The following is a 55,945-nucleotide window of genomic DNA, read 5'->3' on the forward strand; positions in this document are numbered from 1 at the left end:
TTGTTCCGTCGCAAGAACAATCATCCCAAGCCAGAGGGCATTTGCGTACCCAGACACACCCCCACCCCCACACCACACCGGTGAATCCAGGTTCATCGTCTCAAAGGTGCCCTTCACGACATCCCCACGACCGCGAAACTCACGCGAGCGCCTGGCTGTACCTACGACCCTTCAGCCGTGCCTGCCCGTGTGCCAGGCATGCCACGCGTAGGCCTGGGCGTCCGTGAGCGACGCCACCTGGTCTACGACCACGCGCAGGCGTGCCGCGTCGTCCGGGGCGGCCTCCCAGGCGGGAAGGAACAGCCCGTCGAGCGCGTCGGGCGCGCGGCGGCACAGCGCTTCGACCAGTTCGGCGAGCGTCTGACGCTGGCCGTCCTGCATCGCGAGGCGCCGCCTGTCGCTCATCACGTACCGCAGCGCGAGCGCCTTGAACAACGCGACCTCGGCCGCGACCTGCTCCGGGATGACGAGCCGCGCGGCGTAGCGGCTCAGCGGTCCTTCGCCGTGCACCTCCCGCGTCGCGCCGACCACCGCCGTCGCGAACCTGCCGACCAGCTCACTCGTCAGCCGCTTCAGCGCGACCTGCGCCTTGAGCGATCCGTCGAGCCCCGGTTCGATGAGTTCGGCGACCACGGGCAGGTCGAGCAGTTCCTTCGCCGCACCCTCCAAAGTGGACTGAGATTGCCGTGAGAACCGGCGCGCCGCCTCGGCGACCGCCGCGCGTTCCTCCGCGTCGGCCAGTACCCGCAACGAGATCCGGCCGGCCAGCACCCCGTCCTCGACGTCGTGCACCGAGTACGCGACATCGTCGGACCAGTCCATGATCTGCGCTTCCAGACAGGTGCGGCGATCCGGCGCCCCCTCCCGGACCCACGCGAACACCTCGGCGTCGTCGGCGTAGACGCCGTACTTCAGATTGCCCTCTTCACGCTGCCACGGGTACTTCGTCGAGGCGTCGAGGCAGGCGCGAGTGAGATTCAGCCCGCCGACGACCCCGCCTTCGAGCAGGACCTTGGGTTCCAGCCTGGTCAGGATCCGCAACGTCTGCGCGTTGCCCTCGAAACCACCGCACGGCTGCGCGACCTCGTTCAGCGCGCGCTCGCCGTTGTGCCCGAACGGCGGATGCCCGATGTCGTGCGCGAGGCCCGCGGTGTCCACCAGATCCGGGTCCGCGCCCAGTTCGTCCGCGATCCCCCTGCCGATCTGCGCGACCTCCAGCGAATGCGTCAGCCGGGTGCGCGGCACGCCGCTGACCTCGGCGCCTTCACCCGGCCCGACCACCTGCGTCTTGCCTGCCAGCCGCCGCAGGGCCGCCGAGTGCAGAACCCGCGCGCGATCACGGGCGAAGGCGCTTCGCCCGTCACTGGCGCCCTCCAGCGCCGCGCCCTTGGGCCGCTCGGGCAGCAGACGCTCCCTGTCGGCCTGGGTGTAGGTGTCACTCACCCGACCAGCTTAAGCGTGGTCACCGACACTCAGCGGGTTCAGACGACCGCCGGGGACTTCGTGAGCCGGTAGTACAGCAGCGCGCCGGTCTCGCGGACGATGTAGCGCGCCTGCGTCTCGCGGGCCTGCACGACCGGACCGCGGTGGGTCGGCGAGGTCCAGGTCTCCAGCCCGAGGTCGTCGGCCATCACCCGCGCGCGAAACGAATGCCACGGGTCGCTGACCAGTACCGCGGTCTTCCATCCCCGCTTCTGGACCTGCTCGGCGACCGCGCGCAGGCTGCGCAGCGTGTCGCTGCCCTCGCCGACGGGCAGCGTCGCCGACTGGGGCACGCCGCGTTTGCGCAGCCACTGCACACCCGCCTGTGCCTCGGTGTAGTTGTCGTCGGCCTTCTTGCCGCCCGCGGTGACGATCACCTTCGCGACGCCCTGGTCGTACAGCGTCTTCGCCTTCGCCAGCCGGGCCTGGAAGATCTCCGACGGCCTGCCGTTGTACTGGGCGGCGCCGAGCACCACGATGACGTCGGCCTGATCGCGCACGTCCTCCCGCGCGACCTGCCAGACCCGGAACGCCGTTCCGCCGATCACCGCGACGACGATCAGCAGGAAACCCGCCAGGATCCGGCGCACCCAGTTCGCGCGGGTGGGTTTCGTCCGTTCGGCGGTACTCACGCGGGTGATTCTCGCAGAGCGGCGAGATGGTCTCAGAGCCAGCCGTGCTCCTCCGCGAGCCGCACCGCCTCGGCCCGCGTCCTCGCCCCGGTCTTGCCTATCGCGGCCGAGAGATGGTTGCGCACGGTGCCTTCGGAAAGGTGCAGGGCACCGGCGATGCCGGCCACCGTGCTGCCGTCCTTCGCGGCCCGGAGGACGTCGTGCTCGCGCCCGGTGAGCGGGCTCGCGCCGGTGGCGAGCGATTCGGCGGCGAGCGCGGGATCGACCACCCGGAGCCCGCCGTGGACCCGGCGGACGGCGTCGACGAGCTGCTCCGGCGGCGCGTCCTTGACCACGAATCCGGCGGCGCCCGCCGCCATCGCCCGCGAGAGATAACCGGGTCTGCCGAAGGTGGTGCAGATGATGATCCGGCACAGCGGAAGCGCTCCGTGCAGTTCCGCGGCGGCTTCGAGACCGTCCTTGCCCGGCATCTGGACGTCGAGCAGCGCGACGTCCGGAGCGGTCTCCTTCGCCCGTTGGAGCACTTCGTCGCCCGAGCCGACCTGGGCGACCACCTCGATGTCGGTTTCGAGGCCGAGCACGGTGGCCAACGCCCCGCGCACCATCGCCTGGTCGTCGGCGAGCAGGACCCGGATCACGCGCAGCCTCCAGCGGGTTCGGAGAGCGGCGCAGGCGCGACGCTCCGCAGAGCGGACTCGGGTACCTCCGCCCGGACGAGCCATCCTCCCCCAAGCGGCGTGGTGGCGGTCAAGGTCCCACCGACCGCGGCCAAGCGTTCGGTGAGCCCTCGAAGGCCGTTGCCCGGCTTCTCCTCGCTGCCCTCGCCGTCGTCCTCGACCTCCAGCCACGTCCTGCCGAAGCGAACTTTGACCCGCTTCGCCCCGGAATGCCGGAGCACGTTGGTCACCGCCTCCCGCAGCACGTAGCCGAAGGTCCGTTGCAGGGCGGGATCGACGTTGTCCACCGCGTGCGGCAGCTCCGCGTCGATCTCGGCCGCCCGCAGCGCCGCCCTCGCCCCGGCGACCTCCGCCGACAGCGACACCTCGCGGTACTCGGAGACCGTGGCGCGGATGTCCGTGAGCGCGCTGCGGGTCAGGCTCTCGACCTCGCTGATCTCCTGCAGCGCGCGGCTGTCGTCCTTGCCGCTCTCCAGGATCCGGCGCGCGAGCCCGGCCTTGACCGTGATGGTGGTGAGACTGTGGCCGAGGATGTCGTGCAGATCCCGCGCCAGGCGCTCGCGTTCACCCGCGACCGCGAGCGTCGCGATCTCCTGGTTGGCCGCCTCCAGTTTCCGCACCGCGCGGACCAGGTTCGCCATGAAGAACATCGCCGCCGTGATCGAGGCGACCGCGATGAGATCACCGAAGTCGTCCTTTCCGACGACCAGGTGGACACCGGCGACCAGCAGCAGGGCGCCGCCGTCCAGGATCACCGCCCACGCCGGCGGCAGCGTGAAGGCCAGCACCGCCGTCGCGTAGATCAGGATGTACGGGTTGTTGTCGTGCAGGAAGACCAGGACGAGGCCGAGGAGCAGCATCACCACCGAGAAGAGGTAGGTCCTCTTCCGCCGGGAAGGCCGCAGAACGAGCGGGAACAGCAGATAACAGGCCCCGTAGGCGACGAGGAAACCGGCGATCACCACCTCTTCCGCGGTGACCCCGCCGGTGGTCAACTCGACCACCGTGGGAATGAAGCTCGGCAGGACGAAGGCGGTGCCGAGCACGGCCCACTTCGCCGGCCGGGGCCCGCGGCCGGTCCGCGGCGGCATGTCCGACCACCAGTTCTCCCGGCTGTCCAAGCCCGTCCTGACCCTGCCCGGGTAGTCGTTCACCGGTTCACCCTCTTCTCAGACCCGCGCACTGTCCTTACGGTAACGCCTGATCACCAGCGTCCCGAGGACCGCGGTCCACGCCGCCAGCACGCCGAGCGCGGCCGTGACGCTCACCGTCAGATGGTCGGTGACCACCGGGCGGACCAGCTGGATCAGCCAGTACGTCGGCGTCACCTGAGCGAGATCGGCCATCCACGACGGCATCCCGTCGATGGGGATCCACAGGCCGCCCAGGAAGCCCATGCCCATCATGACGATCATGTTCACCGGTTGCATCGACTCCGGCGTGCCGAACTGGCCGAGCAGCAGGCCGAGCAGCACCAGCGGGATCGCGCCGAGCCAGACGCCGGCCACCAGCCGCAGCCAGCCGGCGGCGTCGAGGTGGACGCCCTGGAAGAGGACGCCGGCCAGCGGGACGACGAGCAGCGCGGGGAGGGCGACGAGCATCGACGAGAGCGCCTTGCCGCCGAGGTAACCCGCGCCGGTCAGCGGGGTGAGCCGCAGCTGGCGCTGCCATCCGGTGGACCGTTCGATGGCCAGTTTCGTGCCGCTCGTCATCGCGGCGGAGAACGTGCCGAAGGCCATCATGTTGACCATGATCACTCCGGCGATGTTCGCGTTGGAGCCGCCGAAAACGTTGGCCTGCAACAGGAACATCAGCACCGGGAAGGCGACGGCGAAGAGCACGAACCGCGTCGAACGGAAGGTGCGGACGATCTCGGTCTTGAGATAGGTCGGGTTCATCGGACGGCTTCCTCGGTGCTGCCGGTGGTCAGGGAAAGGAACGCGCCTTCGAGGCCGACGGCGCTGATCTCGATGTCGTGCGCCTCCGGCACGTGGGTCAGCAGCGCCCGCAGCGTGACGTCGGAATCGGAACTGGAGATCGCGGCACGGCCGCCGCGGAGTTCGAACCCGGTGATCGCGGGCAGCCCCGCGATCACCTGCTCCGCCGCCGCGGGCACCACCGCGCGGATCGTGCGTCCCCCCGCCAGCGCACGGACCTGCGCGACCGAACCGTCCGCGACGATCCGCCCCGACCGCATCAGCACGACACGGTCGGCGAACTCCTCGGCCTCTTCCAGATAGTGAGTGGCGAACAAGACCGTGCGGCCGGAGTTCGTGTACTCGTACATGGACTTCCAGAACTCGCGGCGCGTGCCGACGTCCATCGCGGCGGTCGGCTCGTCGAGGATCAGCAGATCGGGGTCGCTCACCAGCGCCACGGCGAACCGCACACGCTGCTTCTGCCCGCCGGAAAGCTTGGTGGAGCGCCGGTTCGCGAGATCTTCGATCCCCGCGCGGCGCAACGCCTCCCGCACGGGCATCGGCTCGCGGTGCAGCGCGGCGACCATGCCGACGGTCTCGCCGACCGTGAGATCCTCGACGAGCGCGCCGCCCTGCAGCATCGCGCCGATCATCCCGTCGCCGACCGCGTCGCCCGGCTCGCGCCCGAACACGGTCACGGTGCCGCTGTCGGGTGCCGTGAGGCCCAGGATCATGTCGACCGTGGTGGATTTGCCCGCGCCGTTGGGGCCGAGGAGGGCGACCACCTCGCCCGGCGCGATCGTCAGTTCCACGCCGTCGACGGCGTGGACGTCGCCATAGTGCTTACGCAGCCCGGAAAGCCGTACCGCCGCGCCCGCGGTGATGTCTTGTTCTCGCATGCTTAGAGCTTGTCGCGGCGGGGCGCCGTGGACGTGGGCCGCGCGTCATGACCTGAGGGTGACAGTTGTCAGGGGTATGCCTCCGGCGAACGCTCCCCCCCCGTGCAATGAAAGGCCCCTTCATTGCAAATTTTGCAATGAAGGGGCCTTTCATGTCATTGGGCCGAGGGCGTCAGGCGCCGATCAGGCGACCCGCCAGGTACGACTCCAGCTTGTCGATCGCGACCCGCTCCTGCGCCATGGTGTCGCGCTCGCGCACGGTCACCGCGTGGTCGTTGAGCGAATCGAAGTCGACGGTGACGCAGTACGGCGTCCCGATCTCGTCCTGGCGCCGGTAGCGGCGGCCGATCGCGCCGGCGTCGTCGAAGTCGGCGTTCCAGTGCTTGCGCAGCGCCGCCGCGACGTCGCGCGCCTTCGGCGTGAGATCGGCGTTGCGGGACAACGGGAGGACGGCGACCTTGAACGGCGCGAGCCGGTAGTCCAGCTTGAGCACCGCGCGGGTGTCGGTGCTGCCCTTGGCGTTCGGCACCTCTTCCTCGTGGTACGCGTCGACGAGGAACGCCATCATCGACCGGCCGACACCGGCCGCGGGCTCGATGACGAACGGGCGGAACCGCTGCTTCGTGGCCTGGTCGAAGAACGACAGGTCCACGCCGGAGTGATTCGAGTGCGTCGTGAGGTCGAAGTCGGTGCGGTTCGCGATGCCCTCGAGCTCGCCCCACTCCTGGCCCGCGTTGAACGCGAAGCGGTACTCGATGTCGACGGTGCGCTTCGAGTAGTGGGAGAGCTTTTCCTTCGGGTGCTCGTAAAGGCGGAGGTTGTCCGCCTTGATGCCGAGGTCCTTGTACCACTCGGTGCGCGCGTCGATCCAGTACTGGTGCCAGGTCTCGTCCTCGCCCGGCTCGACGAAGAACTCCATCTCCATCTGCTCGAACTCGCGCGTGCGGAAGATGAAGTTACCCGGCGTGATCTCGTTCCGGAACGACTTGCCGATCTGGCCGATGCCGAACGGCGGCTTCTTGCGCGCCGCGGTCTGCACGTTGAGGAAGTTGATGAAGATGCCCTGCGCGGTCTCCGGGCGGAGGTAGTGCACGCCTTCCTCGGACTCGACCGGGCCGAGGTAGGTCTTGAGCATCATGTTGAAGTCACGCGGCGCGGTGTACTGCCCGCGGGTGCCGCAGTTCGGGCACGGCACCTCGGACAGGTCGTCCTCGGACACCTCCTTGCCCGACCGGGCGGAGAAGTCCTCGGCCAGCTGGTCCGCGCGGAACCGCTTGTGGCAGGAGAGACATTCGATCAGCGGGTCGGTGAAGACGTCGAGGTGACCCGACGCGACCCACACCTGGCGCGGCAGGATCACCGAGGAGTCGAGGCCGACGACGTCGTCCCGGCTCTGCACCACGGTCTTCCACCACTGGCGCTTGATGTTGTCCTTGAGTTCGACACCGAGGGGCCCGTAGTCCCACGCCGACTTGGTACCGCCGTAGATCTCTCCACACGGGAAAACGAAGCCTCGACGCTTGCACAGGCTGACGACGGTCTCAATGGTGTTGGCGGGCACTCCACGCTCCGAAGCATGCGGGGACGGTTATCGGACTAGAACGACAAGACTAACCGGGAGGTCCCGCGCGACTTCCGGCGAGGTTGGAACGGGTCAGGGGCGGCTCACCAACGAGGCGGTGACGATGCGGTTGTCCTCGTAACCGTCGGTCCCGCCGACGTACTCGCCACCGCAGGTGACCAGCACCAGCCGATGCGGACCGTCCGGCCCGAACAGCTTCTCCGCCTGCTCGGCCAGCTTCGTCTTGTGCACGGTGACGACCTCGTCGATCTTGTAGCCCCACTTGCCGCCGTCGGTGTCGACGACGTCCACCCGCTGACCGGCCTTGAGGCGCCACAACTCGTCGAACGGGCCCTTCTTCCCCTTCCAGTTCACATGCCCGGAAAGGAGGGACGCGCCCTGGTCGGCACCCAGTTTCGCGCCCCACCAGGTGGCTTCGTCGAGACCCTCGGGGATGGGGAGGGTCCCGTCGGCGGTCAGTTCCTTGCGGATCAGTTTCGCCGTGCCACCGCCGGGAAGTTTGACCGTGCCGGGCGCCTGCCCGGCGGGGACTTCGGACGTTTGCACGGCCGACGTGTTCGCCTGGTCTTGGGCGGCCGCGACGACGGGATCACTCTTTCCGGTGAACACGAACACCGCGACCACGGCCGCCACCACGAAGATCGCGGCGCAGGCGAGGACCCAGCCCAGGACGGAGCGCTTCTTCGGCCGCTCCTCGCCCGCCGCGGCGGTGTCATCCACGTCAAACTGTCCCACCATCGGGTATTACTCCTTGCTCGCGTCAAGCCGCCGAAGCGGCCGGTGTCGCTAGACACGCGACGCGAGCCGAGAGAGGTTGCACCGACTTCCCGCATTCAGTCCTCTGAATGCGGGCGTCAGGCGGGCGGTCCGGAGACGGGAGTCGCGACGATGACCCGGTTGTCCCGGTAACCGTCCGTTCCGCCGAGGTAGTCGCCGCCGCAGGTCACCAGGACCAGCCGGTGCGGCCCGCTCTGCGCGAACAGCTTCGCCGCCTGCGCGGGCAGGTCGTTCTTGTGCACCGTGACGACCTCGCGCACGCGATAGACCCAGATGCCGCCCGCGGCGTCACTGACGGCCACTTCCTGACCTTCCCGCATCCGCCACAGCTCGTCGAACGGCCCTTTGGCGCCGCCCCAGTTGACGTGCCCGGAGATCAGCGACGTACCCGCTTCGGCGCCGAGCCGCGCACCCCACCAGGCCGCGTCGCCGAGCCCTCGCGGGATCGGGAGGACACCGTCGGAGTTGACCTCGGAGCGGACGAGCTTCGCCGATCCGCCTTCGGGCAGCCGGATGGTGCCGGGCCGCTGCCCGCGTGTCGAACTGTCGGCGGGCAGAGCCAACGGAGCGCCGTCTTCACCCGGCATGACCGCGGGTTCCGCGAACGAGACCGCCTGTTCGGGCGGGATCCAGGTCAGCACGATCACGCCCGCGGAGATGGCGAGCGCGGAGACGACGGCGGAAAGTCCCGCCAGCCAAGGCCGCACGGGGCTGCTACTTCTCCCGCACCGGAACGGGCTTACGACGGCGAAGGAACAGCATCGCCGCGGCACCGATCACGATGCCGCCGCCCAGCAGTCCCAGCCCGACCACGGTCCGCGTCGAGTCGGCGGTCTGCGGCGGGATACCGCCGGCGGGGACCGTCCCCGGCACCGCGGGCTGCTCGGGCGCCGCGCCCGGTCCCGTGCCGCCGGCGGGCTTCGCCACGAAGTTCCTCGGGATCGCGCAGCTCACGCCGCCGAGCACGATCGTCGTGCGAGCCTCGCGCAGATCCTTGCCCGCGTCGTCACGCACATGCGTGACGATGTCCAGCTTCCACCCCGCTGCCTTGGTCACGTCACCGCTGCGCCAGCCGTCCTGCCGGATGAGCTGGTCGAAAGCGGTCACCCGGGACACGGTCAGGTCGGAGGTGGTCTCGTCCTTGCCGATGTTCTCGTCCTTGACGAGCGACGGCGGGCCGAGCTTGAGCCCCTTGATATCCACGCCCGATGCACCGGACGGCTGAAGCTTGCCGGTGTCGTCACGCACCCAGATCTTGCTCACGCTCGTTGCCGACGTCGCCTTGCTCGGCGACGAGCAGTCCACCGAGCTCTTCGCGCCTTCGAGCACCAGCACGGTGTTTTCGGCGGGTGTCGCGCCGCCGCGGCCGTTGTCGATCAGGGCGTAGTTGCTCTCCGCGACCGCTGTCGGGACCGTGGTCTGCTGCAAGGCGGCGATCACGTTGTGGTCGCGGCTGGCGATGCCGGGCGGGTACGGGCTCTGCGCCCCGTAGCGGCCCAGGTTGATGTCCCACTTCTTGCCGAAGGTGGTCCGCTCGCCGTCGTCACGCGGGACGACGGTGCGATCCGGGGAGAGTTTCGACTGGCCAGGCGAAAGCGGAGAGCGCTGGGTCTCGGTGATCAGCGATCCCGGGTTACCGATGCGCACGGACGCCACGTTCGCGAACGACACGGGGCCGGACTTCTCGTCGACGGCCTGTGTCGTCTGCGCCGAGGCGAGCCCCGGAGCCGACGCCAAAACGAAGGCCGCCGTCGCGGCGGCCAGCTTCGTCACGAAACGAGTCATGTCTCCCCACTGCCTCTCCGGGCCCTCAGAGCGCGGTCGTCGGCGTACGAGAAGCGACGAAACGCTCCGCGACAACCTTGCACCGTTGGCGACCACATGCGAAGTGGAATGGTCATTTCTTCGCGAAGTCACCCGAATGGAGCAGTAACGACGCGGCCAAGTGGTCCCCCGCTCGGCGAACAGACCGCCGAGGGCGGGAAACACTAAGATGGCCTGGACTGTTACTGGCAATGACTTCGGAAATCATGATGGACATGGAGGCGGCGATGGCTACGGTGACCCCGGACTCGGCCGCCCCGGGCTTCACGGAAGACCCCGGACCGCATTCGACGGCCCGTCCCCCCGCCGAACCCGCCGCCTCGGCCTCGGCCGCCGCCCTCGCGGACGCCGGCGACCTGCTCAGAGCACTCGCCGCGCCCGTGCGCATCGCCATCGTCCTGCAACTGCGTAACGCGGACAGGTGCGTACACGAACTGGTGGACACGCTCGATGTCGCGCAGCCGCTGATCAGCCAGCACCTGCGGGTGCTGAAGACCGCGGGTGTCGTACAGGGTGAGCGACGCGGCCGTGAGGTGGTGTACCGGCTGGTCGACGATCACCTTGCGCATATCGTGGTGGACGCCGTAGCCCACGTTCAGGAGGGGAAGTGAGCATGAGTCCGACGACGGCCAACAGTTCCGCGCCGGTCCCGGGACGCCGGTCGACGAAACAGCGGGCCGCCGTGGTCGAGCTGCTCAAGGAGATCGACGACTTCCGTTCCGCCCAGGAACTGCACGACGAGCTGCGCAAACGCGGCGACGGCATCGGGCTCACGACGGTGTACCGGACGCTGCAGTCGCTCTCGGAGGCAGGCGAAATCGACGTCCTGCGCACCGACACCGGCGAGGCCATCTACCGGCGCTGCTCGTCGCACCACCACCATCACCTGGTGTGCCGGGTCTGCGGCAGCACCGTCGAGGTCGAGGGACCGGCCGTGGAGCGGTGGGCGGAGAAGATCGCCTCGGAGCACGGCTTCTCCGACATCAGTCACACCGTGGAGATCGTCGGGACCTGCTCGAACCACTGACGCCCAGTGCCATGAACGGTCCGTTACTTGCAAATTTTGCAAGTAACGGACCGTTCATAGCATCCGGCTCAGTACTCCGCGTGCCTCCCGCGAAGGGCCTTCACGCGGCCGCCGACCAGGCCAAAAAGCTGCAATGAAGGGGCCTTTCATAGCAAATTTTGCTATGAAAGGCCCCTTCATTGCACGCCGCAGGGGCTGCCGGGCTCAGTACTCGTAGGGGTCCTTCGGCGCCGGCACCTGCCGCACCGAAGTGAGCGTCAAGTCCGGCATGTAGCTGTTCTCCCGCACCGCGGTGCCCGGCACGACCGTCCCGGTCACCTCCAGCCAGGTGTCGTCGCGGAAGCCCGCCACGTCCTGGCCCACGAGCCGCACGGTGATCGGGAAGGCGTCGGCGGCGCAGCAGCCGATCACCATCCTGGCCAGCATCGTGTTGCCCTCGTTGTGCACGACGAACCCGGACAGCCGCACCGGCCGCCCGTTCAGGCTGCCGCTCTTGTCCCACCCCGCGCGGCTGACGAACTCGTTGACCTCCAACGGAACCACGTCACCGGCGGGCAGGGGCGGGAAGGCGGCCGCGTTGCTCGCCGAAGCGCTTTGCGGCGCCCTGGCTTCGGTGCGGGTCACCGAATCGGCGCCCAGCGCGGGCGGCGCGACCAGGAAGACGGCCAGCACCGGCACCATCAGCAGCCAGGCCGAGCGGGTGTTGTGGTCGTGGTCGTGCACATCGCCGGACACGACGGCGGCGGCCCGCGCGGCCAGCAGGTCGCGGACGATCGCGACCGCGCCCAGGGTGACCATCACCGCGCCGCCCGCGATGATCCACGGCTGCTGCGCGGGTTTGACGTAGCGCAGGTAGTCGCCGTTGATCGTGATCTTGAGCAGGGCCCCGCCGAGCAGGATCAGCAGGATGTTCTGGGTCTCGCGTTTCACACGCCACCTCCGAGGATCAGCGTGCCCGAGACGACCGCGCAGCTGAGCGCGACGACGAACGTCACCGGCGCGAACCGCAGCGCGAACGACTTGCCGAAAGTGCCGGTCTGCAGGGCGAACAGTTTCACGTCGATCGCGGGCCCGACCACCAGGAACACCAGTTTCGGCAGCAGCGGCATCGCGGTCAGCGACGCGGCGACGAAGGCGTCGGCCTCACTGCACAGGGCCAGCACGACGGCGAGCACGGCCATCACCAGCACGCCGAGCACGATCTGCTCGCCGAGCACGCCGAACCATTTGGCGGGCACCAGCACGTTCATCGCGGCGGCGATCATCGCGCCGAGCACGAGGAAACCGCCCGCCTCGACGAGATCCGCCCGCGCGGTCTCGGCGAAGGTCTTCCAGCGCGAACCGTGCTGGACGTCCGGCATGCGCCGCAGCGCGCGCTCCGCGATCCAGTCGAGCTTGCCCCACTTCGCCCACAGCCAGCCCATCACCATCGCCGTGGCGAGCGAACCGGCGAACCGGGCGAACACCATTTCGGGGTTTCCAGGGAACGCCACCGCCGTCGCGACCAGCACCACCGGGTTCACCGCGGGCGCGGCCAGCAGGAACGTCAGCGCGGCCGCGGGCGCGACACCCTGGCCGATCAGCCGCCGCGCGACGGGCACCGACGCACATTCACAACCTGGCAGGGCGACCCCGGCCAGCCCCGCGACACCGACCGCCGCACCGGGTCGGCGGGGAAGCACCTTCTCCAGCACCCGCGCGGGCACGAACGCCGCGATCGCGCCGCTGATCAGCACCCCGAGCACCAGGAACGGCAGTGCCTGCACGCAGACCGCGACGAACACCGTCGAGCCGGTCCGCAGCGCGGGCACGTCGAACACCTGCTGGAGCCAGCTCTGCCCGAGGATCGCGATCAGCAGGATCGCGCAGAGCACCTCGATCGAGGTGATCTTGAACCGCCGGACCGGCTTCTCCGGGGCGCTTCTGGAAATGGTTTCCATGCGCGAGATGATGCCAGGTGACCCTGTGTGGAGACGGTCAGTCCCCGGGGGCGGTGCCCAGGAGGTCGGAGCGCAGCTGCGACGCGGTGGAGACGACCAGCATGAGCAGGGTCCCGAGCGGCGAGGCGTCCATGCCCTCGGCCGGGAACGCGTACCTCAGCGTGATGTCGATGCCCTTCTCCGACCGCACGACGCCGAGCGTGCCGAACAGGCCCTGTCCGGCGCGTTCCGCCGCCGAGGCCGCGATCGCCGGGTCGTCCGGCAGGTCCCAGGCCACCACGCAGGTCAGGCTCAGCACGGTCAGCCCTTCGGCCAGCCGGGTCGCCTGGATCACACACGGGACGTCCGCGTGCGAAAAGGTCAGCGCGCCGTCGTCGTCGACGTGGACTTCGAGATAGCGCTCGAGGGCTTCCCGTGCCGACGTCAGCAACGCCGCCGTGTCCGCTGCTTCGGTGGTCATGAAGTCCCTTCGGAAGACTTGTCGATGGCCCCGCCGAAGCGACGGTCCCGTTTCGCGAACTCGAGGCACGCCCGCCACAGGTGGGTGCGGTCGAAGTCCGGGAAGAGCGTGTCCTGGTAGACCATTTCGGCGTAGGCCGACTGCCAGAGCAGGAAGTTCGACGTCCGCTGCTCCCCCGACGGCCGCAGGAACAGGTCCACGTCCGGCATGTCGGGCTGGTACAGGTACTTGCCGATGGTCTTCTCGGTGACCTTGTCCGGGTTCAGCTTCCCGTCGGCGACGTCCTGCGCGATCCGCCGCATGGCGTCGCCCAGTTCGGCACGGCCGCCGTAGTTGACGCACATGGTCATGTTCAGCGCCGTGTTGTTCTTGGTCTTCTCCTCGGCGACCTGCAGTTCCTTGATCACACTCGCCCACAGCTTGGGACGGCGGCCCGCCCAGCGGATGCGGACGCCGATCGAGCCGAGGTAGTCGACCTGACGACGGATGGTGTCGCGGTTGAAGCCCATCAGGAAACGGACCTCTTCCGGGCTCCGCTTCCAGTTCTCGGTGGAGAAGGCGTACACCGACAGCCATTTGACGCCGAGCTCCACGGCACCGCTGGCGACGTCGATCATCACCGCTTCGCCGCGTTTGTGGCCCTCGATGCGCGGCAGTCCCCGCTGGTTGGCCCAGCGGCCGTTGCCGTCCATGACCAGCGCGACATGCTTCGGGAGGAGTTCCCGGGGGATCTCCGGCGGCCGGGCACCGGACGGATGCGGCTCCGGCGCGCGAAGTTCGAATTGTGACGCCTTGTTCTCGCGTCCCCTGCGCAGCACCTTCGAGCCTCCTGATCGAGTGAACCTGTGCCTGCGACCCTACTGCGCTCCGGTGGTGCTCTCCCGAGCACGCCTCTCCACCAGCGGCAGCGAGCGCAACTGACGCTCCAGATGCCACTGCAGATGCGCCGCGACCAGGCCGGACGCGTCACGCCGCGGCACCGGCTGCGACGCTTCGGCCACCGGCCATTCGCCGTGCAGGAGCGCCGCGAGCAGGGTCAGCACCTCTTGGGAAGGGTGCACACAGCCAGGAACCCGGCAATCCGGGCACATCGAGCCGCCGGCGGACACACTGAACGCCTTGTGCGGGCCCGGCAGGCCGCATCGGGCGCATTCGGTGATCGCGGGCGCCCAGCCGGCATAGGCCATGGCCCGCAGGAAGAAGGCGTCGAGCACGAGGGAACTGTCACGTTCACCGCCCGCGAGCGCGCGAAGGGCGCCGACGACGAGCATGTAAAGCTTGAGTACCGGCTCGCCCTCTTCGGCGGACAGCCGGTCCGCCGTCTCGGCGATGGCGCTCGCGGCGGTGTAGCGCTGGTAATCGGCCACCAGCGGAAGGGCGAAGGCGTCGACCGTCTCGACCTGGGTGATCACATCCAGGGAGCGGCCGGTGTAGAACTGGACGTCGACGTGGCCGAACGGCTCCAGCCGCGCCCCGAAGCGCGACGACGTCCGACGCACGCCTTTCGCGACCGCACGGACCTTGCCGTGCCGCCGCGTGAGCAGGGTGACGATCCGGTCGGCCTCACCCAGCTTGTGCGTCCGCAACACCACCCCGGTGTCGCGATAGAGGTTCACCACCCCGACATCGTCCCACCCGGGACCGACATCGGGGTGGTGCGCCCCGGAATCAGCAGTAGCGGCCGTAGCAGCTGGGCACGGACGAGGCCGCGACGATCGAGATGATGATCATCACGATGGCGAAGACGCAGCCGAGGCCACCGATGATCGACGCGATCATGCACATGGTCCTCGTGGACCGCGACGCGTCCGCGGCGGCGGCGTAGTTGCCCTGCATCTTGTAGGTGTTGACCTCGTTGGACTTCATGATCGCGAAGATCGCGATGATCCAGCAGAGGAAGATGCAGCCGATCGCCCAGCCCTTGTAGTCCTTGATGGCGTTGATGTCGCCACCGCCGCCGGGCATGCCGCCCGGGGCACCGTAGGGAGAAGGCTGGCCGTACGGAGCCGGCTGACCGTAGGGGGCGGGCATGCCGCCGGACGGCGGCCCGTAGCCGGGCTGCTGTCCGTAGGGCTGCTGCTGCTGGCCGTAAGGGTTGGTCATGAAAGTGGTCCTCGTTGTTCTTTCGTTCTACGGTCGGGCTAGAACGCCGTCGCGACGGCCAGGATGATCCAGAGGATGGAGAACAGACAGCCGACACCGCCGATGATCGAGGCGATCATGCACATGGTCTTCGTCGACTTCGACGCGTCCATGGCGGCGGCGTAGTTGCCCTGCATCTTGTAGGTGTTGACCTCGTTGGACTTCATGATCGCGAAGATCGCGATGATCCAGCAGAGGAAGATGCAGCCGATCGCCCAGCCCTTGTAGTCCGGGATCGAGTTGATGTCGCCACCGCCACCGGGCATGCCACCCGGAGCGCCATACTGCGCGGGCTGACCGTACGGCGCGGGCTGGCCATAGGGCGCAGGCTGACCGTACGGCATCGGGTTCGCACCGGACGGCTGACCGTACGGCGCGGGCGTGGCGCCGGACGGGGGTCCGTATCCGGGCTGAGGCTGCTGGCCATAGGGCTGCTGCTGGCCGGGGCCGGGCTGCTGGCCGTACGGGTTCGTCATCGGGTTCCCCACTTGTGTCGTGCTTCCCGGCGGGTGGATCCCGCCGGTCGTTTCTTACTGCTGCGGTGTGCCGGGCCCGTTCGACCCGTCCGCTCCTGGCAACTGCTGCCTCAGCTGCTCCGGCGTGATCTTCTGCGTCGGCTCGGCTTCGTCGAACCCGGACGGCGCCTGCTGAGGCGGCTGGCCGGGGCGAAGGACCTGAGTCGGCTCGGCCTCGCCCAAGGCCGGTCCCGGCTGGGACTCCGGGGACGGCGCCGCGGTTCCCTGCGGCTGCTGACCGAACGGCTGGGACGGCTGCTGCCCGAACGGCTGCGGCTGCGGGGCCTGCTGCCCGAACGGGGACGGCTGCTGCTGCGCGCCGAACGGCTGCTGCTGCGGCTGCTGCTGGCCGAACGGCGAGGGCTGCGCGGGGAACGACGGCGAAGAAGGCGGCGGCGCGGGGAATCCCGGGTTCTGGCCGAAAGGTGCCGCCGCGACCGCGGCGGCTTCGCCCGGGACGACGACGGTGCTGAGGATCTTGTCGGCGAACGTCTGCTTCTTCTCGTCCCACAACGGCCAGAGGTAACCGAGGCCGCAGATCCAGCCGTCGAGGTTGTGGCACAGGTCCCGGACGAACGCCATCAGCGGCCCGATCGGCTGCCCGTCGGCTTCACGGACGAGCTTGATCTTCAGGACCTTCTTGCCGAGGGACTGACCGGTGGTGCCCATCTTGATCCACCGGTTGTAGACGGTCCAGCCGAATCCGGCGAGATAACCGAGACCGGCGATGAACAGGCCGACCGTGCGAAGCCCTGTCGCCGAAATGATCATGCCGATGATCGGGAGCACGACGATCGGGCCGAAGTCGATGAGGGTCGCGCCCGCGCGAAGGCCCCAGTGGGCGTAGTCGGTCTGCGGGCCGAACTGGGCGGCCTGGCCGAACGGCGAAGGCCGGCCCTGCTGCCCGAAAGGCGAAGACTGCGGGGGCTGCTGCCCGAACGGCTGCTGCTGCGTGCCGAACGGCTGACCCGGTTGCTGCGGCGGCTGCCCGAACGGCGCCTGCGGCTGCTGCCCGAAGGGCGACGACTGCTCGCCCTGGGGAGCCTGCTGCGGCTGCTGCCCGAACGGCGAAGGCTGCTCGCCTGATGCCTGCTGCCCGAAGGGCGAAGACTGCTCACCCTGAGGGGCCTGCTGAGGTTGCTGGCCGAACGGCGACGGCTGCTCACCCTGCGGAGCGTGCTGCTGCCCGAACGGCGAAGGCTGCTCGCCTGATGCCTGCTGTCCAAAGGGCGACGACTGCTCACCTTGAGGAACCTGCTGCGGCTGCTGCTGCCCGAACGGCGAGGGCTGGTCTCCCGACGGCTGTCCGAACGGCTGCTGCGGCTGCGGTGACTGCTGCTGCCCGTCCCCTTGCGGGGGCCCGGACCCGGGCGGCGGCTGCTGTCCCGGCGGCTGCTGGCCGTAGGGAGTGGTCATCGAAATCCCCTCGCTGGTTCCTCGCCCCTGGCGCACGGGGCCTCGTGCGGCGACCCGGGCTGAATGTACGGCATGGGTATACGCCGAGCAGACCGGTGCGCGGGAGCGTACTCGGTACCACCGACGATCCGGGCCGCGGCCCGGCACTCAGACGTAGAGCGAGGTGAACGGGGCGAAGGGCAGGTTACGGATGATGAACCAGACGACGAACACGACGCCGAACGCGAGCGGCGTCCAGCGCCAGTGCAGCCAGCTGTTCACGGCCCGGCCGCGAAGTCTGCCCACCGCCCAGGCGGCGGTGCTCCAGACGAGCAGCAGAACGACCACAAAGGACACCGCGTTGTAGTGCAGCGCGGCGGGGATGTCCCCGTGCAGCGCGCTGTAGACCATGCGCATGCCACCGCAGCCAGGGCAGGCGATGCCCAGCATGGACTTGGTGGGACAGACCGGAAGCGGTCCGCCCGGAGTGGTGGGATCACCCAGCCAGAGGACGACGCAGCCGAGGCCGGCGCCTGCCGCGATGGCCAGGGGCGGCCCCAGCGCGCGGGCCCTTGCTTTGAACCCGCGCGCCGGGAATCCCGTGTAGACGGACGTCGTCACGGCGTGAAGCTTCCCGCCGACGCGCCGATGATGACCATCACCACGATGAAGATGATGTACAGCAGGAAGAGTCCACCGGTGGCGATCGCTCCCCACATGGACCACTTCTTCGCGTCGTCGGCGGCCTTCTGGGCTTCCGCGTGGAAACCCTGTGACCACAACGTCTGCACCTGGCTCGACTTCACGATCGCCACGATACCCAGCGGCAAGCAGCACAACACCGTGCAGAGAATCGCCCACACCAGGTTGTTGTCCGGCGGGGGACCGTAGTTCGGCATGCCGCCGTAATACGGCTGCTGCGGCGGAGGCCCGCCCGGGGGCGGGTAGTTCGGGTACTGGTCGGTCATGAGGTCTCCCCCTCGATCGCCTCGATCAGCGGTAGTTGTTCACGTCCACCGAGGCCGCGAAGACGCCAAGGAAGACGACGAGGACAACGTACAGAACGATGATGATGCCACCGACGATCGCCGCGATGATCGACCACTTCTTGGCGGCGTCGGCCGCTTCCTGCGCCGCGGCGGGCTGGCCCTGTGCCCAGAGGGTGTTCACCTGGTTCGCCTTGACGATGGCGACGATGCCGAAGGGCAGGCAGCACAGGATCGTGGTGAGGATGGCCCACACCAGGTTGTTGTTGGGCGGCGGGCCGGGGTTGTTGAAGCCGCCACCGCCCTGAGGGTCGCCGGAGTAGTTGGGCAGGCCCTGGTTGTCGGTCATTTACCGCTTTCCCTTCACGAATGAAATGCAGAACTACGACCCGGGCGCGCCGCCCGATCAGCGATCACCGGAGTCAAGGGTTGAGACTCTAAGGTCACCCGTCCGGTTCCACATCATCAACCGGTCTCCGCGACCGAATCGAGACATTCCGTTCAGTCAGAAGCCCAGCCGTCGCAACTGACGGGGGTCGCGCTGCCACTCTTTGGCGACTTTGATGTGCAGGTCGAGGTAGACCTTCGTGCCGAGAAGCCCCTCGATCTGCTGCCGCGCGCGGGCGCCGACGTCCTTGAGCCGTTCACCCTTGTGCCCGAGGATGATGCCCTTCTGGCTCGGTCGTTCCACATAGAGGAACGCGTGCACGTCGATCATGTCGTCTCTGCCCTCGTGCGGCAGCATTTCCTCGACGGTGACGGCGATCGAGTGCGGGAGCTCGTCCCGGACGCCCTCCAGCGCGGCCTCGCGGATCAGCTCGGCGACCAGCGTCTGCTCGGGCTCGTCGGTGAGTTCGCCGCCCGGATACAGCTGCGGGCCTTCGGGAAGGTGGCGTACCAGCAGATCCGAGAGCGCGCCGACCTGGAAACCGTCCACAGCGGACACCGGGATCAGCTCGGCGAACTCCATGACCTCCTGCAGGGCGAGCAACTGCTCGGCGACCTGCTCGGGTTTCACGAGATCCGTCTTGGTGACCACGCCGATCACCGGGGTCCGCTTGGCGATCTTCTTCAGTTCGGCGGCGATGAACCGGTCACCGGGACCGACTTTTTCGTTGGCGGGCACGCAAAGCCCGACAACGTCCACTTCGGACCATGTCGAGTGGACGATGTCGTTGAGCCGCTCGCCGAGCAGTGTCCTCGGCCGGTGCAGCCCAGGTGTGTCGATGATCACCAGCTGGGCGTCGTCGCGGTGGACGATGCCGCGGATGGCGTGCCGGGTGGTCTGCGGTTTGCTGGAGGTGATCGCCACCTTGCTGCCGACGAGCGCGTTGGTCAGCGTCGACTTGCCCGCGTTGGGCCGCCCGACGAAGCAGGCGAAACCGGAACGATGCGGCTCGGCCATCAGCTCAGCACCTTGCCACTGGGGTCCGCGAGATGAACAGGGGCGTCTTCGGCGATGTCCCGCACCGCCTGGAGCGAAGCACCGTTCAGGATGGCGTCACCGCTGACCACGACGGCGGCCTCGATTCCTTCGGCTCCGCTCGAAACGGCGGCGGCGACCGCGGCCTGCAGCGCGGTGAGTTTGAACGACGGCTGGTCGACCGTGCTCGCCGCGTAGGTGCGGCCGTCGGTGTCGCGCAGCGCGGCGCCTTCGGCGGCCTGGGTGCGGGCTCGCGCGGACCTGGCCAGGGTCACCAGCTTCTGGTCCTCGGCGTCCAGCTCAGGCATGTTCGACACTCCTGTCACTTTCATCGGGCTGCGGGACCCGGGTCCGGCGCCTGCCAGAGGCTGCGTCGGTCACCGCGTCCGCGTCGGCGGGGTGGACGACCACCGTGGTGATCCGCATCCGCCCGCGCCGGTCCTTACCGCCTTCGGCGAACAGCCGAAGTCCGGCGACCTCGGCTTCGGCCCCCGGCAGCGGGACCCTACCCAGTCGCTCGGCGAGCAGTCCGCCCACGGTCTCCACGTCATGGTCTTCGAGATCGATCCCGAACAGTTCGCCGAGGTCGTCGATCGAGAGCCGGGACGAGACGCGGACCGCGCCGTTTTCGAGCTCTTCGACCTCGGGACGCTCGTCGGTGTCGGATTCGTCGGTGATCTCGCCGACGATCTCCTCGAGGACGTCCTCGATGGTGAGCAGGCCGGCGGTGCCGCCGTACTCGTCGACGGCGATCGCCATGTGGTTGTGCGAGACCTGCATCTCCTTGAGCAGATCGTCGAGCCGCTTCGAGTCCGGCACGAAGCTCGCCGGGTTCATCAGCTCCTCGACCTGCCGCTGCGAACCACCCTCGGCCATGTACGCGGGCATGAGGTCCTTGATGTTGACCACGCCCACGACGTCGTCGACGGAGTCGCCGATCACCGGCAGCCGGGTGAACCCGGTGCGCAGGGCCAGCGCGAGCGCCTGGCGCACGGTCTTGTCATGCTCGATCCAGACGATCTCCGTCCGCGGCACCATGACTTCGCGCGCGACGGTGTCGCCGAGTTCGAACACCGAGTGGATCATCTCGCGTTCGGATTCCTCGACGACGCCGCGTTCCTGGGCGAGGTCGACCAGCTCACGCAGTTCGACTTCGGAGGTGAACGGGCCTTCGCGGAAGCCGCGGCCGGGGGTGATCGCGTTACCGAGGACGATCAGCAGTCTGCTGAGCGGGCCGAGGATCGAGCCGAGGACGCGGACGGGGCCCGCGACGACGAGGCCGATCCGGTACGGGTGCTGGCGGCCGAGGGTGCGCGGGCCGACCCCGATGAGCACGTAACTCACCACGACCATCACCCCCGCCGCGACGACGATGGCGAGCCACAGCGGCCGGATCCAGCGGAGGACGTCGACGGTGACCAGCACCGTGGCGGTCAGCTCGCAGGTCATCCGCAGCAGCAGGATCAGGTTGATGTGGCGGCGGCGTTCGGCGATGACCAGCGCGAGCTGACGCGCGCCGGGGCGGCCGAGCCGGACGAGGCCGTCGGCACGGGCCTTGGAGACCGTGCTGACCGCCGCGTCGGCGGCCGCGAACACCCCGGCGAGCAGGATCAGCGCGATGGCGATGACCAGCAGGGCCGTGGGACTACCCATTTCTAGGCGGGGGGTTCGTCGGCGGGCACGGTGTCGAGACCGGCGGTGCCGAGGAGCCTGTCGTCCGCGGTGCGCTGCGCGTCGCGCCTGTTCACCGCGGCCACGGCGGCCTGGAACTCGCCGAGGATCCGCTTCTGCAGACCGAACATCTCGCGTTCCTCGGCGGGCTCGGCGTGGTCGTACCCGAGCAGGTGCAGCACGCCGTGCGTGGTGAGCAGGTGCAGCTCGTCCATCAGCGAATGGCCCGCCGTCTTGGCCTGGTCCTTCGCGAACGCCGGGCACAGCACGATGTCACCGAGCAGCGCGGGCGAGGCGTCGGGCGCGTCGGGGCGGCGTGACGAGTCGAGTTCGTCCATCGGGAAGGCCATCACGTCGGTCGGACCGGGCAGGTCCATCCACCGTTCGTGCAGGTCCTCCATCACCTCGAGGGTGACGAGCAGGATGGACAGCTCGGCGAGCGGGCTGACCTCCATCTTGTCGAGCGCGAAACGGGCGGCCGACACGATCGACGTCTCGTCGACGTTCACGCCGGATTCATTGGCGATCTCGATGCTCATGACCGCCGCTGCCCCTTCCAGCCGTTGCCCTTGTCCTGGCTGTCCTGCAGGGCCTGCCACTTCTCGTACGCGTCGACGATGTCGCCGACGAGCCTGTGCCGGACCACGTCCTGGCTGGTGAGCTGAGCGAAGTGCAGGTCATCGACACCTTCGAGGATGTCGCGGACCACCCGCAGGCCGCTCTTCTGGCCGGTGGGGAGGTCGACCTGGGTGACGTCACCGGTGACGACGATCTTGGCGCCGAACCCGAGCCGGGTGAGGAACATCTTCATCTGTTCCGGCGTGGTGTTCTGCGCCTCGTCGAGGATGATGAAGGCGTCGTTGAGGGTGCGGCCGCGCATGTACGCGAGCGGCGCGATCTCGATGGTGCCCGCCTGCATCAGCCGCGGGATCGACTCGGGCTCGACCATGTCGTGCAGCGCGTCGTAGAGCGGGCGCAGGTACGGGTCGATCTTTTCGTTGAGCGTGCCCGGCAGGTAGCCGAGGCGCTCGCCCGCTTCGACCGCGGGACGCGTCAGCACGATGCGGGTGACCTGCTTGGCCTGCAGCGCTTGGACGGCCTTGGCCATGGCCAGGTACGTCTTGCCGGTACCGGCGGGGCCGATGCCGAACACGATGGTGTGCTTGTCGATGGCGTCGACGTAGCGCTTCTGGTTGAGCGTCTTGGGCCGGATCGTCTTGCCGCGCCGGGAGATGATGTTCATGCTCAGCACTTCGGCCGGTGACTCGTGGTCACCGGTGGAGAGCATGCCGACGGTGCGGCGGACGGTGGCCGGGTCGACCTGCTGGCCACGGCCGGCGAGCGTCACGAGTTCGGCGAAGACACGTTCGGCGAAGGCGACGTCGGCGGGGGCGCCGGTCAGGGTGACCTCGTTGCCCCGGACGTGGACGTCGGCGGCGAGGAGTTCTTCGGCGACGCGGAGGTTTTCGTCCCTCGAACCGAGCAGGCTGAGCGCGGCGGCGTCGGGGATGGGGAAACGGGACTGGGCCGCTTCGATGACAGCGGCCTCGTCGGCCTTCGTCGGGGTGACGTCCGTGGGAACGTCGGGTCGGGCGGCTTCACCCGGTACGGTTCCGGCCACGTGGCCTCTGGCCTTCTTCCTGCGCTTACGCTGCGATTTTCAACGACAGTGACAAGGTCGATGTTACTGGTTGCGGGTGGCGGCACGCAGTCCGGTTTCCGCAGGCCGCGCGCTTCAGCGCCCGAAATGCCCCAGCTGCTCGCCGCCGAGCACGTGCGCGTGCACGTGGAAGACGGTCTGCCCGGCGTCACGGTCGGTGTTGAAGACCACCCGGTACCCGGATTCGGCGATCCCCTCGAGCTCCGCGACCTTCTTGGCGGTGGCGGTCACGTCGGCGAGGAGCTGCGGGTCCGCCGCGGCCAGTTCGGCGACGTTCCGGTACCGCTTCTTCGGCACCACGAGCACGTGGACCCGCGCCTGCGGCGCTATGTCCCGGAACGCATAGGTCGTCTCGTCCTCGTACACCTTGTCGGACGGGATCTCGCCCGCGATGATCCGCTCGAACAACGTCTCCGCGTCACTCATTCCCCCACCCTAACGTCGCGGTTGGTCTCGCTGGTGATGTGCTCGAACAAACCGGCGTGGACGCGGGTGCGCACTCCCTCGGCCCACGGTTCGTCGAGCTCGGCGGCGTCGAGGGCGGCCATGTTGTTGAGAAGCATGCCGAAGGCGAGGAACGACTTCACTGTCACCGGGTCGAGCCGCGCGGCTCCGGCGACCGTGTCCCACATACGACCGAACCGCGTCCGCACGAAGTCGCGGACCTCGCTGTCCCCGCAGGCCGCGAAGCCCTGTAACTGCACCATGAGCGTGGTGCGATCGGCCAGCATCCCGTGATACTGCGCGCCCATCAACGAAAGCGCGCCAAGCCCCTCGGCCCCCTCGGCCGCCTCCGCCATCCCCTCACTGAACCGATCAAAGGCAGCCCCCACCACCTCCAGGAACAACGCCTTCTTGGTCCCGAACATTCGGAACACATACGCCTGAGTGATCCCAACCTCGCGCGCGATCGCCTCAACAGACGCCCCGTGCAGCCCGTTCTCCGCGAACTCGCGCGCCGCGATCCCCACCACCTGCGCCCGCCGCTCGGCCCCACCCATCCGCTTCGCCATCCCGCCAAGCTACTGCCCCCCAACCACAAACCCGCACCAGGCAAGGGCCGCCGGACGCACTGTGGGGGGCCGGAGGGGCTCGGCCCCCGAGGCAGACACGCGGAACCGCGACGCGGCGCGAAATTCGGGACGCGGCAAGGAGCGAATCGACTTGCGAAGCCCCCAAATGAAGACGCCGCGGCGCGGTGGACCCTGGGGGTCGGTCCACCGCCGCCGCGGCTCCGCCGGACCGAGGGGGGAGGTGCCCGGCGGGGATTCACGCGCGCGACTGGGCTTCATCCCCCAGTGGCGCGCCGAAACCGTGTGTTGCGCGTCAGTTAACGAGAGTAACGGCTGTTTGTGTGATCGCGCCATAACTCGCCGCAAATTAGTGGGGTGTTTTTTCACTTCCAGCGGTCGGTGAGTACGCCGAGTGCTCCCAGTGCGACGGCGGCCGCGGTGGAGGTGCGTAAAACGGTGGGGCCCAACCGGATGGCGGTGGCGCCGGCGTCGGTGAGGGTGGTGAGTTCTTCGTCGGTGATGCCGCCTTCGGGGCCGACGATGAGGAGGATGTCGCCTTGTGCGGGGAGTTCGATCTCGGTGAGGCGGGTGGTGATGCCGGATTCGAGGACGAGTGCGCGGGAAACGGTTTGGGTGAGTTCGGCGAGTTCGCGGGTGGTGGCGGGTTCGGCGACTTCGGGGACGTGGGCGCGCCGGGCTTGTTTGGCGGCGGCGCGGGCGGTGGTGCGCCAGCGGCCGAGGGCTTTGTCGCCGCGGGTTCCTTCTTCCCAGCGGGCGACGCTGCGGGCGGCGCGCCAGGGGACGATGGCGTCGGCGCCTGCTTCGGTGGCGAGTTCGACGGCGAGTTCTCCGCGGTCGCCTTTGGCGAGTGCTTGGGCGACGATGACGCGCAGTGCGGGTGGTTCCTCGGTCCAGTGTTCTTCGATGGCGAGGGTGAGTGCCGCGTCTCTGCCGGCTTGGACGGCTTCGACGACGCAGCGCGCCATGCCGCCTTCACCGTCGGAAAGCACGAGGCGTTCGCCGACTCGCAGTCGCCGGACGGTGGCGGCGTGCCGGGCTTCCTCACCGTCGAGGGTGGTGCGCCCGGAGCCGGGCAGCGCGGCGGTGAGGAAGACCGGCAGTGTCGTCTCTGGCACGGGTTACCGGTGGTTCTTGGTGCGCAGCTTGGAGAACAACCCTCCGGGCTTGGAGCCGTTCGAGGAGAGCGAAGGGACGTCTTCGCCGCGCTGCTGGGCGAGTTCGACGAGGAGGTCGCGCTGGGCGTCGTCGAGTTTGGTCGGCACGACGACGTCGATGTGGACGTGCAGGTCACCGCGGCCGTCGACGCGGCCGGAGGACCGCAGCCGCGGCATGCCCTTGCCGGTGAGCACGAGTTCGGTGGCGGGCTGGGTGCCCGGCTCGATGTCGAGTTCGTAGTCGCCGTCGATGAGGGTCTCGATGGGCACCGTGGCGCCGAGGGCGGCGGTGGTCATCGGGATGCGGAAGTTGCAGTGCAGGTCGTTGCCCTGCCGGACGAAGACCTCGTGCGGTGCCTCGTCGATCTCGACGTACAGGTCGCCGGCGGGGCCGCCGCCGGGGCCGACCTCGCCCTGTCCGGAGAGCCGGATGCGCATGCCGTCGCCGACGCCCGGCGGGATCTTCGCGGTGACGTTGCGGCGCGAGCGGACGCGGCCGTCGCCGCCGCACTGGCGGCAGGGGTCGGGGATGACCTCGCCGTAGCCGCGGCAGACCGGGCAGGGGCGGGCGGTGACGACCTGGCCGAGGAACGACCGCTGCACCGACTGGACCTCGCCCGCGCCGCCGCAGGTGTCGCAGGTCTTGGTGCCGGTGCCGTCGGCCGCGCCGGCGCCGCGGCACAGGTCGCAGAGGATGGCGGTGTCGACGGTGATCTCGCGGTCGACGCCGGTGGCGCAGTCCTCGAGGGTCAGGCCGAGGCGGATGAGCGCGTCGGAGCCGGGCTGCACGCGGCTGCGGGGGCCACGGCCGCGGCCGCCGCCACCTCCGGCGGCGCCGAAGAAGGCGTCCATGATGTCGCCGAGGCCACCGAAGCCCGAGAACGGGTCTCCACCGCCGCCACGGGCACCGCCGTCCATCGGGTCGCCGCCGAGGTCGACGACCTTGCGCTTCTGCGGGTCGGACAACACCTCGTACGCGGTGGTCACCTCGCCGAAGCGATGCTGGGCGTCCTCCGACGGGTTGACGTCGGGGTGCAGTTCACGGGCCAGTTTGCGGTACGCGCGCTTGATCTCCTGATCCGTCGCGTTCTTCGCAACCCCGAGAATGCCGTAATAGTCCCTCGCCACCGTCTCCGCCTTCTCCTTCTGCTTTGCCCTCACCGCCGCGTTCAGCGGCCGGCGAGGATCTGCCCCACGTAGTTCGCCACCGCGCGCACCGCGGCGATGGTGTTCGGGTAGTCCATCCTGGTGGGCCCGACGACGCCCATCCCGCCGAGCAGCAGGTCGTCCATGCCGTAGCCGATGGACACCACCGAGGTGCTGCGCATCTGCTCGTCCTCATTTTCCTCACCGATGCGCACGCTGATCGCACCGGGGTTGCGGGCGGCCGCGAGCAGCTTGAGCACGATGACCTGCTCCTCGAGCGCCTCCAGCACCTGCCGCAGCGATCCGGGGAAGTCCGAGACGTTGCGGGTGAGGTTCGCCGTGCCGCCGAGCACGAGCCGCTCTTCGGGGTGCTCGACCAGCGATTCCACCAGCACGGTGCAGACGCGGGTGAGGTTGTCGCGCAGTTCGCCCGGCGACTTCTCGGGCAGTTCGGCGACCGCCGCCGCGGCCTCGGAGAGACGGCGGCCCGCCAGCGCGCCGTTGAGCACCGTGCGCAGCCTGCCGACGTTCTCCTCGGTGATGACGTCCCCGAGGTCGACGGTGCGCTGGTCGACGCGGCCGGAATCGGTGATCAGCACCAGCATCAGCCGCGCGGGCGTGAGCGGCACCACTTCGAGGTGCCGGACGGCGGAATTGGTCATCATCGGGTACTGGATGACCGCGACCTGCCTGGTCAGCTGCGCGAGCAGCCGGACGGAGCGGCGCAGGACGTCGTCGACGTCGGTGCCGCTGTCGAGGAAGGCCGTGATGGCCCGGCGTTCGGCCGCGCTGAGTGGTTTGACCTCGGCGATCCGGTCGACGAAGAGCCGGTAGCCCTTGTCGGTGGGGATGCGGCCCGCGCTGGTGTGGGGCTGTGTGATGTAGCCCTCTTCTTCCAGCGCCGCCATGTCGTTGCGCACCGTGGCGCTGGACACGCCGAGGTTGTGCCGGTCGACGATCGCCTTGGATCCGACGGGCTCCTGGTTGGAAACGTAATCGGCGACGATCGCGCGAAGCACCTCGAAACGCCGCTCTTCCGCGTTGGCCACCTGCACCTCCCTCGGCTCGTCCTCACAACGAGTTTACGGAAGGCATAGTGCCCGAGGAGCCGCCGGACTTCTTTGGGACCGTCTAGCCGCGCCCGCGAAGGGTGCGCCGCCGGGGCTCCACGGGCCTTCGGATCACTTTCACCGACCCCCACCAGGCGAAACCTGTGACGCGCAGCACCGGCGCGCCCGTCGTCGGCCGCTGTCGCCTCGTCCTGCGGCCGGTGCCGAATCCGCCCATCAGGCCGATGCCCCGGACATCGAGGGCGAAGTCCTCGGGCACCACGATCTTGACACCGCCCATGACCGCCACCGCCCTGATCGTGCAAGATCCGGCGGCGATCCGGGCCTGCCGCAGATCGAGGCGCACGCTGCCCCAGAACGCGCGGCTGACATGGTTCGACGGCAGCGGTCCGGCGAACCGCCGCGTGGTGGCGGACATGACGGCGAACGAGCGCCGTCCGCCTTGCTCCTCGTCGCCGGTGTGGGACGAGGTGAGCGGGCCGCCGGGGGACAGATCCGCGACGACGGGTTCGAATTCCGCGAAAGTCCTGGCCGCGTAGACGGCGTCCAGCCTCGTTTCCAGTTCGGCGGCGGTGATCCGTCCCGCACCCATGGCTTCGCACAGCAGTCGTGCGACGTTTTCGCGATCGGAATCGGCCACTCGCATCGCCGACCGCTTCGATTCTGACATGACGGCGATGCTAACCGGAATCGGCGATCGCTCCGGCGGTCCCCGACGACCGAGCGAAAAGCCATGACCACCATGAGCGAATTCGGTTTCGCCGCACTGCCGGTAATGACAAAACCATTTCCGCCTGGCAATCGCGGACGCGGACAGTCGTCCCGCCGCGACAATTTGACGACCGACGATCGACTGCGTGAGCACGGAAGGGCTTCCGGCCAGGCATTTCTTCCACCGGCCGCACTGTCCGACTCAGCGTGGAGCGCCGTGCCCGTCGAGTCCGAAGAGCTGCGCCTCGACATGGGCGGCGTGACCAGTGGGGCGCCAGGGCGTGCAATGAAGGGGCCTTTCATCGCAAATTTTGCGATGAAAGGCCCCTTCATTGCGCACGTTCGCTAGTGGCGTCAGCGAACTGATCGCCTGCGCCGCACGACGCGAAGGGGACTTTCCGCGCGCACGATGCGGGGAAAGCTCCCTTCACACCGGCCCGTCCGTTACTCCAAGGCCCGAAGTCCGTGAAGGCCTCCTTGAGGGACTCTGGGTCCCTCAAGGAGGCCTTCACGGACTTCGGCAATCGCCACTTTCGCCCTTGAGCGTCAGCTGTTGCGCGGGAACCCGAGGTTCACCCCGCCCTGCGAGGGGTCCGGCCAACGTGAGGTGACGACCTTCGTCCGCGTGAAGAAGTGGAACCCTTCCGGCCCGTACGCGTGGCTGTCGCCGAACAGCGAGTCCTTCCAGCCGCCGAACGAGTAGTAGCCGACCGGCACCGGGATGGGCACGTTCACGCCGACCATCCCGACCTCGACCTCGTTCTGGAACCGCCGTGCGGCCCGCCCGTCGTTGGTGAAGATCGCGGTGCCGTTGCCGTAAGGATTGCCGTTGATCAGCTCCAGCGCCGCTTCGTACCCGTCGGCCCGCGCGACCGCCAGCACCGGTCCGAAGATCTCGTCGGTGTAGATCGACATGTCCGGGGTGACCTGGTCGAACAGGGTCGGGCCGAGCCAGAAGCCGCCGTCCTCGCCGTCGACCTCGATGCCGCGGCCGTCGACGACGAGCCGCGCTCCCGCTGCCACGCCGGCTTCCACATAGGACTCGACGCGTTCGTGGTGGGCGGCGGTGACGAGCGGTCCCATCTCCGAGGTGGGCCGCATGCCGTCGCCGACGCGGAGCCGCTGGATCCGCTCGGCGATCTTGGCGACCAGTTCGTCGCCGACCGGGTCGACCGCGACCACGACCGACACCGCCATGCACCGCTCCCCCGCCGAGCCGAAGCCCGCCGAGACGGCCGCGTCGGCGGCGAGGTCGAGGTCGGCGTCCGGGAGGACGACCATGTGGTTCTTCGCGCCGCCGAGCGCCTGGACGCGTTTCCCGTGCCTGGTCCCGGTTTCGTAGACGTACTTCGCGATCGGCGTCGAGCCGACGAACGAGATCGCCTTGACGTCGCGGTGTTCCAGCAGCCCGTCGACGGCCACCTTGTCGCCGTGCAGGACGTTGAGGACGCCGTCGGGCAGGCCGGCCTCGGCGAACAGTTCCGCGATGAACACGGCCGCGGACGGGTCCTTCTCGCTCGGCTTGAGCACGACGGTGTTGCCGCAGGCGAGCGCGTTCGGCACGAACCACAGCGGGACCATCGCCGGGAAGTTGAACGGCGAGATCACCCCGACCACGCCCAGCGGTTGCGAGATCGAGTAGACGTCGACACCGGTGGAGGCGTTCTCGCTGAACCCGCCCTTGAGCAGTTGCGCCGCGCCGCAAGCGAACTCGACGTTCTCGATGGCGCGCGCGACTTCGCCCGCCGCGTCGGATTCGACCTTGCCGTGCTCGCTGGTGACGATCTTCGCCAGCTCGTGACGCCGCGCCGAAAGCAGCTCACGGAAGGCGAACAGCACCCGCGTCCGCCCGGCCAGCGACGTCCCGCGCCAGCCCGGCAGTGCCCGGGAGGCGGCCGCGACGGCGGCGTCGACGTCGTCCTGCGCGGCGAAGGCGACCTTCGCGCGCACCTGTCCGGTGGCCGGATCGAAGACGTCACCGGATCGTTCGCTCACGCCTTCGCACGGTTTGCCGTCTATCCAGTGGGTGATGCGGTCGGTCACGGATTCCGCCTTCCTGTTCGCCGGATGCCTGCTCCCGGTCGAGTCTGGGTGCGCGCGCTACACCGACGCCATCGGCAACGTGTACGGACTCCCGGTCCCGGCCGTACAGTCTGTCTCTGTGCTGTCGGCGGAGCTGCAGACGTCGATCGCGGACGCGGGTTCACCGACGAATACTCTGCGTTCCGACCAGGTGGGAGGCCGATGTACCCGACCGTCGCCGAGGTGCTCGCGCTGCCGGTGCTGCGTCAGGGCAGGCCCCACGTGGTGGCGGGGGCGGCGGGGCTGGACGCGCCGGTCCGCTGGGCGCACGTCGCCGAGGTCGCGGACATCGCCCCGCTGCTGCGCGGCGGGGAGCTCGTGCTCACCACCGGGGTCGCGCTGCCCGACGACGGCGCCGCGCTCGCCAGGTACGTCGCCGATCTGGCCGGTGTCGGAGTGGCCGGGGTCATCGTCGAGCTGGTCCGGCACTGGAGCGAGAAGCTGCCGTCCGCGCTGGTCGACGCCGCCGACCGCCACGGTGTCCCGCTGATCACCCTTTCGCGCGAGACGCGCTTCGTGTCGGTCACCGAGGCGGTGAACGGGCTGATCGTCGATGCCCAGGTCGACGAACTCCGCGCGGCGGAACGGGTCCACGAGACGTTCACCGCGCTGACGGTCGCCGGCGCCGAACCGGGCGACATCCTGCGCGAGGTCGCGAGACTCACCGAACATCCCGTCGTGCTGGAGACGCTGTCGCACGAAGTCCTCGCCTACGACACGGCCGGGACGGATCCCGGCGAACTGCTGCCCGGCTGGCCGTCCCGGTCGCGGCCGGTGCAGGTCGGCGAGCGGACCGGCTACCACCCGGGCGCGGGCTGGCTGATCACCGTGGTCGGCGCGCGCGGGCACGACTGGGGACGGCTGGTCGTCGTCTGCGGGGATCCGCCGCCGCACCGGCACGTCGTGGTCGCCGAACGCGCCGCGTCCGCGCTCGCGGTCCACCGGCTGGTCGCCAAGGACACCGACAGCCTCGAACGCCAGGCGCACCGCGCGGTCCTGACCGAACTGCTGGCGAATCCGGTGCCGCCGTCCGAGCTGACCGCGCGGGCGTCCGCGCTGGGTGTCCCGCTGACCGGACGGCTGCTGGTCGGGGTCGCCGTGCGGCCGAGGATCACCGCGACCGCCAAGACCACGCAGTCGACCCCGGTGCTGCTGCGGGAACTCGCCGAGGCGACCGCGCTCGCCGCCCGGCGCGCCAAGGTGTCGGCGCTGGTGGCCACCGACGACACGCTGGTGCGCGCGCTGATCGCGCTCTCGCCGGAGGCGGGGGTGGACGCGGTCCTGCGGCGGCTGGCCACCGACGTCCACGAGGCCCGCGCCGGGGCGCCCGCCGTGGTCGCGGTCGGCACCACCGGCAGCGGGCCCGCCGAGGCACGCCGGACGCTCGTCGAAGCCGCGCAGGTCGCCGCCGCGGCGCTCACCGAGAACGTCGAACGGGTGGTCCACCGGCTCGACGACGTCCGGTTGCGCGGGCTGCTGCATCTCCTGGCCGGTGACGAACGGATCACCGCGTTCGCCGCGCGGGAGCTCGGCCCGCTGCTGAACCGGGACGCCGCACAGGGCAGCAGACTCGTTCAGGCGTTGAGACATTACTGCGAACACGGCGGCAACAAATCGGCCGCCGCGGCGGCCGCGCACACCTCCCGCACCGCCTACTACCAGCAGCTGGCCAGGATCGAGCAGGTACTCGGGGTGCGGCTCGAAGAACCGGAATCGATGCTCTCCCTTTATGTCGCCTTACTCGCCCACGACATCCGGGAAGCAGACGACCACACGTCCGAGTGAGTAAATCTCACCCAAGCGTGGAACACAGTCACCGGGTCACGTCAGCCGATAGGGTTGATATGGCTTTCTTCGAACCGATCGGCGCCTGCGTACTCGCGTTGGCCTGTCTGGCCCCGGCGCAACCCGCCGAATCCATGCTTCAGCTGACCAGCCACGACACCAGGGGCCGGGTCGGCACCGTCTCACTCACCTGCGAACCCACCGGGGGGTCCCACCCGGGACGGGGCGGCGCCTGCGCCACACTGTCCGAAGTGGACGGAGATTTCGACAGGCTACGCCCGGAACCGCGGGCCTGCACGTTGGAATACGCCCCGGTGGACGTCTCCGCCATCGGTAAGTGGCGCGGCAAACCGGTCACCTACCGCACCTCGTACGCCAACCGTTGCGTCGCCGACGCCGAATCGGCCGGCGTCTTCACCTTCTGACCGCTCCCGACTCCGGCGAGGTGATCGCCGGGCCTCCCCCTCGGTGGCCCGGCGGCGCCGTTCACCGCGGCCTTGATCGCCCTCACCCCCACGAGGGCGATCAAGGCCGTGGTGTCACGACTCAAGAACGGGGCAGGTACCGGCACCCGATCCCGTCCTTCGCGGCAACAGGGGTCTGACGCGCGAGGGACCGGCTCAGGTTCCATTCACGCCAATCATCTTCCGGGATTCCCGGCACGACCCTGCCGAGCACGCACGACCGCAGCGGCTCCGGGAGCCGGTCGGCCGACGGCACGACGTCGGCGGAAAACCGGGACAGATAACCGGTATCGAGTGTCTTTCCGTGCGCGAGCCGGTCGATGTTGCGGTCGGCGATGAACCGTTCCGGATCGAGGACGGCCAGCCCCAGCAACGCCGCGACAGCGGCTCCGATGGCCGCGCGCGGCAGCCAGGCCGACCGCAGCGGGATCAGGGAAACCAGCACCAGCAGGAAGATCAGGCCGATCCAGAGTTCGCAGACCTCGACCAGCAGCCGCAGCACGGTGAACCCGTAGGCCTGCTGATATGTCCACATGCGACTCAACGCCGACGCGACCAGCACCAGGCTGAGCACGCTCAGCGCGCCGAGCAGTCCCCGTTGCCAGGCGCGATCGGCCGCCGAGGACTTCGGCGCCCAGCGCAACGCGGCGGCGACCAGCACCAGGGTCAGCACGGTGATGGCGGACAGCTGCCAGAACCCGCTCCTGGCGTATTCGGCCGCCGTCAGGCCGCTCGTGGCCAGGAGGTATTCGGTGCCGCCGAACAACACGACCAGGCGGACCACGACGAAACTCGTGAACAGCAGCACCAGCACACCCAGCGGCAACGTCCATTCGAGCCGGTGCGCGAGCCGTTTGCGGGGCGCTTCGTCGTCGGCGGGCAGCGGTGGCGCCGCCAGCAGGTAGCACGCCCCGGTGACGGCGAACGCGGCCACGACGAAGAGGAAACCCCAGCGGACGAAGGTTCCCGGGCTCAGCTCGGGGATCACCGCGTCGACGACGCTCGCGAACGCGGCGTCCGCGCCGCGCAACAGCGGGACGAACACCAGCAGCAGTCCGGCGCTCGCCAGCACCGGCACCAGGAACCTCGGCCGTGCGCGGCCTTCCTGTTTCGTGCCGAGCTTCGAGAGCCCGCGCCCGATCCACGGGATCGAAAGCAGCGCTTCGATCGGAACCGCGAAGACGTCGTAGACGATCGTGTTCACCGTGCGTTTCCCGACCACCGCGAGGGATCCGGCCACGAACGCGGCCAGCACGCACAGCACGTTCAGCCACACCGACGCGCGGAACATGCCGACCGCGAGCAGTCCCAGCGCTGCCGCCGCCCACACCGCGTTGACCAGGCGGAAATGCGGTTCGGCGTCACCGCGGGCGCGTTTGTCGGCGAAGTAGACGGCCACCGCGAAGGCGAGCCCGGCCACGAACCAGCCGGCTCCGGGGTCGTCCGGCATGGCGACGGCGGTGACCAGTCCGGCCGCGACCGCAGCGGGCAGGACGGAGCCGGGCAACGGGACGATCGCCGACTTGGGCGGCACGCGGGGCCGCATCAGCACCGGGATCGGCGGTGCGGACGGCATGGGCTGGGGTGGCAAGGCTCCGTCGGGCACGGTCGGAGCCATCGTGCTCGTCGCCTTCGGGGGCGACGCGTGCGCCTGCCGCTCTTCTTGGTCTTCGCTCATCAAATCCTCCAGTTTGCGAAAGCACATCTCGCAGTGTGCGCGGAGCCGCCGAATACCTGCGGCGAGGAACTACGGAACGGGGATCACGACGCGGATGACGCAGCCCTGCCGCTGCTCGGGGGTGACGACGGCGATGCTGCCGTCATGGAGGTCGACCACCCATCGCGCGATCGCGAGACCGAGACCGGTGCCCCCGCCGCCGGCCCGCTCGCCGCGGGTGAACCGCTCGAACACGCTGTCCCGCTCCCCCGGCGGGATCCCGGGGCCTTCGTCTTCGACCTCGATGACGACATCGGCCTCACGGGCCTCCGCCCGCACCCGGACCTCTCCCCCGGCCGGGCCGTGCCGGACGGCGTTGTCGAGCAGGTTGACCACGACCTGGTAGAGCCTGCCGCGGTCGGCGACCGCCGTCGCTCCGGGCGGCTGGACGTCGACGGCGAACCGCACGCCACGCCCGGTCGCGGCGGCGGTCACGCCGGCTTCGGCGGCGACCTCCTCCAGCAGCAGTTCGAGGTCGAATTCCTCCAGCTGCAACGGGAAAGCGCCCGCGTCGATCCGTGAGAGGTCGAGCAGTTCCGAGACCAGCCTGCCGAGCCGTTCGGTCTGCTGCAGCGCGGTCTTGAGCGTCGCCGGATCGGGTTTGGCAACGCCGTCGACCAGGTTCTCCAGCACCCCGTTCAGCGCGGTGATCGGCGTGCGGAGTTCGTGGGAGACGTTCGCGATCAGCTCGCGCCGGCGCTGATCCGAGGCGTCGAGGTCTGCGGCCATCTGGTTGAAGGCGTGCGACAGCTCCCCGACCTCGTCGCGGGCGGTCGCCCGGACCCGCCGGGTGTAGTCGCCCTTGGCCATCGCGCGGGCGGCGGCGGTCATCTCGCGCAGCGGCCTGGTCATCCCGTGCGCCAGGATCTGCGAGGTGACCACGGCGAGCACCATCGCGGCGATCGTGGTCCGCGGCGGCAGCCAGCCGATCTGCCAGTTGAAGAAGGCGAACGCGATACCGCCCGAGGACACCAGCAGTATCGCGAGTTTGAGTTTGATGGAGCGGACCGGGTCGAGCGGTCTCGGGAGCGCGTCGACGATCCGGCCGAGCAGCGGGCGAAGCTTCACGATCCCACCTCCAGCGCGTAACCGACGCCGTGCACGGTGCGGATGAGGTCCGCGCCCAGTTTGCGGCGCAGTGCCTTGATGTGGCTGTCGACGGCGCGGGTGCCCGAACCCGTGCCCGCGACGTCCCAGTCCCAGACCTCGCTCAGCAGGCGTTCCCTCGGCTGCACGGCTCTCGGACGCTTCGCGAAGTGGACGAGGAGGTCGAACTCGATCGGCGTCAGCTGGGCCTGGTTGCCCGCCCGCGTGACCCGCCGCTGCTCGACGTCGATTTCGAGGTCGCCGAGCACGATCTTCGTACCGGCTTCGCTCACGTCGGTCCGGGCCGACCGTTCGACGCGGCGCAGCAGCGCGTGCACCCGCGCCGAGAGCACCCGCATGGAGAACGGCTTGGTGAGATAGTCGTCGGCGCCGACGCCGAGCCCGATCAGCATGTCCGTCTCATCCGAACGAGCGGTCAGCATCAGCACCGGGACCGGGCGGCGGGCCTGGATCCGGCGGCAGACCTCGAGTCCGTCGAACCCCGGCAGCATCACGTCGAGCACCACCAGATCCGGCTCCCGCTCTGCGTCGGTCTCGACGCCGGAAGGGCCGTCGTGCGCCAGATCCACGGTGAATCCCTCGGCCCGCAGCCGCGCGGCGATGCTCTCGGCGATCGTCACGTCGTCCTCGACGACCAGCACCCGGCGTCCTCCCAGTTCCATGGGGATGACTGTAAGCACCGGCCGTGGAGACCATCCGGGTGAGCTGTGGAGATCCTGTGGAGATGTTTCGGCCGGTTTGCCGGATTGCTACGACCGTGTGTGTGACGCAGGTCATGCACCAGGAGCCTTCGAACGCAATCGACAGTCTGCGCTCCGACGCCCTCAACAGTGAACAGTCTGCCAGTCCCACGCGCGCGGCGCGGGCGAGCACGATTCCGCAATGGAGCCGACGGCACGCGGAACGCAGCACGTGCATCCTGATGGCCGGGTCGAACTCGGCGAGGTCGAGTCCTTGAAGGACAGCCGCTTCTACAACGAAGAACTCGCCCCGGTCCCGGTCGAAAAGCGGACCTGGACCACCTACACCTACTTCGCGCTGTGGATGGGCATGGCGCACAACATCCCGTCCTACGCGCTCGCCGCGTCGCTGATCGCGCTCGGGATGAACTGGGTGCAGGCGCTGCTCACGATCACCATCGGCAACCTGATCGTGCTGATCCCGATGCTGCTCAACAGCCACGCCGGGACGAAGTACGGCATCCCGTTCCCGGTGTTCGCCCGCGCCTTCTTCGGTATGCGCGGCGCGAACCTGGCGGCGTTGCTGCGGGCGTTCATCGCGTGCGGCTGGTTCGGCATCCAGACCTGGGTCGGCGGCGAGGCGATCTACATCATCGTCGGGCGGCTCGCGGGCTCCGGCTGGAAGGACTCCACCGTCGTCCTCGGCCAGCACTGGACGCTGTGGCTTTCGTTCGGGGTGTTCTGGCTAGTGCAGATGCTCATCATCTGGCGCGGCATGGAGGCGGTCCGCAAATTCGAGAACTGGACGGCGCCGCTGGTGTCGGTCGGCTTCCTGATCCTGCTGGGCTACGTGCTGGTCAAGGCGGGCGGGCTCGGGCCGATCCTGGCCGAACCGGGGAAACTCGGCTGGGGACCGGACTTCTGGAAGGTGTTCGCCCCGGCGCTGATGGCGATGATCGCGTTCTGGTCGACGCTTTCGCTGAACATGCCGGACTTCACCCGGTTCGGCGGCAGCCAGGGCAAACAGGTCCGCGGCCAGATCCTCGGCCTGCCGACCACGATGACGTTCATCGCGATCGTGGCCATCCTGACCACCTCGGGTGGCAGCGTCCTCTACGGCGAGCAGATCTGGGACCCGGCGAAACTGGCCGACCGGTTCGACTCGCCGGTCGTCGTGGTGGTCGCGTTGATCGCGCTGGTGCTGGCGACGGTGTCGGCGAACCTCGCGGCCAACGTGGTCAGCCCGTCCTACGACTTCTCCAACGCGTTCCCGAAGAAGATCACCTTCGCCGTCGGCGGGCTGATCACCGGGATCATCGGCATCCTCATCCAGCCGTGGCGCCTCTACTCCGATCCGAACATCTACATCTTCGCGTGGCTCGGTTTCTACGGCGGTCTGCTCGGCGCGGTCGCCGGGGTGCTCGTCGCCGGCTACTGGGTGGTCAACCGCACGCACCTCGAACTGCGGGATCTCTACACCGAACGCGGCGTCTACTGGTTCAACGGCGGCTGGAACTGGCGCGCGCTGGCCGCGACGCTGGTCGGCGCCGTGCTCTCGGTCGGCGGCGCGTACGGCGGGCCGTTCCCCGAAGACGGCCTGATCCCGCTCCTGAAACCGCTCTACGACTACAACTGGGTCGTCGGCCTGGCGGGCGCCTTCGTCGTCTACCTGCTGCTGTCCCTGTCCGAACGCAAGCGCACCACCTATATCGAGGAGGACGCAAGTGAGCGACCTGGTCCGAGCCGGATTGATCCAGCAGCGGTGGACGGGTGACAAGGAGTCGATGATCGCCAACGCGGTCGAAGCCATCGGCAAGGCCGCTTCGCAGGGAGCGCAGGTCGTCTGCCTGCAGGAGTTGTTCTACGGCCCGTATTTCTGCCAGGTGCAGGACACCGACTACTACTCCTACACCGAAGGCATCCCCGACGGGCCGACGACCAAGCTCATGCAGGAGGTCGCCGAACGCCACGGTGTCGTGCTGGTCGTCCCGATGTACGAGGTCGAGCAGCCCGGCGTGTACTACAACACCGCCGCGGTGATCGACGCCGACGGCACCTACCTCGGCAAGCACCGCAAGAACCACATCCCGCAGGTGAAGGGGTTCTGGGAGAAGTTCTACTTCCGGCCCGGAAACCTGGGCTACCCGGTGTTCGACACCGCCGTCGGCCGCATCGGCGTCTACATCTGTTACGAGCGGCACTTCCCGGAGGGCTGGCGCGCGCTGGGCCTGGCGGGCGCGAAGATCGTGTTCAACCCGTCGGCGACCAGCCGGGGCCTTTCGGAGTACCTGTGGCGGCTGGAGCAGCCCGCGGCCGCCGTCGCGAACGAGTACTTCGTCGGCACGATCAACCGGGTCGGCGTCGAATCACTGGGCGACAACGATTTCTACGGTCAATCGTATTTCGCGGACCCTCGCGGTCAGCTGATCGGCGAGGCCGCTTCCGACACCGAGGAGGAGATCGTCATCCGCGACCTCGACATGGGTCAGCTCGCCGAAGTGCGAGACCTGTGGGCCTTCTATCGAGACCGCCGTCCCGACAGCTACGGACCCCTCGCGGAGGCGTGATGACCACCCTCATCAGCGGCGGGCGGGTGGTGTCGACGGCGGGCGCTTCGGCGGCGGACGTCCTCGTCGACGGCGAGACGATCTCGGCCGTCGGTGCCCCCGGCACGCTGGGGCCCGCCGACTCGGTGATCGACGCCACGGGAAGGTACGTGCTGCCCGGCGGGATCGACGCGCACACCCATATGGAGATGCCGTTCGGCGGAACGCATTCCGTCGACACCTTCGGCACCGGGACGACGGCGGCGGCGTGGGGCGGGACGACCACGATCATCGATTTCGCCGTCCAGGCCAAGGGCACGTCCCTTCTGTCCACTATGGACAAGTGGCACGAGAAGGCCGACGGCAACTGCGCCATCGACTACGGCTTCCACATGATCGTCTCCGACGTCAACGATTCGTCGTTGAAGGAGATGCAGGCCTGCGTCGACGGCGGCGTCGGCAGCTTCAAGATGTTCATGGCATATCCCGGGGTCTTCTACTCCACGGACGGCGAGATCCTGCTGGCCATGCAGAAGGCACGCGAGATCGGCGCGACGATCATGATGCACGCGGAGAACGGCATCGCGATCGACCAGCTGGCCGCGCAGGCGTTCGCCGCCGGGAAGATCGACCCGGTGCAGCACGGGCTCACCCGCCCGCCGGAACTGGAGGGCGAGGCGACCTCGCGCGCGATCCAGCTGGCCAAGGTCACCGGGGCGCCGCTGTACATCGTGCATCTCTCGGCGTCACAGGCACTGGCGGCGGTCGCGGAAGCACGCGACAACGGGCAAAACGTCTTCGCGGAGACGTGTCCTCAGTATCTCTATCTGTCCATTGAGGACTTGGCCAAACCGGATTTCGAGGGTTCGAAGTACGTCGCTTCTCCCCCGCTGCGGGAGAAGTCACATCAGGCGGATCTGTGGCGAGGGTTGCGTACCAACGATCTCTCGGTGGTGTCGACGGACCACTGTCCCTTCTGTTTCAAGGACCAGAAGGAGCTCGGCCGCGGCGACTTCCGCGCGATCCCCAACGGGATCCCCGGTGTCGAGCACCGGGTGGACCTGCTGCACCAGGGTGTCGTGGCGGGTGAACTCACCCTCGGCCGCTGGGTCGAGACCTGCTCGACCACGCCGGCGCGGATGTTCGGGCTGTACCCGCGCAAGGGTGTCATCGCGGCGGGTTCGGACGCGGACATCGTCGTCTACGACCCGGCGGCGAAGCAGACCTTGTCGGTCGAGACACACCACATGAACGTGGACTACTCGGCCTACGAGGGCATGGAGATCACCGGCAAGGTCGAGACGGTGCTCTCGCGCGGGCGCGTGGTCGTGTCGCCGTCCGGCTTCTCGGGCAGTACGACGCACGGGAAATTCCTCTCGCGCGACCTGAACCAGTACCTGAACTGAGGCGGTGGCCGTGGACTTCGGGATAGTTCTCCAGACCGACCCGCCCGCACGCGATCTCGTGCGGCTGATGAAGGCCGCCGAGGACCAGGGTTTCCGCTACGGCTGGACGTTCGACTCGTGCGTGCTGTGGCAGGAACCGTTCGTCATCTACTCGCAGATCCTCGCGGCGACGTCGTCGATGATCGTGGGCCCGATGGTGACCAGCCCGGCCACCCGGGACTGGTCGGTGATGGCGTCGACCTTCGCCACGCTCAACGACATGTACGGCAACCGGACCGTCTGCGGCATCGGCCGCGGCGACTCGGCACACCGGGTGGTCGGCCTGCCACCGTCCACTTTGGCCACCGTGCGCGACTGCATGCACGTGGTCAAGGAACTGGCCGAAGGGCGCGAAGTCCTGTTGCGGGACAAGCCGGTGCAGATCCCCTGGATCCGCAACGGCAGACTCGAAATGTGGATGGCGGGATACGGGCCGAAGGCGCTGAAGACGGTCGGCGAACACGCCGACGGCTTCATCCTCCAGTGTGCCGATCCCGCGATCGCCCGGTGGACCATCGGTTCGGTCCGTGAGGCCGCCCGCGCGGCCGGACGGGATCCGGCCGGGATCACGATCTGCCTCGCGGCCCCGGCGTACGTCGGAGACGATCTCGCCCATCAGCGGGAACAGTTGCGCTGGTTCGGCGGGATGGTCGGCAACCACGTCGCGGATCTCGTGGCGCGGTACGGCGATTCCGGGCCGGTGCCGCACGAACTGACCGACTACATCCGCGAGCGGCAGGGTTACGACTACTCGCACCACGGACGGGCGGGCAATCCGTCGACCGATTTCGTCCCGGACGAGATCGTGGACCGGTTCTGCCTGCTCGGGCCGTCTTCGGCGCAGGTGGAACGCCTGGAGGAGCTGGCTTCGCTCGGTGTCGACCAGTTCGCGCTGTACCTCATGCACGACCAGCGCGAAGAAACCCTCAAGCGCTACGGCTCGGAGATCATCAACCGCTGACTCCCGCAATCAGTCACCTACTTGCGCGCGAAACCGCCGCAAGTAGGTGACTAATTGCGTGGGGGTAAGGCGAGGGTGTCTGGTCGCGGGTATTCGCTCGCGGCCGTGGAGCGACTGTGCCGCGAAAGCCCCCTCCTCGCTACCGCACCCCCGGCACCCGACGTTGTGAAAGCCACTTTCGCAACCTCCCAACTTGGCCTTACCCCTCAATAACTCGCGTGTTTGGACGCCGGACAACCCGAGTGCGGCGTCCAAGCACGCGAGTCACGGCTTAGCTCCGCCCGCCCCCGGGACGAACGGGCTCGCACCGCAGAGCAGGGGCGAAGGACGCCTTCACCTCACCGCCGGCCCACCCACGACCACGACACCTTTGACTTGCCCCTCAAATAATCGCGTGGGGTCAGCCGAACCAGGCGGCGAGGGCCTCGCGCAAGCCTTCGGCGTCGGTGTCGCCCGCCCAGGCGACGTAGCCGTCCGGGCGGATCAGGAGGACGTCGGCGGGCCGGTCCTCGGCCTTCGCGGTATGGACGTCGACGCGTCCCTGCGCGAGTTCGCGCAGTTCGGGCCGTCCGGCGAGGTCGAGCAGGACCGGCCGCGCCGGCCGCAGCAGTTCGGCGACGCTGGTCGCCCCCTCGTCGGTCTCCAGCGCGAGATCCGGGACGAACATGCCGGCGAGCGCGTGCCCGGAACCCGGCATCGGGTAGCGCGTGTCGGTCCCGGCGACGTGGGAAGCCAGCCGCCGCGCGGCCTGTTCGTCGTCCAGCAGTTCCTGGAAGACCGCGCGGAGCGCTTCGGCGGCTTCGTCGTGCCCGCGCCGCAACGCGACCTGCGCCTGGGACTGCAGGAGCGCACGCGCACCGGCGGCGTGCCGTTCCGCGTGATAGGTGTCCAGCAGTCCTTCCGGCGCCCTGTCCTGGATCTCGGCGGCCAGCTTCCACGCCAGGTTGACCGAATCGGACATGCCGACGTTGATCGCCGTGCCGGTGGACGGCAGCAGATGGGCCGCGTCGCCCGCCAGCAGGATCCGCCCCTCGCGGTAGCGCTCCGCCTGGCGGGCGGAGAACTGGTAGCGCGAGAGCCGGACCGGGTCGCCCAGCGGGACGTCGCCGCCGAGGACCCGCCGGATGCTGTCCCCGAGTTCGGCCAGGGTCATCGGCACGTCGTCGTCGACCTCGCCGGGATCGTCCTCAGTGGTCTGGATGAACAGGATCCCCGGCGTCAGCGAACCGAGCGCGAACACGCCGGCGTCGGTGCGGGTGAAGCCCGCCTTGATCCGGCCCAGTTCCGGCGTCTCGATGTCACCGTTGTCGTGGACGGTCAGCCCGTCGGGGATCTTGACCTGCCCGATCCGGTTGACTTCGGGATAGGTGGTGCCGGGGAAGCCGATCCCGGCCATCGAGCGGACGGGACTGCGCCCACCGTCGCAGCCCACCAGGTATGGGGCGGTGACCTCGTACGCTCCGTCCGGTCCGCGTACCTCGGCGGTCACCGACTCGTCGTCCTGGCGCAGCCCGACGACTTCGTGCCCGCGACGCACTTCCGTGCCGAGCTCGATGGCGTGCTCCTCGAGCAGCCGCTCCAGCGACTGTTGCCGCACCGAAAGCGCCTTCAGCGGCGGCTCCTCGAACCGGGTGAGGTCGACGTGCACCCCACCGAACGGGAACCGGTGCGGCGGGACGGGGTCGGTGACGAGCGCCCGCACCCGCTCCAGCAGGCCGCGATAGTGCAGCAGGTCCAGGATCTGCCCGCTGAGGCCGTGGGCCTTCGGAGTCTTCCCCTGTTCCGGCCGCCGTTCCAGGACCAGCGGGCACGCACCGGCCAGCCGGAGTTCGGCGGCCAGCATCAGACCGGTCGGGCCGGCACCCACGATGATCACGTCGACGTCCGTCAAATCTTCACTCCTGTTCGGCCTGTTCTGGCTACGGCCGAGGATTCTGCGGCACCACCGGGGTCTTGCCGCAAGCCCCCCGGTGCGCTATATGTTGAACATGGAGGGGCGTACCCCACCATTTTTCCGGGTACGAGCACCAGGGATCGCGCGCCCGCGAGGCGAGACGCTGGCCGGGTGACCAGATTCCGCATCGCTACTGTGCTCACTCTCACCGCACTCGCCGCCATCACGATCGCGCCCGCGGTCTCGGCCGCGCCGAAGGGTCTCGCCTGGGGTCCCTGCCCATCCGGATCGCCACCGGGTTACGACTGTGCCGAGATCGAGGTCCCGTTGTCCTATCAGGACCCGGACGGACCTCGGATCACCATCGCGCTCGGCCGTCTCCCGGCGACGGACCAGAAGCACAAACGCGGCACCCTCTTCACCAACCCCGGCGGCCCGGGGAATCAGGGTCGCTTCAGCAGATTCCAGACCCCGTCCCTGCACCGGCAGTTCGACATCGTCGGCTTCGACCCCCGCGGCATCGGCGCCAGCACACCGGTGCGCTGCTTCGCCGGCGAGGAGGAAACCGAGCCGCTCAAACGGGTTCTGGGGAACTTCCCGATCACCGCGGAGCAGGAGACCAGGCATTTCGCCGACGTCCGTGAGGTCGCCGCCTCCTGCGGCCGCAACGCCGGGCCGCTACTGGGGCACCTGTCGACCGCGAACGTCGCCAGGGACCTCGACAGGATGCGCCAAGCCGTCGGCGAGCCCCGCCTGCGCTACTACGGGCTTTCCTACGGCACCTACGTCGGCGAGGTGTACGCCAACCTGTTCCCGCATCGGGTCGGCGCCTTGGCACTGGACGCCGTCAACGATCCGATCGCCTGGTCCACCGGACACCGTCCGGAGGACGCGAACGTCCCGTTCAGCACCAGGCTCGGCGGCTTCCGGGACGCGGACCGCGCGCTGCAGGCGTTCCTCGACGCGTGCGCGGCCGACACGCGGTGCGCGTTCCGCGAGCCGGGGAAGGATCTGCGGGCCAAGTACGACGCGCTCCTCGACCGGCTCGAAGCCACCCCGGGGCCGATCACCTATCAGGAGGTCATCCGGCGTACCCACAACGCGCTGATCGACGAGGCCCGCTCCCCCGCGCTGGCGGAGTTCCTCCAGTCCGCGACGAAACCCGTCTCGACGAAAGCCATCCCGACGCCCTTCGATTCCGCGATGGGTGGCGGCGGGACGATCTGCGCGGACACCGCGAACCCGCGTGACCCGGCCGCCTGGCCCCGCGCCGCCCGCGCGGCCGACCGGGAAAGCCGCGGTTTCGGTTCGTACGACACGTATCTCTCCCTGCCGTGTGCCTTCTGGCCCGCCTCCGACCCGGCGCGGTACACGGGACCGTGGAACCGGCCGACCGCGCCGATCCTGTTGCTGGCCAACGGCAAGGGTGACCCGGAAACGCCGTACGCCGGGGCGCGGCGGGCCGAACGCATCCTCGGCAACGCGCGGCTCCTCACGCTGGACGCCTGGGGACACGGCGCGTTGAACCGCAGTGCCTGTGTCGACGCGGCCGTCGACGCCTACCTGTCCCACGGACGCCTTCCGGCGCGCGGCACCGTCTGCGCCCCGGATCACGCGCCGTTCGACGCCAGGTAGGCCCGGGCGGTGTCCTCGTCGGTGAGCCAACGGGCGTAGTCGACGGGGTCGGAGAAGATGTTCGCGAACCGGCGCGCCACCTCGGGCGCCGTCTGCGCGGCTTCCAGGGTGGCCAGCACGTGATCCGGCGGCGGACCGAGCAGATCGTTGCTCAGCCGGGTCGCGTGCTGCGCCTTTTCCCAGTATTCGGCGAAAGTGCCGCGCAGGAACGCTTCGTCGAACGGGCGGTCACCGTGGTCGAGGATGCGCCGTTCGTAGACGGCCGCGGCGTGCGCCGCCATGTTCGCGCCCTGCCCGGCGACCGGATCGTTCGTCACCGCGGCGTCGCCCATCGCCAGGACCTTCGCCCCCGACGGCAATGTCCCGACCGGATCGCGCACGATCGGCAGAACCCGGCCGCGCAGGACGTCCAGCGGCCCGCTGGGGCGGGCGTCGGCCAGCGACTCCTCGACCCACGGGAACTGTCTGCGCAACAACGTCATCGCGAGGGCGAAATGCTCGTCGAGGCCGGTGACGCCGTCCCAGACGTCCATCGGGCCACCGGGCACGCCGAAGAATCCGAGACCGAAGACGGGGCCGCGCACGGATTGGATCGGCAGCCCGAACAGCTCACCCGCCGGGGAGAGCCCGAACGTCAGCCCCGGATACACCGGAAGCGGCTCGTGCCGGCCGGACACGAGGTACAGGATCCCGATGGTCCGCTGCGGTTCGCGGTGCGGGGAACGTGCGTCGTCACGCGGGAAGAGCGCGTCGAACCGCGGTCCCCGTCCGGCCGCGACCAGCACGAGGTCGAACTCGCGGGCGTACTCCTCCAGCCCCTCCGGGGTCACCTCGCCGATCCGGATTTCGCCGCCGCGTTCGGCGAAGACGGTCAGCCAGGCGGACACCTTGACCCGCTGATCGACCGACTGCGCGGGATGGTCGAACCGGGCCTGCCACGAGACGGCCGGCTCCGGGGAATCCCCGGCGAGCCCGAACGACGCGCCGAGGATCTCCGGGGCCCGTCCGTCCCAGAAGTTGATGCCCAGCGCGCGTTCCCGGGTCAGCGCGGGGTGGAACACGCACTGGTTCGAGATGAGCCTCCCCGACCGGATCGTTTCGGCGTCGCGGTCGGTGACCACGGTGACGGCGTATCCGTGCCGTTGCAGGCCCAAGGCCAGTACCAGTCCGGCTTGTCCGGCCCCGACCACCACGATCCGGCGCATGGCTCCCCCTCAGTCGACCAAAGCCTGATACACCAGGTTCCTCAATTCGACGCGGATCGGGTAGGTCGACGACGGCAGCAACTGGGTGAAGAACAGGACCGTGATGTCCTCGTCCGGATCGACCCAGAACGCGGTGCTCGCCGCGCCACCCCAGGCGAATTCCCCGGCGCTGGCGAGGGTCTTGGCCTTCACCGGGTCGTCGAGCACCGAAAAGCCCAGCCCGAAGCCGAAACCGTCGTACGGCGCCTCGGAGAACCCGGTCCGGCCGCAGGTCTCCAGGTCCACGCCGCCGGGCAGGTGGTTGGTCGCCATGAGCCGGACCGTGCGCGGACCGAGCAGGCGGACGCCGTCGAGTTCGCCGCCGCGCACCAGCATCTGGGCGAAACGGTGGAAGTCACCCGCCGTCGAGACCAGCCCTCCGCCACCCGAAAAGCACGAGGGCGCGACGCGGCCGACGTTGCCCAGCTCGTCGTGACGGAACGGCTCCTTGGTGACCGGATGCGGCACGTAGAGCGCGGCCAGCCGGTCGAGATCACCGGCGGCGGTTTGGAATCCGGTCTCGTGCATGCCGAGCGGGGTGAAGATCCGCTCGGCGAAGAAGACGTCGAGTGACTGACCGGAGACGACCTCGATGAGCCTGCCGAGGATGTCCGTCGCGACCGAATAGTTCCATTCCGAGCCCGGCTGGAACAGCAACGGCAGCCGCGCGATCGCTTCGGAAACGCCCGCCAGATCGAGCCCCGGCGCGGTGCCGAGGTCGAATCCCGCCTCGCGGTAGAGCGCGTCGACGGGATGCGTGCGGTGGAAACCGTAGGTCAGCCCCGCGGTGTGGGTGAGCAGGTGCCAGACGCGGATCGGTTCGGCCGAGGGCACGGTCGCCTGCTTCACCGACGAGCCCCCGGCGAACACCCGCGGTTCCGAGAATTCCGGAAGCCAGCGGGAGATCGGGTCCTTGAGGTCGATGAGCCCCGCTTCGACGAGCATCATCGCGGCGACGGAAGTGACCGGCTTCGTCATCGAGTAGACGCGCCAGATCGTGTCGGTCTCGACCGGCAGCCCGGCCTCGATGTCACGCTGCCCGTTCGACGCGAGATGCGCGACCTTCCCGTTCCTGGTCACCACGGCCAGATACCCGGGAATCCGCTTGCGCTCCAGGTACCCGTCGAAATGCTTGTCGATCCGGCGCAGCCGCTCCGCGTCGAAACCCACCTCGGCCGGGTCGACGTCCACCTTCAGCTCGATCATGCGACCGAGGCTACGCGTTCCGCTCGGCCTGTTTCTCCAGTCGCCACGCCTCGTCGGTCTTCCCGATCCGCCAGTATCCGGAGATGGACAGCAGGTCGCGCCGCATGCCCCGGTCGTCCAGCAGATGACGCCGCAGGTCCCGGACGAACCCGGCCTCACCGTGGACGAACGCCTGCACGACACCCTCACGCCAGTCGAGCGCGCGGACGGCGGCCGCGAGATCGTCACCCCGGCTCCGGTGCAGCCAGGTGATCCGCGCGTCGCCCTTGGTGGTCAGCGACTGCTCTTCGGCCGCGTCCTCCACGAGGATCACCGCGTGCACGGGCACACCCGCCGGCATCGCCTCGAGCGAAGCGGCGATCGCGGGCAGGGCGCTCTCGTCCCCGGCGAGCAGATGCCAGTCGGCCTCCTCGCCCGGCGCGTACGCCCCGCCAGGTCCGGAAACGATCAGCTCGTCGCCCGGTTTCGCGGCGGCGGCCCACGGTCCGGCCACGCCCTCGTCACCGTGGTGGACGAAGTCGAGCACCAGCTCGCCGAGATTCGGGTCGAACGCCCGGACGGTGTAGGAGCGCATCCGCGGCCACTGCTCGCGCGGCAGTTCCTCGCGGACACGCGCCAGGTCGAACGGTTCGGGATAGGTGACGCCGGGCACCGGGAAGTGCACCTTGACGTAGGCGTCGGTGAATTCGTTGGGCTTGAACGAGGCGATCTCTTCGCCCCCCGCGACGATCCGGACCATATGCGGGGTGATCCGTTCGGTGCGCAGCACCCGCAACCGGGTCGCTGATACCGCTCTCCTCGCCTCGGCCATGCACGATTCCTTTCGTGGGTTAGGTGAACCTAACCGAGCGTACGCCCCTCGCCGCCAGGCCGGGCGAGATCTCCCATCATCCGATCAAAGCCCTCCCGGACACGTTCCTCGAATCCGAAGAAGAACCGGTTGGTCATGCTTCACGAAGCCCTCGCGGCCGGATCGCTCACCCGGGTGTTCTGGAAGGACGCGACGCGCCAACCGTCGGACTCCTCCACGAGCACGTAGGTCAGTGTCGATTCCCGTCCGGGCTCCGGCTTGCCGCCCGAAAGCGACGACCCGCCACCGGACACGACGATCGCGACCTCCGGCCGGATGAACCGGATCTTCGGCTCGCCACCGCCCGCCTCCAGCTTCGATCCCTTGAGCGGCCCCTCGAACAGGGACCGGTGCGCGCTTTCGATCATCGCCCGGCCGGGCATGTTCATCCCGAAGAAAGTCACGTAGTCGGCGTCTTCGGTGAAGAGCGACGCGTACGCGGCCGCGTCGCCGTCGTTCCACGCGTCGGCGAGCTTGGCCAGCACAGCCAGGATTTCGGCCTGTCGTTCGGTCATGGTTTCCTCCAGCTAGACGAACGCTGTTCGTTTGACGAACACCGTTCTACAGGCGAACGGTGTTCGCGTCAAGTAGAGTTCCCGGCGAACCCCGGACCAGGAGGCGAACGAAGTGAGCAGGCCCCGGCGTCGCGCCGAGAAACCCGTGCTGTCCCAGGAGCTCGTGGTGAAGACGGCACTGGACCTCCTCGCCGCCGAGGGACTGGAGGCGGTGAGCATGCGGCGCGTGGCCCAGGCGCTGGAGACCGGCCCGGCGTCGCTCTACGCCCATGTCGCGAACAAGGAAGAGCTCCACGAACTGATGGTCGACCACGTGCTCGCCTTCGGCCCGTTCCCGGAGCCCGATCCGCAGCGATGGGTCGAACAGGCGAAAGAGCTGCTGCGCGACAACGTCCGCGCGCTGACGTCGGTCCCCGGGATCGCCAAGATCGCGTGGGCCATCCCCGTCCCGGTCGGCGCGAACGCCCTGCAGCAGGCCGAAGCGATGCTCGCGGTGCTGCGCGCGGGCGGCCTCGACCTCAAGCGGGCCCTGTTCGCCGCGGACGCGTTATGGCTCTACGCCAAGGCCTTCGCCTACGAAGGCGCCGGTTGGCAACACGGCGACATCGACCTGGCCGATCAGGAGGAACGCGGCAAGCGGATGGTCGAGTACATGACGTCGTTCCCGCCCGGCGCCTTCCCGAACCTGCTGGCTTCGGGTGAGTACTTCACCGCGGAGACCGCGCAGGAACGCTTCGAGTTCGCCATCGACCTCTTCTTACGGGGCTTGGCCTCCAGCGCCCCGTAATCCGACGCAGCGGCCGGACAAGCTCAGAGCAGCGCCACCGCGGCCGCGTACTGCGGCACCAGATGCGCCCCCAGCGAAGCCTTCATCTCCGACATCTTCTTCCCGAACACCACCTGCGGCCGCCCGGCTTCCACCGCCCACCGCACCGCTTCACCGTAGAAGTGGAAGTACAGATCGGGCCGCCCGCCGAGTTCCGGGGGCAGCGCCGCCCAGTGCCGGGCGATCGGCAGCGTCGGATGGTCGAGAAGGGTCGCGACGGCGATCGCCCGGCCCGTGGCCGTCTCGCGGTACTCGATGACGTGCACGTCCGGCTGCCGCAGGAGGGCGCCCACGTACCCCACGAACGCCGGGAGCGGCACGATCGGCACATCGTGGTGTTTGGATTCGTTGTACCGCAGCAGTTCCGCGATCTCGACCGGATCGGTCTCGGCGCCCGGCCGCACGCGCACTTCGATCGACGGGTCGGCATCGAAGGTCCGGAAGATCTTACGCAGGTTCTGTTTGCGTTTCCTGGCCAGCGAGTACATCCAGTCGTCGCGGCTCGAGAACGGCGAGACGTCGAGGACCGCCACGTCCTCGGTCCGGCGCACCATCTTCAGCCTGCCGCGGACACTGTCCACACCGGACTCGCCGACCTGGCGTACCAGCAGTGCGCGCAGGCCGAAACCGAGTTCCGCGCGCATGGCCGGGACGAACGCGTCCAGCAGCCTGCCGACGCCGCCGTCGTCGTCCGCGCCATCGAACCACCAACCCGGCATCGCACCCGAACCGGGGGCACGGACGTCGAGCCCACCGATCCGTCCGCGTCCCACCGGGCGGGCGAACCGGTGCCGCCGGGTGAGGCCGGTGACCCAAGCGGAGCTGACCACGCCACGCGGTTCCCCGTCTTCGAGCAGGACCGTGACCGGCTGCTCGGTGCGCGCCGCCCACGCCTGGGTGGTGAGCACCTCCCAGCTCCAGTCCGCGCGCAGACCGGCCTTGGCCCGCAACGGTTTCCAGTAGGCGGGCTCCGGATCGCGGCGGGGGTCCAGCACTTCGATCACCATCGCGTCACCGGTCTCGGCACGATGACCCCGAGCAACGGGACCGGTTGGAAACCGAGTGTCGCCTTGAGGTCGGTCAGTCCCCGGCCCATCGACAGGGACTTCCGGTTGCCTTCGATCATGTAGCGCACATTCCGGACGACGGCCTCGAAGTAGAGGTGTTTCGGCCGTCCTTCTTCCGGGGCCAGCGCGGCCCAATGCTGGTGCAGCGGCGCGACGGGATGGTCGAGCACGTTGGTGAACGCGAGCAGTCTGCCCTCGCCGTCGTGGTAGGTCGAGGTGATCACGTCGGGTCTGCGCACGAGTTCGCCGAGGTATTCGGCGGTGACCGGACCGCGCCGGTCGAACTTCACCGGTCCCATCCGCTGACGGTGCTCCCGCAACATGGTGGCCAGTTCGAGTGCGTCGAGGTCGGTGCGGGCGGCCTCCGTGTGGACGATCACGTCCGGGTCGGCGGCGATCTTCTTCGACTGGCCGCGCAGGCTCAGCCGCCTGCTCCGGCGCAGGGACGCCAGCCACCCGTCGACGTCGACGAACCTGTTTTCCAGTACCGACGTCGGCATCGTGTCGCGCACGGGCCTGCCCCGTCCGGTCAGCATGTCGAGCGTTTCCGGCTCGACGGTCCGGTAAAGGACTCCGAGACAACCGGGTCCGGTGTAGCGGCAAACCGCGCGTTCGAACCGGCGCATGATCTCCCGCCGGTCGGCGGCGTCGACACCGTCCGCGAACAGCCACGGCGGGTATCCGGAAAGCCACGCGTGCTGCACCTCGACCCAGCGCGGCCCGAGCCGCGCCAAGCCGCGCACGGCACCGGGGCGGTCCGGCGAGACCGGGGCGCACAGCATCGCCAGTACCGCGGCGACGATCTCGCCTCCGTCACTGATCACCGTGAGCACGGTGGGGCTGCGGGAAAAGCGTGACTCCACCCGCAGCAACCCGTAGTCCCACGGAACCGGTGCCTGCTGTGCGACGAGGAATGCCGCCCAGCCCTCGGGTTCCGGATCGGTCCGCGGGTCGAGCACCCGCACGTCCCAGGTCATCGGCCCAGCACCGGTCTCGGCACGGCGACCGACACCAGGGACCTGGTGCCGAAACCGAGCGGGGTCTTGTTCTCGAGCATCGCCCGGCCGGCGGTCAGTTCGGGGCGCCGATACGTGATCATGTGTTCCACTCCCCTGGCGTAGAAGTCGACATAGAGCCCTTTCCGTCCGCCGTCCGCACTCGGCAGCGCGGCCCACTGGTGCAGCGCGCAGCCGTCCTCGGCGTCGAACACCGTGCCGAATCCCAGCAGCCGCCCGGATCCGTCGCGGTAAGTACGGGTGATGACGTCCGGACGGCGGACCAGTGCGTCCAGATAGGACGGTGCGATCGGGCTGCGCGTGTCCATGTGCAGCCCGCCGAACCGCGACCGCTGTCCCCCGGCCCAGGCGCGGTCGTCCTGCCTGGACCGGTGGGCGTTGAGCAGCACGGCCAGTTCGTGGCAGTCCAGGTCCCGGCGGGCCGTCGCCGCATCGGTACGCAGGTCCCCGTCTTCACGCAGTTCGTGCAGCGTCTTCCGGGTTCCGTCATCGAGCGCCTGTTCCCATTCGTCCACAGTGGAGTACTCGTTGGCCAGCACGGCGGCCGGGTCGATCTCGCGGGACATCCGGCCGCGGCCGTCCAGCGCCGGGAGGAGCTCCGGATTCATCGCGCGGTAGATCAGGCCCAGCAGTCCTGGGCCGAGGTGGGCGCACAGTGCTCGTTCGAACCGGCGGACCAGTTCCCGCCGCTCCGTCTCGTCCAGCCGCTCGTCGAGCACCCCGGCGGGGTATCCGCTGAGCTGCCAGAGGTAGGCCTCCGCCCAGCGCGGGCGGAACCGTCCACCCGGGACGGACAGCGGCGCGAAGTCACCCGCCCGCCAGCTCCGGCACACCATCACGGTGAACGCGCCGACGATCGTCCCGTTCCGGCGGAGCACCGCGAGCACCGCGGGGTTCTTCGCCATCCAGGCTTCCCGGCGCAGGACCTCGTACTCCCACACCGGCCACAGCCTCGCCCGCCGCAGGAAACCGCTCCAGCCCTCGGGTTCGGCCGCGCTCCTCGGATCGAGCACCTCGACCTCGAACGCGGTGCTCCGGGCCGCCACCTTCATCGTCACCATCCCAGTACCGGTCTCGGCACGGCCGCGGCGTACACCGGACGCGCCCGGAAACCGAGCGTGGCCTTGAGTTCGGGCAGTCCGCGCCCGGCGGTGAGCTCCTTGACGCCGCGCCGCGTGACATAGCGCATGGCGTGGATGTAGGAGTCGAACAGCAGTCCCCGCCGTCCGCCTTCGTCCGCCGGCAAGGTGCCCCAATGCTGTTTCGCCGGACTGTCCGGATGATCGAGCAGGGTGTTCACCGCGAGCAGTCTGCCGTCGGCGCCGGTGTAGGTCAGCGTGTGCACGTCCGCCCGCCCGGCACCACCCTCGACCACCACACCGGGGTCGGCGGCCAGCCTGCGCCGTTGCCGTCGCAGCCCACTCCGGCGCGACTTGGGCAGCGACGCGATCCATTCGTCTTCCGAAGCGAAGCGGTTTTCCAGCACCGCCACGGAATCGACGGCCTTCACCAGCCGTCCGGGACCCTGGAGGTCTTCGGCGAAGTCGTGACTCAGCGCCCGGTACAGGACGCCGAGCAGGCCGGGGCCGAGCCGACTGCGCAGTGCGCGTTCGAATTCCCGGATCAACGGCCGCCGTTCCGCGCCCTCGACCTGCGGCGCGAACGCGAGACCCGGGTAGCCGCTCAGCCAGGGTTGACACACCTCGGCCCAGAACGGACGAAGCAACCGGTGTCCCGGCGTCGGCGCGAAGCGGTACCGGAGCCGAGGACGGCACACCAGCACGGAGAACGCCGCGACGATCCCGGCACCGTCCGTGACGGTGGCGAGCATCGGCGGGTTCCGCGCGGTCCAGGCGTCGAGTCCCATCACGTCGTAGTCCCACACCGGATGCAGGCGGGCGGCACGGGAGAACTCGGTCCAGCCGCCGGGTACGGAGTCGGTGCGGGGATCGTGGAAGCCGATCTTCACGTGAGCACGACCGGTGTCCCGTGTCGCGGGCACGGCGCGATCTCACCACGGACGCCGCCCGCCGGGAGCACGTCCACGAACCGCGGGGAATCCTGACGCAGCAGCGTGAACGCGAGACCGCCCGTCGTCGGGCGCGCGTAGACGCGAGGCCAGTCGAGGTGCCACCGGCCGCATTCCTCGATCGCGCCCAGGTAGCCCAGCGCCGGATCGTGGAGCACTCCGTACGGGCCGGAGTCTATTGTGTCCAGTTCTCGTCGCGGTACCGATTCGACCCGGTACGCACGGTCTTCGGGCAACGCCGCCGCGAAGACGGCGAGCTGCTTGTCGTCACCGATCGCGAGCACGCGACGACCGCGGCGGAGCTCCGCCGACAGTTCCGCCAGCACACTCGGCGCCGGTACGTCGGGATCCACCACGCAGCAACGAACTCCACGCGGCAGGTCCACCGGCGCCCGCGCCTCGTCCCCGCCGAGCACGACGACCAGTGCGTCCCCGGTCACCGAACGTGCCCTGCGCAGCACGGGACCCAGCCCCCGGCTCGGCTCGATCCGTTGCGTGCCACCGGCGAGCGGTACCAGGTCGACGATCTTGTGCACGGCCTCGGCCAGCGGCGCCGCGCCGGCGTCCGTCCCGGTGCGACCGGGCACCAGCACGGGATCCGTCCTGCCGTCCAGTGCCCAGCGCTCGCGGTAGAACGGCACCGTCGCGAAGGCCGACCGCACCGACCGCCGATAGGCGGCCCGCCAGGCGGCACTCACCCCCACTGTCCACATGGCGCGCAAGCTTGCGTCATCGACGCCGGTTTGGGAATACCCCGCGCCTGGTTCATCCGGTTTCCGGCCGACTTCCCACCTTTTCGACTGAGCTGAAAGGACGAACTTTCGGGATGTGCTGGCGGGAACAAAGCGAGTCTGCCTATAACACGGGAACTTTCGAGCCGGCACGACCTGCCTGCCGCCTGGGGCCAAGGGGACTCATGAACCGTGAAATCACGACGAGTGACGCTGCGAACACGATAGCGCACTCACCGCAGGGATTCGACAGATGAGCTGGTCGATACCCGGACCTGTGCAGAGTGGACTCACCGTAGTCGTCCCGTGCTTCAACGAAGTCGACAACGTCGAGCCCTCCTATCAGGAGATCGTCGCCGAGTTGGGAAATCTCGCCCTCGAACTGCTCTATGTGGACGATGGGAGTACCGACGGGACGCTGGACGTCATCCGCGCGCTCGCGCACACCGACCCTCGGGTGCGGTACGTGTCCTTCACCCGGAACTTCGGCTTCGAAGCTGCCTTTTCCGCCGGATATCGGTACGCGGGGAAACCGTGGATCTTGCATATCGACGCCGACCAGCAGTTCCCGGCCGCCGAGGCGGGGAAATTGATCATCGCCGCCGAGGAGGGCAATGACGCCGTTTTCGGCGTGCGCACAAATAGGCAAGATCCCTTACTAAGACGCTGGGGCACCGCCGCCTTCCATTTCCTCGGCCGTCGCGTGCTGCGCATCGAAATCCCTCCCGGCGCGACGGCGTTCCGCCTGGTGCGCACGGAGCTCGCGCGCAAGATCGTCGATCTCCGGCTGGGCACCCCGTACTTCCTCGCCACCGTGCCGAGGCTGACCAGCCGCTACACCACCGTTCAGGTGGCACACCGGGCCCGTGAACGCGGCGAGTCCAAGGTCGGCTTCGGTTTCCTTTCCTCGCACGCCATCGAGTTGTTCGTCGGCTTCACCCGGCGGCTGACGACGGTGGCTTCGAGCACGGCGATGCTGACCGCCGGGACCTCGGTACTCGCCGGGATCGCGGCCGCCACCGGGCTTCTCGGCTTGACCGCCGCGTCGGCGCTGACGTTCGTCCTGTTCTCCGTGCTGCTCACGGTGCTCGCGTTGACCGTCCGCTACCTGGTCGTGGTCGGCGCGGGACAGCCGCGGCCACGGCAGTTCTACATCAGGGAAGCCAACTTCCCGGTCGACGAGGACGACCGGCTCTACGCCTCGGCCATGGCCGAGATCCATCCTGGGGAAAGGCAGGCGGGAGTGAAGAAAACCGAAGAGACGGCGGCACCTCGGAGCCTGGTGATCCTGGGCGGGGCCGACGGTTCGGTCAGCACGTACCACCGGGCGCGGGAACTCGGTTTCCGCACCGTCTGCGTGGACGTGCGCGCGAGCGCGCCCGCGGTGGCGCTGGCCGACGAGTTCGTCCAGGTCAGTGTCCGCGCGCCGGAGCAGATCGCGGCGGCGCTGGACGGACGGGACGACATCGCCGGGGTGCTCTGCCCGGCCAGCGACGTCGGCCTGCCCGCGCTCGCCTGGCTCACCCGGCACTGGAACCTGCCGGACCCGCTGCCCGAAGCCGCCGTCGCCGCGTCCGTCGACAAGTCCGTCTTCCGTGAACTCTGCGACCGGCTGCGCCTGCCGACCTATCGCAGTGTCGGCGGAAAGCCGGGACCGGATCTCGCGCTCGCCGCGCAGCAGCTGCGGTTCCCCACGCTGGTGAAACCGGTCGACTCCTCCGGCAGCCGCGGTGTCGTCTCGTGCGCGAGCCCCGGCGGCCTGGACACCGCGTTCACCGACTCGCTCGCGTTCTCGCCGTCCGGACGGCTGGTCGTCGAGGAACATCTCGACGGCTCGCACTACACGATCGAAGCGCTCGTGGTCGACGGCCGGATCGTGTTCCACGCGGTCACCCGGCGCACGCTCACGCCGCCGCCGTTCTTCGTGACGGCCTCCCATCTTCTGCCCGCCGGGCTGCCGCCGATGGTCGACCGCGCGCTCCCGGTGATGCTGGCCGGGTTGTGCGCGGAACTCGGCTA

General features: G+C 69.0%; 57 protein-coding genes and 2 pseudogenes (1 of these 59 cut by a window edge). 13 read left to right on the forward strand and 46 right to left on the reverse strand.

What is annotated here, in order from left to right:
* Positions 1-171: 171 nt before the first annotated feature.
* The 10 genes from ACIHAO_RS28510 to ACIHAO_RS28555 all read right to left on the reverse strand — a co-directional run bounded on the left by ACIHAO_RS28510 (position 172) and on the right by ACIHAO_RS28555 (position 9,753).
* Positions 172-1,443, reverse strand: coding sequence for a deoxyguanosinetriphosphate triphosphohydrolase (locus tag ACIHAO_RS28510; RefSeq protein WP_396562910.1), 1,272 nt, complete (start codon positions 1,441-1,443; stop codon positions 172-174).
* Positions 1,444-1,481: 38 nt separating this feature from the next.
* Positions 1,482-2,114: a YdcF family protein gene (locus ACIHAO_RS28515; RefSeq protein ID WP_125793237.1), complete on the reverse strand. Its 633-nt coding sequence runs from the start codon at positions 2,112-2,114 to the stop codon at positions 1,482-1,484.
* 32 nt (positions 2,115-2,146) lie between these two features.
* A complete protein-coding gene (locus tag ACIHAO_RS28520) occupies positions 2,147-2,752 on the reverse strand; it encodes a response regulator (RefSeq protein WP_396562912.1) in 606 nt (201 codons plus the stop codon).
* Positions 2,749-3,945, reverse strand: coding sequence for a sensor histidine kinase (locus tag ACIHAO_RS28525; RefSeq protein ID WP_396562914.1), 1,197 nt, complete (start codon positions 3,943-3,945; stop codon positions 2,749-2,751). The genes ACIHAO_RS28520 and ACIHAO_RS28525 overlap by 4 nt, the downstream gene beginning before the upstream one ends.
* A 15-nt stretch (positions 3,946-3,960) precedes the next feature.
* A complete protein-coding gene (locus ACIHAO_RS28530; RefSeq protein WP_396562916.1) occupies positions 3,961-4,689 on the reverse strand; it encodes an ABC transporter permease in 729 nt (242 codons plus the stop codon).
* Entirely contained in the window at positions 4,686-5,609 is a 924-nt protein-coding gene (locus tag ACIHAO_RS28535) for an ABC transporter ATP-binding protein (RefSeq protein ID WP_396562918.1), read from the reverse strand. Before ACIHAO_RS28535 ends, ACIHAO_RS28530 begins: the two co-directional genes overlap by 4 nt.
* Positions 5,610-5,781: 172 nt before the next feature.
* Positions 5,782-7,170, reverse strand: coding sequence for a glycine--tRNA ligase (locus ACIHAO_RS28540; protein ID WP_340685416.1), 1,389 nt, complete (start codon positions 7,168-7,170; stop codon positions 5,782-5,784).
* A 93-nt stretch (positions 7,171-7,263) separates the two neighbouring features.
* Complete coding sequence (locus ACIHAO_RS28545; RefSeq protein ID WP_396562920.1) at positions 7,264-7,929, reverse strand: class F sortase; 666 nt, start codon at positions 7,927-7,929, stop codon at positions 7,264-7,266.
* 116 nt (positions 7,930-8,045) lie between these two features.
* Positions 8,046-8,675: a class F sortase gene (locus tag ACIHAO_RS28550; RefSeq protein ID WP_396562922.1), complete on the reverse strand. Its 630-nt coding sequence runs from the start codon at positions 8,673-8,675 to the stop codon at positions 8,046-8,048.
* A 7-nt stretch (positions 8,676-8,682) separates the two neighbouring features.
* Positions 8,683-9,753, reverse strand: coding sequence for a hypothetical protein (locus ACIHAO_RS28555; protein WP_396562924.1), 1,071 nt, complete (start codon positions 9,751-9,753; stop codon positions 8,683-8,685).
* A gap of 266 nt (positions 9,754-10,019) precedes the next feature.
* On the opposite strand from ACIHAO_RS28555, the gene ACIHAO_RS28560 reads away from it, so the two are divergent.
* Together ACIHAO_RS28560 and ACIHAO_RS28565 are read left to right on the forward strand one after the other, a co-directional pair.
* Positions 10,020-10,403 (forward strand): metalloregulator ArsR/SmtB family transcription factor, encoded by a 384-nt coding sequence (locus ACIHAO_RS28560; RefSeq protein ID WP_101613013.1) that lies wholly within the window; start codon positions 10,020-10,022, stop codon positions 10,401-10,403.
* Positions 10,404-10,405: 2 nt separating this feature from the next.
* Positions 10,406-10,819: a Fur family transcriptional regulator gene (locus tag ACIHAO_RS28565; RefSeq protein ID WP_039918337.1), complete on the forward strand. Its 414-nt coding sequence runs from the start codon at positions 10,406-10,408 to the stop codon at positions 10,817-10,819.
* Between the two features lie 204 nt (positions 10,820-11,023).
* Here ACIHAO_RS28565 and ACIHAO_RS28570 read toward each other — a convergent pair whose 3' ends face one another.
* From ACIHAO_RS28570 to ACIHAO_RS28675, 22 genes are all read right to left on the reverse strand, one after another.
* Positions 11,024-11,749: a TIGR03943 family putative permease subunit gene (locus ACIHAO_RS28570; RefSeq protein ID WP_396562926.1), complete on the reverse strand. Its 726-nt coding sequence runs from the start codon at positions 11,747-11,749 to the stop codon at positions 11,024-11,026.
* The gene (locus tag ACIHAO_RS28575) at positions 11,746-12,759 is read right to left on the reverse strand and encodes a permease (protein ID WP_396562928.1); all 1,014 of its coding nucleotides are present in this window, start codon (positions 12,757-12,759) and stop codon (positions 11,746-11,748) included. Before ACIHAO_RS28575 ends, ACIHAO_RS28570 begins: the two co-directional genes overlap by 4 nt.
* Before the next feature lie 37 nt (positions 12,760-12,796).
* Positions 12,797-13,219: a hypothetical protein gene (locus ACIHAO_RS28580; protein WP_125785845.1), complete on the reverse strand. Its 423-nt coding sequence runs from the start codon at positions 13,217-13,219 to the stop codon at positions 12,797-12,799.
* Positions 13,216-14,037: an isoprenyl transferase gene (locus ACIHAO_RS28585; protein ID WP_396562931.1), complete on the reverse strand. Its 822-nt coding sequence runs from the start codon at positions 14,035-14,037 to the stop codon at positions 13,216-13,218. Before ACIHAO_RS28585 ends, ACIHAO_RS28580 begins: the two co-directional genes overlap by 4 nt.
* Before the next feature lie 39 nt (positions 14,038-14,076).
* Positions 14,077-14,838: a DNA repair protein RecO gene (recO, locus tag ACIHAO_RS28590; RefSeq protein ID WP_125785847.1), complete on the reverse strand. Its 762-nt coding sequence runs from the start codon at positions 14,836-14,838 to the stop codon at positions 14,077-14,079.
* Between the two features lie 49 nt (positions 14,839-14,887).
* On the reverse strand, positions 14,888-15,322 hold the full coding sequence (locus ACIHAO_RS28595) for a CD225/dispanin family protein (protein ID WP_396562933.1): 435 nt from the start codon (positions 15,320-15,322) through the stop codon (positions 14,888-14,890).
* Between the two features lie 38 nt (positions 15,323-15,360).
* On the reverse strand, positions 15,361-15,837 hold the full coding sequence (locus tag ACIHAO_RS28600) for a CD225/dispanin family protein (protein ID WP_396562935.1): 477 nt from the start codon (positions 15,835-15,837) through the stop codon (positions 15,361-15,363).
* A 54-nt stretch (positions 15,838-15,891) separates the two neighbouring features.
* Positions 15,892-17,292 carry an RDD family protein gene (locus tag ACIHAO_RS28605; RefSeq protein ID WP_396562937.1) on the reverse strand — a complete coding sequence of 467 codons (1,401 nt, stop codon included), beginning with the start codon at positions 17,290-17,292 and terminating at the stop codon, positions 15,892-15,894.
* Between the two features lie 147 nt (positions 17,293-17,439).
* Entirely contained in the window at positions 17,440-17,892 is a 453-nt protein-coding gene (locus ACIHAO_RS28610; RefSeq protein WP_396562939.1) for a DUF2752 domain-containing protein, read from the reverse strand.
* Positions 17,889-18,239: a CD225/dispanin family protein gene (locus ACIHAO_RS28615; protein ID WP_007034859.1), complete on the reverse strand. Its 351-nt coding sequence runs from the start codon at positions 18,237-18,239 to the stop codon at positions 17,889-17,891. The genes ACIHAO_RS28610 and ACIHAO_RS28615 overlap by 4 nt, the downstream gene beginning before the upstream one ends.
* A 25-nt stretch (positions 18,240-18,264) precedes the next feature.
* Positions 18,265-18,606: a CD225/dispanin family protein gene (locus tag ACIHAO_RS28620; RefSeq protein ID WP_396562941.1), complete on the reverse strand. Its 342-nt coding sequence runs from the start codon at positions 18,604-18,606 to the stop codon at positions 18,265-18,267.
* A gap of 156 nt (positions 18,607-18,762) precedes the next feature.
* Positions 18,763-19,662 (reverse strand): GTPase Era, encoded by a 900-nt coding sequence (era, locus tag ACIHAO_RS28625; protein WP_125785853.1) that lies wholly within the window; start codon positions 19,660-19,662, stop codon positions 18,763-18,765.
* Positions 19,662-19,988 (reverse strand): cytidine deaminase, encoded by a 327-nt coding sequence (locus ACIHAO_RS28630; protein WP_396562944.1) that lies wholly within the window; start codon positions 19,986-19,988, stop codon positions 19,662-19,664. The genes era and ACIHAO_RS28630 overlap by 1 nt, the downstream gene beginning before the upstream one ends.
* Positions 19,981-21,333, reverse strand: coding sequence for a hemolysin family protein (locus tag ACIHAO_RS28635; protein WP_396562946.1), 1,353 nt, complete (start codon positions 21,331-21,333; stop codon positions 19,981-19,983). The genes ACIHAO_RS28630 and ACIHAO_RS28635 overlap by 8 nt, the downstream gene beginning before the upstream one ends.
* A gap of 2 nt (positions 21,334-21,335) precedes the next feature.
* Positions 21,336-21,890: an rRNA maturation RNase YbeY gene (gene ybeY / locus ACIHAO_RS28640; protein ID WP_125785856.1), complete on the reverse strand. Its 555-nt coding sequence runs from the start codon at positions 21,888-21,890 to the stop codon at positions 21,336-21,338.
* On the reverse strand, positions 21,887-22,972 hold the full coding sequence (locus tag ACIHAO_RS28645) for a PhoH family protein (protein ID WP_125799698.1): 1,086 nt from the start codon (positions 22,970-22,972) through the stop codon (positions 21,887-21,889). Before ACIHAO_RS28645 ends, ybeY begins: the two co-directional genes overlap by 4 nt.
* A 114-nt stretch (positions 22,973-23,086) precedes the next feature.
* Positions 23,087-23,437 (reverse strand): histidine triad nucleotide-binding protein, encoded by a 351-nt coding sequence (locus tag ACIHAO_RS28650; RefSeq protein ID WP_125793216.1) that lies wholly within the window; start codon positions 23,435-23,437, stop codon positions 23,087-23,089.
* A complete protein-coding gene (locus ACIHAO_RS28655; RefSeq protein WP_396562949.1) occupies positions 23,434-24,024 on the reverse strand; it encodes a TetR/AcrR family transcriptional regulator in 591 nt (196 codons plus the stop codon). Before ACIHAO_RS28655 ends, ACIHAO_RS28650 begins: the two co-directional genes overlap by 4 nt.
* Before the next feature lie 383 nt (positions 24,025-24,407).
* Positions 24,408-25,160: a 16S rRNA (uracil(1498)-N(3))-methyltransferase gene (locus ACIHAO_RS28660; RefSeq protein ID WP_396562951.1), complete on the reverse strand. Its 753-nt coding sequence runs from the start codon at positions 25,158-25,160 to the stop codon at positions 24,408-24,410.
* 3 nt (positions 25,161-25,163) lie between these two features.
* Positions 25,164-26,327, reverse strand: a complete 1,164-nt coding sequence (gene dnaJ, locus ACIHAO_RS28665; RefSeq protein ID WP_396563184.1) for a molecular chaperone DnaJ — start codon at positions 26,325-26,327, stop codon at positions 25,164-25,166.
* A 41-nt stretch (positions 26,328-26,368) separates the two neighbouring features.
* Positions 26,369-27,394, reverse strand: a complete 1,026-nt coding sequence (hrcA, locus tag ACIHAO_RS28670; protein ID WP_125793213.1) for a heat-inducible transcriptional repressor HrcA — start codon at positions 27,392-27,394, stop codon at positions 26,369-26,371.
* Between the two features lie 82 nt (positions 27,395-27,476).
* Entirely contained in the window at positions 27,477-28,085 is a 609-nt protein-coding gene (locus ACIHAO_RS28675; protein ID WP_396562954.1) for a DUF1707 domain-containing protein, read from the reverse strand.
* A 63-nt stretch (positions 28,086-28,148) separates the two neighbouring features.
* On the opposite strand from ACIHAO_RS28675, the gene ACIHAO_RS28680 reads away from it, so the two are divergent.
* Positions 28,149-28,475 (forward strand): hypothetical protein, encoded by a 327-nt coding sequence (locus ACIHAO_RS28680; protein WP_396562956.1) that lies wholly within the window; start codon positions 28,149-28,151, stop codon positions 28,473-28,475.
* A gap of 197 nt (positions 28,476-28,672) precedes the next feature.
* Here the strand turns inward: ACIHAO_RS28680 and ACIHAO_RS28685 are convergent, their stop codons facing one another.
* Entirely contained in the window at positions 28,673-30,169 is a 1,497-nt protein-coding gene (locus ACIHAO_RS28685) for a CoA-acylating methylmalonate-semialdehyde dehydrogenase (protein WP_396562958.1), read from the reverse strand.
* A gap of 201 nt (positions 30,170-30,370) precedes the next feature.
* Between ACIHAO_RS28685 and ACIHAO_RS28690 the strand changes: the two genes are divergently transcribed.
* Both ACIHAO_RS28690 and ACIHAO_RS28695 read left to right on the forward strand, forming a co-directional pair.
* The gene (locus tag ACIHAO_RS28690; RefSeq protein WP_396562960.1) at positions 30,371-31,993 is read left to right on the forward strand and encodes a PucR family transcriptional regulator; all 1,623 of its coding nucleotides are present in this window, start codon (positions 30,371-30,373) and stop codon (positions 31,991-31,993) included.
* A 59-nt stretch (positions 31,994-32,052) separates the two neighbouring features.
* Positions 32,053-32,418: an SSI family serine proteinase inhibitor gene (locus tag ACIHAO_RS28695; protein WP_396562962.1), complete on the forward strand. Its 366-nt coding sequence runs from the start codon at positions 32,053-32,055 to the stop codon at positions 32,416-32,418.
* Between the two features lie 121 nt (positions 32,419-32,539).
* Here the strand turns inward: ACIHAO_RS28695 and ACIHAO_RS28700 are convergent, their stop codons facing one another.
* The 3 genes from ACIHAO_RS28700 to ACIHAO_RS28710 all read right to left on the reverse strand — a co-directional run bounded on the left by ACIHAO_RS28700 (position 32,540) and on the right by ACIHAO_RS28710 (position 35,922).
* The gene (locus ACIHAO_RS28700; protein ID WP_396562964.1) at positions 32,540-34,135 is read right to left on the reverse strand and encodes a DUF4153 domain-containing protein; all 1,596 of its coding nucleotides are present in this window, start codon (positions 34,133-34,135) and stop codon (positions 32,540-32,542) included.
* Positions 34,136-34,204: 69 nt separating this feature from the next.
* A complete protein-coding gene (locus ACIHAO_RS28705; protein WP_396562966.1) occupies positions 34,205-35,242 on the reverse strand; it encodes an ATP-binding protein in 1,038 nt (345 codons plus the stop codon).
* Positions 35,239-35,922, reverse strand: coding sequence for a response regulator transcription factor (locus ACIHAO_RS28710; RefSeq protein ID WP_255431387.1), 684 nt, complete (start codon positions 35,920-35,922; stop codon positions 35,239-35,241). The genes ACIHAO_RS28705 and ACIHAO_RS28710 overlap by 4 nt, the downstream gene beginning before the upstream one ends.
* Positions 35,923-36,163: 241 nt before the next feature.
* Here ACIHAO_RS28710 and ACIHAO_RS28715 point away from each other — a divergent pair, with 241 nt between their 5' ends.
* The 4 genes from ACIHAO_RS28715 to ACIHAO_RS28730 are packed head-to-tail and all read left to right on the forward strand — an operon-like array spanning position 36,164 to position 40,913.
* Positions 36,164-37,735 (forward strand): NCS1 family nucleobase:cation symporter-1, encoded by a 1,572-nt coding sequence (locus tag ACIHAO_RS28715; protein ID WP_396562968.1) that lies wholly within the window; start codon positions 36,164-36,166, stop codon positions 37,733-37,735.
* Entirely contained in the window at positions 37,686-38,528 is an 843-nt protein-coding gene (locus ACIHAO_RS28720) for a nitrilase-related carbon-nitrogen hydrolase (RefSeq protein ID WP_396562970.1), read from the forward strand. The genes ACIHAO_RS28715 and ACIHAO_RS28720 overlap by 50 nt, the downstream gene beginning before the upstream one ends.
* The gene (gene hydA, locus ACIHAO_RS28725) at positions 38,528-39,913 is read left to right on the forward strand and encodes a dihydropyrimidinase (RefSeq protein WP_396562972.1); all 1,386 of its coding nucleotides are present in this window, start codon (positions 38,528-38,530) and stop codon (positions 39,911-39,913) included. Before ACIHAO_RS28720 ends, hydA begins: the two co-directional genes overlap by 1 nt.
* 10 nt (positions 39,914-39,923) lie before the next feature.
* Positions 39,924-40,913, forward strand: coding sequence for a TIGR03842 family LLM class F420-dependent oxidoreductase (locus tag ACIHAO_RS28730; protein WP_396562974.1), 990 nt, complete (start codon positions 39,924-39,926; stop codon positions 40,911-40,913).
* 400 nt (positions 40,914-41,313) lie between these two features.
* Here ACIHAO_RS28730 and ACIHAO_RS28735 read toward each other — a convergent pair whose 3' ends face one another.
* Positions 41,314-42,804, reverse strand: a complete 1,491-nt coding sequence (locus ACIHAO_RS28735) for an FAD-dependent monooxygenase (protein WP_396562976.1) — start codon at positions 42,802-42,804, stop codon at positions 41,314-41,316.
* A gap of 174 nt (positions 42,805-42,978) precedes the next feature.
* Here ACIHAO_RS28735 and ACIHAO_RS28740 point away from each other — a divergent pair, with 174 nt between their 5' ends.
* Complete coding sequence (locus tag ACIHAO_RS28740) at positions 42,979-44,442, forward strand: alpha/beta hydrolase (protein ID WP_396562978.1); 1,464 nt, start codon at positions 42,979-42,981, stop codon at positions 44,440-44,442.
* Here ACIHAO_RS28740 and ACIHAO_RS28745 read toward each other — a convergent pair.
* The 4 genes from ACIHAO_RS28745 to ACIHAO_RS28760 all read right to left on the reverse strand — a co-directional run bounded on the left by ACIHAO_RS28745 (position 44,418) and on the right by ACIHAO_RS28760 (position 48,257).
* Positions 44,418-45,647: a styrene monooxygenase/indole monooxygenase family protein gene (locus ACIHAO_RS28745; RefSeq protein ID WP_396562980.1), complete on the reverse strand. Its 1,230-nt coding sequence runs from the start codon at positions 45,645-45,647 to the stop codon at positions 44,418-44,420. The genes ACIHAO_RS28740 and ACIHAO_RS28745 overlap by 25 nt on opposite strands.
* A 9-nt stretch (positions 45,648-45,656) precedes the next feature.
* Positions 45,657-46,892, reverse strand: coding sequence for a serine hydrolase domain-containing protein (locus ACIHAO_RS28750; RefSeq protein ID WP_396562982.1), 1,236 nt, complete (start codon positions 46,890-46,892; stop codon positions 45,657-45,659).
* A gap of 10 nt (positions 46,893-46,902) precedes the next feature.
* Positions 46,903-47,703, reverse strand: coding sequence for a siderophore-interacting protein (locus ACIHAO_RS28755; RefSeq protein ID WP_396562984.1), 801 nt, complete (start codon positions 47,701-47,703; stop codon positions 46,903-46,905).
* Positions 47,704-47,843: 140 nt separating this feature from the next.
* The gene (locus ACIHAO_RS28760; protein ID WP_396562986.1) at positions 47,844-48,257 is read right to left on the reverse strand and encodes an SgcJ/EcaC family oxidoreductase; all 414 of its coding nucleotides are present in this window, start codon (positions 48,255-48,257) and stop codon (positions 47,844-47,846) included.
* A gap of 112 nt (positions 48,258-48,369) precedes the next feature.
* Between ACIHAO_RS28760 and ACIHAO_RS28765 the strand changes: the two genes are divergently transcribed.
* Entirely contained in the window at positions 48,370-49,044 is a 675-nt protein-coding gene (locus ACIHAO_RS28765) for a TetR/AcrR family transcriptional regulator (protein WP_396562988.1), read from the forward strand.
* Between the two features lie 23 nt (positions 49,045-49,067).
* Here ACIHAO_RS28765 and ACIHAO_RS28770 read toward each other — a convergent pair whose 3' ends face one another.
* From ACIHAO_RS28770 to ACIHAO_RS28790, 5 genes are read right to left on the reverse strand one after another with little or no spacing between them, the layout of a single operon-like run.
* A complete protein-coding gene (locus ACIHAO_RS28770; RefSeq protein ID WP_396562990.1) occupies positions 49,068-50,090 on the reverse strand; it encodes a GNAT family N-acetyltransferase in 1,023 nt (340 codons plus the stop codon).
* Positions 50,084-51,127, reverse strand: a complete 1,044-nt coding sequence (locus ACIHAO_RS28775) for a GNAT family N-acetyltransferase (RefSeq protein ID WP_396562992.1) — start codon at positions 51,125-51,127, stop codon at positions 50,084-50,086. The genes ACIHAO_RS28770 and ACIHAO_RS28775 overlap by 7 nt, the downstream gene beginning before the upstream one ends.
* Positions 51,124-52,227 carry a hypothetical protein gene (locus ACIHAO_RS28780; RefSeq protein ID WP_396562994.1) on the reverse strand — a complete coding sequence of 368 codons (1,104 nt, stop codon included), beginning with the start codon at positions 52,225-52,227 and terminating at the stop codon, positions 51,124-51,126. The genes ACIHAO_RS28775 and ACIHAO_RS28780 overlap by 4 nt, the downstream gene beginning before the upstream one ends.
* Positions 52,221-53,135: a GNAT family N-acetyltransferase gene (locus tag ACIHAO_RS28785; RefSeq protein WP_396562996.1), complete on the reverse strand. Its 915-nt coding sequence runs from the start codon at positions 53,133-53,135 to the stop codon at positions 52,221-52,223. The genes ACIHAO_RS28780 and ACIHAO_RS28785 overlap by 7 nt, the downstream gene beginning before the upstream one ends.
* Positions 53,132-53,857, reverse strand: a complete 726-nt coding sequence (locus tag ACIHAO_RS28790; protein ID WP_396563186.1) for a hypothetical protein — start codon at positions 53,855-53,857, stop codon at positions 53,132-53,134. Before ACIHAO_RS28790 ends, ACIHAO_RS28785 begins: the two co-directional genes overlap by 4 nt.
* Before the next feature lie 322 nt (positions 53,858-54,179).
* Here ACIHAO_RS28790 and ACIHAO_RS28795 point away from each other — a divergent pair.
* Both ACIHAO_RS28795 and ACIHAO_RS28800 read left to right on the forward strand, forming a co-directional pair.
* Positions 54,180-55,130, forward strand: a pseudogene (locus tag ACIHAO_RS28795) (glycosyltransferase family 2 protein); the annotation flags it as partial.
* 387 nt (positions 55,131-55,517) lie between these two features.
* Positions 55,518-55,945, forward strand: a pseudogene (locus ACIHAO_RS28800) (acetyl-CoA carboxylase biotin carboxylase subunit family protein); its annotated part runs 148 nt beyond the window's last position; the annotation flags it as partial.

The sequence above is a fragment of the Amycolatopsis sp. NPDC052450 genome, from assembly GCF_044547565.1.
Lineage (GTDB): Bacteria > Actinomycetota > Actinomycetes > Mycobacteriales > Pseudonocardiaceae > Amycolatopsis.

Excerpts from the sequence above, each read along its gene's own strand:
- ACIHAO_RS28530 (WP_396562916.1), bottom strand. The coding sequence starts at position 4,689 with ATGAACCCGACCTATCTCAAGACCGAGATCGTCCGCACCTTCCGTTCG.
- ACIHAO_RS28535 (WP_396562918.1), bottom strand. The coding sequence starts at position 5,609 with ATGCGAGAACAAGACATCACCGCGGGCGCGGCGGTACGGCTTTCCGGG.
- ACIHAO_RS28545 (WP_396562920.1), bottom strand. The coding sequence starts at position 7,929 with ATGGTGGGACAGTTTGACGTGGATGACACCGCCGCGGCGGGCGAGGAG.
- ACIHAO_RS28555 (WP_396562924.1), bottom strand. The coding sequence starts at position 9,753 with ATGACTCGTTTCGTGACGAAGCTGGCCGCCGCGACGGCGGCCTTCGTT.
- ACIHAO_RS28560 (WP_101613013.1), top strand. The coding sequence starts at position 10,020 with ATGGCTACGGTGACCCCGGACTCGGCCGCCCCGGGCTTCACGGAAGAC.
- ACIHAO_RS28565 (WP_039918337.1), top strand. The coding sequence starts at position 10,406 with ATGAGTCCGACGACGGCCAACAGTTCCGCGCCGGTCCCGGGACGCCGG.
- ACIHAO_RS28575 (WP_396562928.1), bottom strand. The coding sequence starts at position 12,759 with ATGGAAACCATTTCCAGAAGCGCCCCGGAGAAGCCGGTCCGGCGGTTC.
- ACIHAO_RS28580 (WP_125785845.1), bottom strand. The coding sequence starts at position 13,219 with ATGACCACCGAAGCAGCGGACACGGCGGCGTTGCTGACGTCGGCACGG.
- ACIHAO_RS28595 (WP_396562933.1), bottom strand. The coding sequence starts at position 15,322 with ATGACCAACCCTTACGGCCAGCAGCAGCAGCCCTACGGACAGCAGCCC.
- ACIHAO_RS28600 (WP_396562935.1), bottom strand. The coding sequence starts at position 15,837 with ATGACGAACCCGTACGGCCAGCAGCCCGGCCCCGGCCAGCAGCAGCCC.
- ACIHAO_RS28605 (WP_396562937.1), bottom strand. The coding sequence starts at position 17,292 with ATGACCACTCCCTACGGCCAGCAGCCGCCGGGACAGCAGCCGCCGCCC.
- ACIHAO_RS28615 (WP_007034859.1), bottom strand. The coding sequence starts at position 18,239 with ATGACCGACCAGTACCCGAACTACCCGCCCCCGGGCGGGCCTCCGCCG.
- ACIHAO_RS28620 (WP_396562941.1), bottom strand. The coding sequence starts at position 18,606 with ATGACCGACAACCAGGGCCTGCCCAACTACTCCGGCGACCCTCAGGGC.
- era (WP_125785853.1), bottom strand. The coding sequence starts at position 19,662 with ATGGCCGAGCCGCATCGTTCCGGTTTCGCCTGCTTCGTCGGGCGGCCC.
- ACIHAO_RS28630 (WP_396562944.1), bottom strand. The coding sequence starts at position 19,988 with ATGCCTGAGCTGGACGCCGAGGACCAGAAGCTGGTGACCCTGGCCAGG.
- ACIHAO_RS28635 (WP_396562946.1), bottom strand. The coding sequence starts at position 21,333 with ATGGGTAGTCCCACGGCCCTGCTGGTCATCGCCATCGCGCTGATCCTG.
- ybeY (WP_125785856.1), bottom strand. The coding sequence starts at position 21,890 with ATGAGCATCGAGATCGCCAATGAATCCGGCGTGAACGTCGACGAGACG.
- ACIHAO_RS28650 (WP_125793216.1), bottom strand. The coding sequence starts at position 23,437 with ATGAGTGACGCGGAGACGTTGTTCGAGCGGATCATCGCGGGCGAGATC.
- ACIHAO_RS28655 (WP_396562949.1), bottom strand. The coding sequence starts at position 24,024 with ATGGCGAAGCGGATGGGTGGGGCCGAGCGGCGGGCGCAGGTGGTGGGG.
- ACIHAO_RS28675 (WP_396562954.1), bottom strand. The coding sequence starts at position 28,085 with ATGTCAGAATCGAAGCGGTCGGCGATGCGAGTGGCCGATTCCGATCGC.
- ACIHAO_RS28680 (WP_396562956.1), top strand. The coding sequence starts at position 28,149 with ATGACCACCATGAGCGAATTCGGTTTCGCCGCACTGCCGGTAATGACA.
- ACIHAO_RS28690 (WP_396562960.1), top strand. The coding sequence starts at position 30,371 with ATGTACCCGACCGTCGCCGAGGTGCTCGCGCTGCCGGTGCTGCGTCAG.
- ACIHAO_RS28695 (WP_396562962.1), top strand. The coding sequence starts at position 32,053 with ATGGCTTTCTTCGAACCGATCGGCGCCTGCGTACTCGCGTTGGCCTGT.
- ACIHAO_RS28700 (WP_396562964.1), bottom strand. The coding sequence starts at position 34,135 with ATGAGCGAAGACCAAGAAGAGCGGCAGGCGCACGCGTCGCCCCCGAAG.
- ACIHAO_RS28715 (WP_396562968.1), top strand. The coding sequence starts at position 36,164 with ATGGAGCCGACGGCACGCGGAACGCAGCACGTGCATCCTGATGGCCGG.
- hydA (WP_396562972.1), top strand. The coding sequence starts at position 38,528 with ATGACCACCCTCATCAGCGGCGGGCGGGTGGTGTCGACGGCGGGCGCT.
- ACIHAO_RS28745 (WP_396562980.1), bottom strand. The coding sequence starts at position 45,647 with ATGCGCCGGATCGTGGTGGTCGGGGCCGGACAAGCCGGACTGGTACTG.
- ACIHAO_RS28750 (WP_396562982.1), bottom strand. The coding sequence starts at position 46,892 with ATGATCGAGCTGAAGGTGGACGTCGACCCGGCCGAGGTGGGTTTCGAC.
- ACIHAO_RS28755 (WP_396562984.1), bottom strand. The coding sequence starts at position 47,703 with ATGGCCGAGGCGAGGAGAGCGGTATCAGCGACCCGGTTGCGGGTGCTG.
- ACIHAO_RS28760 (WP_396562986.1), bottom strand. The coding sequence starts at position 48,257 with ATGACCGAACGACAGGCCGAAATCCTGGCTGTGCTGGCCAAGCTCGCC.
- ACIHAO_RS28770 (WP_396562990.1), bottom strand. The coding sequence starts at position 50,090 with ATGGTGATCGAAGTGCTGGACCCCCGCCGCGATCCGGAGCCCGCCTAC.
- ACIHAO_RS28775 (WP_396562992.1), bottom strand. The coding sequence starts at position 51,127 with ATGACCTGGGACGTGCGGGTGCTCGACCCGCGGACCGATCCGGAACCC.
- ACIHAO_RS28780 (WP_396562994.1), bottom strand. The coding sequence starts at position 52,227 with ATGGTGACGATGAAGGTGGCGGCCCGGAGCACCGCGTTCGAGGTCGAG.